The organism is Pseudomonas sp. 300 (assembly GCF_055803035.1).
The window spans coordinates 656994-714664 of record NZ_JAVLRV010000003.1; the positions used below are offsets into that span (position 1 = coordinate 656994).

General features: G+C 53.6%; 49 protein-coding genes and 1 pseudogene (2 of these 50 cut by a window edge). 15 read left to right on the forward strand and 35 right to left on the reverse strand.

The annotated features are described in order from the left end of the window. From Q7W83_RS28410 to Q7W83_RS28430, 5 genes are all read right to left on the reverse strand, one after another. Window positions 1-383, reverse strand: partial view of a hypothetical protein gene (locus Q7W83_RS28410; protein WP_473658316.1) — the 5' end (the start) only. The gene continues 1738 nt to the left of window position 1, outside the view; 383 of the gene's 2121 nt are visible here — the first part of the coding sequence; its start codon is at window positions 381-383; its stop codon lies beyond the left edge, outside the window. Next, a complete protein-coding gene (locus Q7W83_RS28415; RefSeq protein ID WP_150630626.1) occupies window positions 370-1566 on the reverse strand; it encodes a DUF3142 domain-containing protein in 1197 nt (398 codons plus the stop codon). The genes Q7W83_RS28410 and Q7W83_RS28415 overlap by 14 nt, the downstream gene beginning before the upstream one ends. 42 nt (window positions 1567-1608) lie before the next feature. Next, complete coding sequence (locus Q7W83_RS28420) at window positions 1609-3639, reverse strand: 2Fe-2S iron-sulfur cluster-binding protein (protein WP_150630627.1); 2031 nt, start codon at window positions 3637-3639, stop codon at window positions 1609-1611. Between the two features lie 63 nt (window positions 3640-3702). Then, window positions 3703-4329 carry a glutathione S-transferase family protein gene (locus Q7W83_RS28425; RefSeq protein ID WP_150630628.1) on the reverse strand — a complete coding sequence of 209 codons (627 nt, stop codon included), beginning with the start codon at window positions 4327-4329 and terminating at the stop codon, window positions 3703-3705. A gap of 130 nt (window positions 4330-4459) precedes the next feature. Continuing rightward, a complete protein-coding gene (locus tag Q7W83_RS28430; protein ID WP_150630629.1) occupies window positions 4460-5362 on the reverse strand; it encodes a LysR family transcriptional regulator in 903 nt (300 codons plus the stop codon). A gap of 110 nt (window positions 5363-5472) precedes the next feature. Between Q7W83_RS28430 and ppk2 the strand changes: the two genes are divergently transcribed. After that, on the forward strand, window positions 5473-6294 hold the full coding sequence (gene ppk2 / locus Q7W83_RS28435; RefSeq protein ID WP_458376867.1) for a polyphosphate kinase 2: 822 nt from the start codon (window positions 5473-5475) through the stop codon (window positions 6292-6294). A gap of 277 nt (window positions 6295-6571) precedes the next feature. On the opposite strand, the gene Q7W83_RS28440 is transcribed toward ppk2, so the two are convergent. Beyond that, window positions 6572-6964: a DUF6957 family protein gene (locus Q7W83_RS28440; protein WP_074059250.1), complete on the reverse strand. Its 393-nt coding sequence runs from the start codon at window positions 6962-6964 to the stop codon at window positions 6572-6574. A 362-nt stretch (window positions 6965-7326) separates the two neighbouring features. Continuing rightward, the gene (locus Q7W83_RS28445; RefSeq protein WP_228758830.1) at window positions 7327-7965 is read right to left on the reverse strand and encodes an antitoxin Xre/MbcA/ParS toxin-binding domain-containing protein; all 639 of its coding nucleotides are present in this window, start codon (window positions 7963-7965) and stop codon (window positions 7327-7329) included. A 227-nt stretch (window positions 7966-8192) separates the two neighbouring features. Between Q7W83_RS28445 and Q7W83_RS28450 the strand changes: the two genes are divergently transcribed. Then, the gene (locus Q7W83_RS28450; RefSeq protein WP_017341626.1) at window positions 8193-8741 is read left to right on the forward strand and encodes a 3'-5' exonuclease; all 549 of its coding nucleotides are present in this window, start codon (window positions 8193-8195) and stop codon (window positions 8739-8741) included. 28 nt (window positions 8742-8769) lie between these two features. On the opposite strand, the gene Q7W83_RS28455 is transcribed toward Q7W83_RS28450, so the two are convergent. From Q7W83_RS28455 to Q7W83_RS28490, 8 genes are all read right to left on the reverse strand, one after another. Beyond that, window positions 8770-9252, reverse strand: a complete 483-nt coding sequence (locus Q7W83_RS28455; RefSeq protein ID WP_017341627.1) for a Mov34/MPN/PAD-1 family protein — start codon at window positions 9250-9252, stop codon at window positions 8770-8772. Beyond that, window positions 9249-11033, reverse strand: a complete 1785-nt coding sequence (locus Q7W83_RS28460; RefSeq protein WP_031319187.1) for a HesA/MoeB/ThiF family protein — start codon at window positions 11031-11033, stop codon at window positions 9249-9251. Before Q7W83_RS28460 ends, Q7W83_RS28455 begins: the two co-directional genes overlap by 4 nt. Continuing rightward, a complete protein-coding gene (locus Q7W83_RS28465; protein WP_017341629.1) occupies window positions 11017-12267 on the reverse strand; it encodes a nucleotidyltransferase domain-containing protein in 1251 nt (416 codons plus the stop codon). Before Q7W83_RS28465 ends, Q7W83_RS28460 begins: the two co-directional genes overlap by 17 nt. Next, window positions 12267-13433: an SAVED domain-containing protein gene (locus tag Q7W83_RS28470; protein ID WP_019821280.1), complete on the reverse strand. Its 1167-nt coding sequence runs from the start codon at window positions 13431-13433 to the stop codon at window positions 12267-12269. Before Q7W83_RS28470 ends, Q7W83_RS28465 begins: the two co-directional genes overlap by 1 nt. 355 nt (window positions 13434-13788) lie before the next feature. Next, window positions 13789-16932, reverse strand: a complete 3144-nt coding sequence (locus Q7W83_RS28475; RefSeq protein ID WP_473658324.1) for an efflux RND transporter permease subunit — start codon at window positions 16930-16932, stop codon at window positions 13789-13791. Then, a complete protein-coding gene (locus Q7W83_RS28480) occupies window positions 16929-18413 on the reverse strand; it encodes an efflux RND transporter periplasmic adaptor subunit (RefSeq protein WP_045058204.1) in 1485 nt (494 codons plus the stop codon). The genes Q7W83_RS28475 and Q7W83_RS28480 overlap by 4 nt, the downstream gene beginning before the upstream one ends. Further along, window positions 18410-19666, reverse strand: a complete 1257-nt coding sequence (locus Q7W83_RS28485; RefSeq protein ID WP_090470168.1) for a TolC family protein — start codon at window positions 19664-19666, stop codon at window positions 18410-18412. Before Q7W83_RS28485 ends, Q7W83_RS28480 begins: the two co-directional genes overlap by 4 nt. A gap of 99 nt (window positions 19667-19765) precedes the next feature. Continuing rightward, window positions 19766-20107, reverse strand: a complete 342-nt coding sequence (locus tag Q7W83_RS28490) for a hypothetical protein (RefSeq protein WP_045058202.1) — start codon at window positions 20105-20107, stop codon at window positions 19766-19768. Window positions 20108-20468: 361 nt separating this feature from the next. On the opposite strand from Q7W83_RS28490, the gene Q7W83_RS28495 reads away from it, so the two are divergent. The 4 genes from Q7W83_RS28495 to rloA3 all read left to right on the forward strand — a co-directional run bounded on the left by Q7W83_RS28495 (window position 20469) and on the right by rloA3 (window position 24948). Next, window positions 20469-22817 (forward strand): heavy metal translocating P-type ATPase, encoded by a 2349-nt coding sequence (locus Q7W83_RS28495; RefSeq protein WP_473658328.1) that lies wholly within the window; start codon window positions 20469-20471, stop codon window positions 22815-22817. Window positions 22818-22907: 90 nt separating this feature from the next. Continuing rightward, complete coding sequence (locus tag Q7W83_RS28500) at window positions 22908-23264, forward strand: TFIIB-type zinc ribbon-containing protein (protein WP_473658401.1); 357 nt, start codon at window positions 22908-22910, stop codon at window positions 23262-23264. Window positions 23265-23445: 181 nt separating this feature from the next. Then, on the forward strand, window positions 23446-24360 hold the full coding sequence (locus tag Q7W83_RS28505) for a cation diffusion facilitator family transporter (RefSeq protein ID WP_045058199.1): 915 nt from the start codon (window positions 23446-23448) through the stop codon (window positions 24358-24360). Window positions 24361-24432: 72 nt separating this feature from the next. Next, window positions 24433-24948, forward strand: coding sequence for a retropepsin-like aspartic peptidase RloA3 (gene rloA3 / locus Q7W83_RS28510; protein WP_090470184.1), 516 nt, complete (start codon window positions 24433-24435; stop codon window positions 24946-24948). Window positions 24949-25197: 249 nt separating this feature from the next. Here the strand turns inward: rloA3 and Q7W83_RS28515 are convergent, their stop codons facing one another. Next, the gene (locus Q7W83_RS28515; RefSeq protein ID WP_045057964.1) at window positions 25198-26898 is read right to left on the reverse strand and encodes a phosphoethanolamine transferase; all 1701 of its coding nucleotides are present in this window, start codon (window positions 26896-26898) and stop codon (window positions 25198-25200) included. Between the two features lie 194 nt (window positions 26899-27092). After that, entirely contained in the window at window positions 27093-27899 is an 807-nt protein-coding gene (locus tag Q7W83_RS28520) for a hypothetical protein (RefSeq protein WP_147282609.1), read from the reverse strand. 547 nt (window positions 27900-28446) lie between these two features. On the opposite strand from Q7W83_RS28520, the gene Q7W83_RS28525 reads away from it, so the two are divergent. Beyond that, window positions 28447-29124, forward strand: coding sequence for a heavy metal response regulator transcription factor (locus Q7W83_RS28525; protein ID WP_090470194.1), 678 nt, complete (start codon window positions 28447-28449; stop codon window positions 29122-29124). Window positions 29125-29409: 285 nt separating this feature from the next. Next, window positions 29410-29742 carry a DUF2790 domain-containing protein gene (locus tag Q7W83_RS28530; RefSeq protein WP_045061364.1) on the forward strand — a complete coding sequence of 111 codons (333 nt, stop codon included), beginning with the start codon at window positions 29410-29412 and terminating at the stop codon, window positions 29740-29742. 41 nt (window positions 29743-29783) lie between these two features. Here the strand turns inward: Q7W83_RS28530 and Q7W83_RS28535 are convergent, their stop codons facing one another. The 4 genes from Q7W83_RS28535 to Q7W83_RS28550 form a co-directional block, all read right to left on the reverse strand. Then, window positions 29784-31196 carry a heavy metal sensor histidine kinase gene (locus tag Q7W83_RS28535; RefSeq protein ID WP_115146708.1) on the reverse strand — a complete coding sequence of 471 codons (1413 nt, stop codon included), beginning with the start codon at window positions 31194-31196 and terminating at the stop codon, window positions 29784-29786. Next, window positions 31193-31867: a heavy metal response regulator transcription factor gene (locus Q7W83_RS28540; RefSeq protein ID WP_045061362.1), complete on the reverse strand. Its 675-nt coding sequence runs from the start codon at window positions 31865-31867 to the stop codon at window positions 31193-31195. Before Q7W83_RS28540 ends, Q7W83_RS28535 begins: the two co-directional genes overlap by 4 nt. 483 nt (window positions 31868-32350) lie before the next feature. After that, the gene (locus tag Q7W83_RS28545) at window positions 32351-33778 is read right to left on the reverse strand and encodes a heavy metal sensor histidine kinase (RefSeq protein ID WP_045061361.1); all 1428 of its coding nucleotides are present in this window, start codon (window positions 33776-33778) and stop codon (window positions 32351-32353) included. Beyond that, a complete protein-coding gene (locus Q7W83_RS28550) occupies window positions 33775-34449 on the reverse strand; it encodes a heavy metal response regulator transcription factor (protein WP_045061360.1) in 675 nt (224 codons plus the stop codon). Before Q7W83_RS28550 ends, Q7W83_RS28545 begins: the two co-directional genes overlap by 4 nt. A 365-nt stretch (window positions 34450-34814) precedes the next feature. On the opposite strand from Q7W83_RS28550, the gene Q7W83_RS28555 reads away from it, so the two are divergent. From Q7W83_RS28555 to Q7W83_RS28575, 5 genes are all read left to right on the forward strand, one after another. After that, a complete protein-coding gene (locus Q7W83_RS28555) occupies window positions 34815-36101 on the forward strand; it encodes a TolC family protein (RefSeq protein ID WP_152644308.1) in 1287 nt (428 codons plus the stop codon). 88 nt (window positions 36102-36189) lie between these two features. Further along, window positions 36190-37419: an efflux RND transporter periplasmic adaptor subunit gene (locus Q7W83_RS28560; RefSeq protein WP_045061359.1), complete on the forward strand. Its 1230-nt coding sequence runs from the start codon at window positions 36190-36192 to the stop codon at window positions 37417-37419. Window positions 37420-37445: 26 nt separating this feature from the next. After that, window positions 37446-40619 (forward strand): CusA/CzcA family heavy metal efflux RND transporter, encoded by a 3174-nt coding sequence (locus Q7W83_RS28565; protein WP_045061358.1) that lies wholly within the window; start codon window positions 37446-37448, stop codon window positions 40617-40619. Between the two features lie 143 nt (window positions 40620-40762). Continuing rightward, window positions 40763-40960, forward strand: a complete 198-nt coding sequence (locus Q7W83_RS28570; protein WP_017341679.1) for a co-regulatory protein PtrA N-terminal domain-containing protein — start codon at window positions 40763-40765, stop codon at window positions 40958-40960. 142 nt (window positions 40961-41102) lie between these two features. Further along, window positions 41103-41435 carry a DUF2790 domain-containing protein gene (locus Q7W83_RS28575; RefSeq protein ID WP_017341680.1) on the forward strand — a complete coding sequence of 111 codons (333 nt, stop codon included), beginning with the start codon at window positions 41103-41105 and terminating at the stop codon, window positions 41433-41435. A gap of 377 nt (window positions 41436-41812) precedes the next feature. Here Q7W83_RS28575 and Q7W83_RS28580 read toward each other — a convergent pair whose 3' ends face one another. From Q7W83_RS28580 to Q7W83_RS28610, 7 genes are all read right to left on the reverse strand, one after another. Beyond that, a complete protein-coding gene (locus Q7W83_RS28580) occupies window positions 41813-43138 on the reverse strand; it encodes an OprD family porin (RefSeq protein ID WP_045061357.1) in 1326 nt (441 codons plus the stop codon). 712 nt (window positions 43139-43850) lie between these two features. Further along, complete coding sequence (locus Q7W83_RS28585) at window positions 43851-44153, reverse strand: hypothetical protein (RefSeq protein ID WP_045061356.1); 303 nt, start codon at window positions 44151-44153, stop codon at window positions 43851-43853. 375 nt (window positions 44154-44528) lie between these two features. Then, window positions 44529-45791 carry a hypothetical protein gene (locus tag Q7W83_RS28590; protein WP_115146710.1) on the reverse strand — a complete coding sequence of 421 codons (1263 nt, stop codon included), beginning with the start codon at window positions 45789-45791 and terminating at the stop codon, window positions 44529-44531. A gap of 2 nt (window positions 45792-45793) precedes the next feature. Continuing rightward, window positions 45794-46927: a nucleoid-associated protein gene (locus tag Q7W83_RS28595; protein ID WP_045060514.1), complete on the reverse strand. Its 1134-nt coding sequence runs from the start codon at window positions 46925-46927 to the stop codon at window positions 45794-45796. Window positions 46928-47211: 284 nt separating this feature from the next. Beyond that, a complete protein-coding gene (locus Q7W83_RS28600) occupies window positions 47212-47469 on the reverse strand; it encodes a BPSL0761 family protein (RefSeq protein ID WP_045060513.1) in 258 nt (85 codons plus the stop codon). Between the two features lie 283 nt (window positions 47470-47752). Next, window positions 47753-48145, reverse strand: coding sequence for a DUF6957 family protein (locus tag Q7W83_RS28605; protein WP_404942396.1), 393 nt, complete (start codon window positions 48143-48145; stop codon window positions 47753-47755). Between the two features lie 253 nt (window positions 48146-48398). Continuing rightward, on the reverse strand, window positions 48399-49271 hold the full coding sequence (locus Q7W83_RS28610; RefSeq protein WP_019816994.1) for a sterol desaturase family protein: 873 nt from the start codon (window positions 49269-49271) through the stop codon (window positions 48399-48401). 158 nt (window positions 49272-49429) lie between these two features. On the opposite strand from Q7W83_RS28610, the gene Q7W83_RS28615 reads away from it, so the two are divergent. Further along, window positions 49430-50323, forward strand: coding sequence for a cation efflux transmembrane domain-containing protein (locus Q7W83_RS28615; protein ID WP_032872266.1), 894 nt, complete (start codon window positions 49430-49432; stop codon window positions 50321-50323). A gap of 56 nt (window positions 50324-50379) precedes the next feature. Here the strand turns inward: Q7W83_RS28615 and Q7W83_RS28620 are convergent, their stop codons facing one another. The 3 genes from Q7W83_RS28620 to Q7W83_RS28630 form a co-directional block, all read right to left on the reverse strand. Further along, a complete protein-coding gene (locus tag Q7W83_RS28620) occupies window positions 50380-50973 on the reverse strand; it encodes a helix-turn-helix transcriptional regulator (RefSeq protein WP_225568928.1) in 594 nt (197 codons plus the stop codon). A 143-nt stretch (window positions 50974-51116) separates the two neighbouring features. After that, a complete protein-coding gene (gene lspA / locus Q7W83_RS28625) occupies window positions 51117-51620 on the reverse strand; it encodes a signal peptidase II (protein WP_473658340.1) in 504 nt (167 codons plus the stop codon). 130 nt (window positions 51621-51750) lie between these two features. After that, complete coding sequence (locus Q7W83_RS28630; protein WP_232392676.1) at window positions 51751-53823, reverse strand: heavy metal translocating P-type ATPase; 2073 nt, start codon at window positions 53821-53823, stop codon at window positions 51751-51753. A gap of 913 nt (window positions 53824-54736) precedes the next feature. On the opposite strand from Q7W83_RS28630, the gene Q7W83_RS28635 reads away from it, so the two are divergent. Next, on the forward strand, window positions 54737-55144 hold the full coding sequence (locus Q7W83_RS28635) for a MerR family transcriptional regulator (protein ID WP_019816989.1): 408 nt from the start codon (window positions 54737-54739) through the stop codon (window positions 55142-55144). Window positions 55145-55434: 290 nt separating this feature from the next. Here the strand turns inward: Q7W83_RS28635 and Q7W83_RS28640 are convergent. From Q7W83_RS28640 to Q7W83_RS28655, 4 genes and pseudogenes are all read right to left on the reverse strand, one after another. After that, window positions 55435-55658 (reverse strand): annotated as a pseudogene (locus tag Q7W83_RS28640) (hypothetical protein); the annotation flags it as partial. 73 nt (window positions 55659-55731) lie between these two features. After that, window positions 55732-56670, reverse strand: a complete 939-nt coding sequence (copD, locus tag Q7W83_RS28645; protein WP_019816987.1) for a copper homeostasis membrane protein CopD — start codon at window positions 56668-56670, stop codon at window positions 55732-55734. Between the two features lie 3 nt (window positions 56671-56673). Then, a complete protein-coding gene (gene copC, locus Q7W83_RS28650; protein WP_024014909.1) occupies window positions 56674-57057 on the reverse strand; it encodes a copper homeostasis periplasmic binding protein CopC in 384 nt (127 codons plus the stop codon). Between the two features lie 359 nt (window positions 57058-57416). Beyond that, window positions 57417-57671, reverse strand: partial view of a heavy metal sensor histidine kinase gene (locus Q7W83_RS28655; RefSeq protein WP_019816985.1) — the end only. 1134 nt of this gene lie beyond the right edge of the window; the window shows 255 of its 1389 coding nt (coding positions 1135-1389); its start codon lies beyond the right edge, outside the window; it ends in the stop codon at window positions 57417-57419.

A 57671-nucleotide genomic window follows, 5' to 3' on the forward strand; every position in this document is an offset into this window, starting at 1 on the left:
CCGGCCAGATAGAACCTGAGCTCGGTCGGCAGGCTTGCGCCCTGCGCCTCGACCTGATGAGCATCGCTCAGCGTGCGCAGTTGTTTGACCAACGCCTGCTGCTCCGCCGTCAAACCAGCCTGTTCGGCGTCGTCCCGCTGCACGGCATAGTCAGGCGCGTCCATGCTGCTGTAGACGACTTCGCTGACGTTTTTCAAACCCGCAATCGCCTGCCCGAGACGACTGATCTCGAACCGGAAGTTACCTTCCGGCAACTCCGCCAGCGTTTGGCCCCGGTTGTCGAGCAGGCGCATCGGGAAATCCGGCCCGCAGGCCATTGCCGAACCCAGTGGAAAACTGAGGCTCAGGCAAAGCAAATGGCGGGGCCAGTTACGGGTGAACATTCGAACCTCCTTGATCAATGTTTGCGCAGCGCGCCCAACCAATGGCGCGCTGCCCGCCGGCCGCTATTCGGCCGTCGCGCAGGCGGGTGAAGGTAAGCAGATCCGGGCTTTGTTGCAACGCATAACCGGCCAGCGCATCGGCACCGTCACAACCTTGCACCGCGAGAGTCAGACGTTCGGGCCAGGCGCTGTCGAGGTTGCCTTGATTGCTGATGCTGACGTCATAGAGGCCATCGCGCGCCGAGAGTTTCAGCGTCAGGCGACTCTCGAGGGCATCGCCACGGGCTACAGCGCGTAACGTCGTCAGGCTCCAGGCCCGGCGATCATGGGCCAATGGCAGGCGAAACCAGATCAGCCCGGCCAGATGAGGCGGTGGATCGTTGCGTAACTCGGTGGCCAGGATGCTCAGTTGCTGCGGATCGGCCAGCAATTCGCGGCGCTCGCCGGCGCGTTCAATCGGCACTTCGCTTTCCACGTCGAGTGATCCGCTGGCCTGCGGCAACAGCGCTACGCCATAGGCCGGTAGCGCCAGATAAAAGGGTTTCGAAGTGATGCGGCTCCAGGCGCCGGCCCATTTTGTGGCCTGATCCGGGTCAAACAAACCCATTCGCGGGTCGCTCACCGCATGCACCTGCAATACGCTGCTATCGACTGTGGATAACAATGCAGGTAGTTCGGGACTGTCGATCCACGCCGGCAACGCGGTGATGCTCAGCGGCATGGAGGCCGGCAAAACCGTGCGCAGATCCGTGAGGAATTTCCGATATGCCGGTAGGCGAGCGTTACCGGCATCGTGGTCGATTTCCACTCCGGAGAGCATCAGCCCTTGCGCCTGCCAATCGTTGAGCACTTGCTGGATCTGCGCAGCGACCTCGTCCTGGTCCAGCGACTTGAGCTGGCCATCGAGACGAATCACCGCAATCAACGGCCGGCCGTCCCGTTTGAGCAGCTCCGGGTCGATTCGCGCCCGGCTCCAACCCGCCTTGGGAAACGCCTGCAAGGCCAGCACCCGCAGGCTCGAAAAATCCCCACGACTCTCGTTGAGTGCGGCTTCGTGGGCCGGCGTCCATTGCCTTTGCCAGACGTAGAGTTGCTGATCGAGCGGCGGTGCGTCCTGTCGTTCACAACCGGTAAGCAAAACCAGCAGCACCAGCAAGCCCGACAGGGGAGCGAGAAAAACCATAAAGCATCCTTTGAAGCTGCTGAAGGCAGCGTCCGTCAGATGCTACAGGTCGAGCACCAAAGGCTGCGAGCTCTGCGCCGGAATCGCACAACAAATCAGGACGTGTCCTTCATCCGGTACTTCCGCCGGCGGCTGTGGATAATTCACCTGGCCGCTGATCAGGCGAGTCTTGCAGGTCCCGCAGGAACCGCCGCGGCAACTGAACTCCGGGCGCAAGCCACGGCTTTCCGCCAACTCCAGCAAGCTGCCGCCATCGGGTTGCCAGCGGGCTTCTTTGGCAGAACGCTCGAACACCACCGGCACCGACGTGGTCGCGGCTGGCGGTTGCTCGATGACGACCGCGTCGGGGTCCGGCTGGCGACGCAAGGTCGATGGGCCGAAAGTTTCGGCGTGAATCCGCGAATCGCGAATATTCAGTTCCCGCAGGCCGTCGTACAGCGCCTGAGTAAAACTGCCCGGGCCACAGAGGACAAAATCCAGCTGATCGTAGTCTTCCACCTCAAGGAGGGTCTTGAGCAACGCGGTGTCGATCCGTCCGGTCTGGTCAAAGTCCTCGCCCTCTTGAGCATCGGCCTCCGGCTGACTGAGCAGACGCAGCACCCGCACGGCATCACCGGCGTCATCCAACAAACGATCCAGCTCGGAACGAAACGGTTGATCGGCCAGCGTGCGCGAACTCTGGAAAAACCATGTAGGCCGAATGCGCCGGGTGCGCAGGCCTTGATACACCACCTCGCGGACCATCGACAGCAAGGGCGTAATGCCTACACCGGCGGCCAATAACACCAGCGGTCGACGCTCATGGGGTGCCACGGTGAAGTGACCTTGCGGCGCGCGGGCCTCCAGCAGATCACCGACACGTACCTGCTCGTGCAGGTGCGAAGACACCAGCCCTTCGCGCTTCACGCTGATGCGGAAAAAGTCATCGGACGGCGCGCTCGACAGGCTGTAAGTGCGGATATGCACCTCACCGCCAAGGGTGAACCGCAGCGGCAAATGCTGCCCCGCTTGGAACAGCGGGAACCCGGCGCCATCGGCGGGCTCCAGATAGATCGAACGGATGTTGTGGCTTTCCGCTTCGATCCGCACCACCCGCAGCGGCCGCCAACGATCACCCAGCGCCTGGGCTTGCAGGCGTGCATTGGCCTGCTCCCAACTGCCCGTCAGCAAACTGGTGGGAGAGACACCGTCGAAGCGCCAGCGCAGACCCAATGCTGCGGGCCGACGCACTACCTGCTGCACCTCGAAGGTCCACAGACGCTCGGCGCCTTGAAAGGCCTCGACCTGCGGGCCTTCAAGGATGACTTCGGTGCGACCGCTGAGGTGCAGCAGGTCGCCCGAGTTGAAATCGATAAACAGCAAACCCGCCCGGGGATTGATCAGCAAGTTGCCCAAGGTATTGAAGAACAGGTTGCCGGCAAAGTCCGGGATGGTCAGACGATTACCTTCCACCTGTACGAAACCGGCCTGACCACCACGGTGTGAAACGTCCACCGAGCGCTGGCCGTCGACATCCACATAACTGGCAACGAAAAAGGTATCGGCGCCGCAGATCGTGGCTTTGGCCGCATCATCCAGACCGTTCAGGCGTTGCGCAATGCGCGTCGCCGGATCCGCCAGCGGCACCGTACGGAATTGTCGTAATTGAATGTATTGCGGGCAGTTGCCGAAGGACTGTTCGACCGTTACGCCAAAACCACTCGCCGTCACGGCACCGACGCGACCATTGAGGCGGTTGCGCCGCCGCGTGTGCAGTTCGATCCCCAACAAGCCGATCGCCGCGCCATCGCTCAATTGCGCCGGGTCATCCGCCCCCGGCAAGCTGTTGAATTGCAGCACACCCGGCTCTGGCGAGTGAGCGAAGCCCGGTTGGCCTTCAAGAATGCTCGCCCAAGGGTTACCGTCGACGTCCACCGCGCCGTACAGCATAAACGGCAGTTGCTCGTAGAATGTGCGGTGTTGGTCCGGCATCTCAGTGCGAACCACCCTACGACCCAACGCCTCCATTCGCTCGGCAACACCGACGTGTGCCTGCAACTGTTTTTCGCCCGCGTGCCAAGGTGAATGGTCCATTACGGCTTCTCCCCTGCGCGCCAGGCGCAGTGTGAGCGGCCCGACAATGTCGGGCCGCAAGTCTCAGGCATTTTTTTGCAGGCCGACGACGGTGCGCGGCATGCCGACAAAACCAGGCAAGGCTTCGATACGCGCCAACCAGGCTCGCACGTTGGCGTAGTCTTCAAGCGACACGTTGCCTTCCGGAGCGTGGGCGATGTAACTGTAAGCTGCCACGTCGGCAATGGTCGGTTCGCTGCCAACCAGATAAGGCGAAGCTGCCAGCTCCTGATCGATCTGCTTGAGCCAGATGTGAGAGTAAGCAATCACCTCTTCAGCGTTATAAGCCGCGCCGAATACAGTGATCAGCCTTGCTCTGGCCGGACCAAACGCGATGGGTCCAGCGGCAATCGACAACCAGCGTTGCACCTTGGCCGCGCCGACCGGATCGGCTGGCAGCCAGCGGCCGTTACCGTACTTTTGCGCCAGATAAACCAGAATCGCATTGGAATCACCCAGCACCACACCCTGATCGTCGATGGCTGGCACCTGCCCGAACGGGTTGATTGCCAGGTACGCCGGTTGTTTGTGCTCACCCTTGGCCAGATCTACAAAGATCAGCTCAGTGGGCAGTTGCAGCAGGGACAGCATCAGTTCCACACGATGAGCATGGCCAGAGCGTGGGAAGTTATAGAGTTTGATCGCTTGCATGGTCGACTCCGCTGGGTGGTGGTGCCGCTCAGGAAAGATCAGCACCGATGAGCGCTATCTTCCACCCGCAACCAAAACAACAGAATAACCAGCAAACGCAATCAATTATTTCAGCCAGCGCAATAAACCGTCAGCCCTGCAAGGCCGGGTGTTCTCGCAAGGCTTTCACGGTGAAGTCCACGAAACTGCGAATCCGCGCAGGGGCGTTGCGCCCACCCTGATACACCACATGGATGGGCAGCGGCGGCAGCTCGAAGTCAGCCAATACGATTTCCAGCTCTGAGGACGCTACTTTGCTTGCGACCTGATAAGACAGGACGCGGGTGAATCCCAACCCAAGGCACGCTGCATTAATCGCGGCCTGATTCGCTGTCACCACCAATCGTGATTCAGCCCGTACGCTAATGGGCTGGCCCGCATCCTGAAAAGGCCAGCTTTTCAGCTGACCGATAGCGGACGTTGAAATAACCGGTGCACGCGCCAGATCCTGAGGATGCACGGGCCTGCCCTGCGTCTCTAGAAATGGTGGAGAAGCGCAAATCACCCGTCGCACTTCACCGACGCGGATCGCGTGTTGGTTGCTGTCGGGCAACTCACCGATGCGCACGGCCACATCAATCCCCTCCTCGACCATGCTGACCACTCGATCGACCAACACCCCATTGATGCAGACTTCGGGAAACTGCTTCAGATAACTCACCATCACCGGAGTCACGAACAACTCGCCAAACAACACCGGCGCGGTGATCGTCAGTTGCCCACGAGGTTCGGCGTGACTGCCCGCAGCCGAATCCTCAGCTTCCTGCACCTCGGCAAGAATTCTCCGACAGTCTTCGAGATACCGCTGACCCGCCTCGCTCAAATGCACGCTGCGGGTAGTGCGCGTCAGCAGCAACGTGCCAATGCGTTTTTCCAGCGCGGCCACGGCACGAGTGACACTGGCCGCCGACATCCCCAAACGTCGCGCCGCCGCCGAGAAGCCTTGCTCCTGGGCAACGGCGGCGAAGACCTGCATTTCCTGGAATCGGTCCACCGGGCAAGTTCTCCATTCAGATAAAAATCGCAACCGTCAGGCTGCGATTTTGAGCGCGACGTCGAAAACGACCTAGTCTGACATGACCGGGAAACAGTGAGGTCTTGGTCATGGCAAAGGACAAGAAGCGGGCACAAAAGCCGCAAATGGCGGACAGCCCGAAAATGAGTAACAAAGACTACCTGAAAGCGCTACGCGAGCTGCACGTCGAAACCGTCAAGCTGCAGGAATGGGTGCGGAACAAGGGCATCAAGGTGTGCATCGTTTTTGAGGGGCGCGACGGTGCTGGCAAGGGCGGAACCATCAAGGCGCTGACCGAGCGGGTGAGTCCGCGCATCTTCCGGGTGATTGCGCTGAGTGCACCTACCGAACGCGAGAAAAGTCAGATGTACGTGCAGCGCTACTTGCCGCATCTGCCGGCGGCTGGCGAAGTAGTGATCTTCGATCGCAGTTGGTACAACCGTGCGGGCGTTGAACGCGTGATGGGGTTCTGCACCAAAGACCAGGTCACCCGTTTCCTGAAATCGATCCCCTCGGTGGAACGCGCAATCGTCGATTCCGGAGTGATCCTGATCAAGTACTGGCTGGAAGTCAGCCAAGAGGAGCAGACACGCCGGCTTCAGGCTCGCATCAAGGATGGACGTAAAATCTGGAAGCTCACCGGCATGGACCTCAAGTCCTACAGCCGCTGGTATGACTACTCACGCGCCCGTGACGACATGTTCAAGATGACCGACACCGACCATGCGCCGTGGTTGGTGGCCAACTCGAATGACAAGCGACGGGCTCGCCTGAACATCATCACCGACCTGCTCAGCCGCATTCCCTATGAAGAGGTTCCGAGGGAGGCTGTAAAGTTGCCCAAACGCCAGAAGCCGGGCGGCTATCGAGAGCCGAATTATCCGCTGAGATTGATACCGGAAAAATTCTGAGCTGAATGTAAAAGGGGCAAGGTCCTGTCAATAACAGGAACCTTGCCCCCTTGGTTACCAACAACATAGTTTGACACAGCCCCTCTCGTAAATCGGGGCCTGTAGGATGATCCGGGATCCACACGACAGCAACATAGACTGACACAGACGGGTCGCACTTCAAATACGGGGCTCGATTGGTAACAACATAGATTGACACAACAGCGAGAGCGTTCATTCAGGCCGAAATATTATGTGAGCGCGACCGGTCACTCACCTGTGCGGAAATAGTCTTTTTTCAGCACAGGCTCAGTGCGATGTCTAAATCCGTGTGCAACCTTCGACCAGTCCCCATCAGCACATAAACTGTGTTTTTTGTTCGAAATAAGCAGTCATGGGTGAAGGAAACACCCAGCGTTGTTCGGACCCAATCACCAGGCGGGAAGCGGCCTTTACTGTCTTGGATAACGGTCAAAGCGTAAACGAGAGCAGGAATTAGCTGTCTATCCGTAATGGCTTTTCGCTGACGTGTTGGAATGTCGAGATCCAATATTGCCCAATCAGCAACAAGACAATAGGCATGGGAAGGAAAATGCAGACTGGCGAGGGCCACAGCATCTGAGGTGGTGAGTTGGCACCCATCTATTTTCTCACCCGCAGAAAGCACTGAGACAAAATCTGCCAGATTCATCTGTACCTCCGGCCGATCAAAAAAACGATTCGAACGAGAAGCATCAATCAGCTTAGCTCCCATCGACACACGAGGTTCCGATGCCGAAGACTGGGCCATTTCACAGCTGGTCCGTCTTCTCCCCTCATCCCACTGAACGGGATGATTTCTATCTAGCTGTCACCGGATAAAGTGGGTTTTCGCCAGTACCCAGCTATGCCATTGCCGTGCGTGAACCCTACCTAGCGGTAGGTGCCGATGTGGGTGAAACCTAGTGCTTCATGGATGCCCGTGCATGTCGTATTCGGCAAGGCGACGCCGGTATAGGCGCATGAAATCCATGTTACTCAAGGAGCGGTAGAAGCCGTTTGGCTGCGGCTGAATCAAAATGACATGCCCTCAGACACTTGAATCAGCATTTCTTCGACTAGATGTGTGCCAAAGGTTGTAGTGACCATCGCCGATGGGCTTTCTCCCAAAAAACGGGCTTTGGGTTTGGAAAGCCATTGTTTGGCCTTCCCTTTGTCACCGAAGATCACCTCGGCCATGGCGGTAATATGTGCAAACCGGAACAGGCGATCGCTCTCATGCAACGTTAAAAGCTGATTGGCTGACAGTTTTGTTTTGAGCGTTTTGGGTTGAATGATTCTGTCGCGTTCTTCGTCGCTGAGGGTTCCATCATCACAAAGCATTTTGATCAGGCTGACCGAGAAGCCAGCTACTATCATGTCGTGAATGTCCAGATCCGAAGCATTGACAGAGATATGAAGAAGCGTCTCCAGACGCATGCGGTAAGCATGATAGACATCCTGACGCAGGACGCCAGCAAACATGGGCCGCACTGATGTTGCGTTGCACACGGGCGTCAGGACTAATGTGCCATTCACTACCGTTAGCTCCAGGTCGTCCCCAACACCTAACCTCATTTGGTCAAGCAACTCTTGAGGCAGATCAATGATGATGTCGCCAGTACCGTCCTCAGTTTTCTGGCATTTTACTATCCAGCGCTCAGTTTCACTCATGATCGTCCGGCCCTCATCCGCCATCAGAGAATGACACACATCATTATGCTTGGGCCCAGAGCTGACCAAAGGAACGCGCAATCCGCTGGTAGACAGGCACTGCCGCTGCTCGAACGCCGGATAGCGAGTGAAACAGCAAAAAATGGGGCAATGGCTATACCTGCCTTTCCACCTTCACATGGCTAAGAGCCTGAGCGTGATCAGGTAACTACACGAAAGGATATGACATGCACCCTGATGAGCTTTATGTTTCCGTCGACGTCGAGACTTCTGGGCCTATACCAGGCGAATACAGTCTGCTTTCCATTGGAGCTTGTCTTGTAGCCCAACCTGTAACGTCCATCTATCTTGAACTACGACCTGACAGTCCAAAACACGACCCGGAAGCACTGGCAGTATCGGGGCTGAGTCTGGAGAAGCTGGAGCGCGAGGGCCTCGCTCCGCAACAGGCGATGCTGACATTTGATCAATGGCTGAAATCGTCCTGCCAACCGGGGCAAAAGGTCATTTTCGTAGGACTCAATGCACCGTTTGACTGGTCATTCGTCAATTACTACTTCCACAAATACCTGGAAACCAACCCCTTTGGTTTTACCGCTATCGACATGAAGGCCTACTTTATGGGCGCTGTAGGTTGCAGCTGGCAGGAAACAAAATCATCCAAAATGACCGCTGCGCTGAAGCCACTCAGCGAACCGAACCATAACGCATTGGATGATGCCCGCTTTCAGGCAGAGCTCTTCGCACTAATGCTAGCGGGTAAAGGTAAACGCTGACCTACCTTCCACCGCACTGACTCGAAGCTCATCTGATACAGGTTGCCTCAACATATCTGCCGTCCCTGAACGACCACGCCTTGATACCTTCTGGTTTTTCGGACTTGCCGACAATAACGGCTATTGGGTGCGGCAGATCCTGCGTGTAACGTGCAGCAAATTTGGAGAAACTTCCGATGTCTGCCGGAGAGATCACCGGAACGGATTGGGGATGCGTATGCCAATAGCCCACCAGACGTAACCCTTGTTCGTTGGCAGCCTGGATTTCCTGACGGCACCGCTCCGCATCCAACTCTAGCCAAGACCAGCCTGACCGATCGGCGCGATGAGGCAACGTGGCCAAGGCCAGCAGCAACCCTTTCGGATCAACCGGGTTGACAAATAACTGTCCCCCTCGCTCCACGCCAAAAAGGCCCTGCCGATGACTATCCAAGATGTCCGCGACAGCTTGGGACACCAATAGCTCGGAATTCACCTCCGGCCATCGCCAGCGCCATGCGATATCCGTCATACCGTTTCGTCCTTATCTTCCGGCCATCCGCGCTCGAGTAAGATTTGCTGCGCTCCCTCTGGCAGTTTGGGACCATGGTATTGGCCTCCTAGGCTCAGAACATCTTCAGGCCTGTAGATACTGCTGACCCAAGATGCAGTGGCGATGTTGCCGGTCAATGCGCGTAAGGCCGTGTGCGACACCATAGAGGCGATATTGGTCATTCCCAGCGAGCCGCCTGGGATAAAGCTCTCGCCACACGCGGGCAGTGGAACAACACCGCCTCCCGGCCACTCTGTAAATCTATGCAGAAAATCGCCGACGTCCGTGAACAACTGACGGCCATCAAAGGTGCCGGCTGGTGCGAATAGCGCATGGCCTACCTGGGTATACGGTTCGCTCCAGGCTTGTAAAAGCCCCCAAGGAGCGCCGCTTGATTTGGCTCGCCATACAGTGACCTCCGACTGCCAGTCTGCTGTCGTGATCACCACCAGATCTGCGTTATCAAACACTTCTGGTTTGCTGCTCATCACCACTTCGGCAAAAGTCGCATAAGCGGTGCATTCTGTCGTCGGAAGATCTAACAGAATCTTGTCCCTCAACGCGGAGGCTTTCAGTCTACCTAGGCTATCCGCTCCCAGAACGTGCCTCCCCAGATTGGCTGACACCAAAGTGTCAGGATCGATGAGGGTAAGGTGGCCGACACCGGATCGTGCCAATTGTATTGCCACCGCACTGCCTAACGAGCCAACGCCAACACAAACGACTCGAGCATTTTCAAGGTGCTGTGCAGTACCGCTTATATCGCGGGACAGAATGGACGCTCGATCAAGCACGTCCAGGGCAGTTGCTCGGACGAGCGCCGGAGGATGTGCATTTGCGATAGCTGGCCGACGGCGCGCTGTACGCAAGCCAAACTTTGCCCCCCGCTCCTGCTGTACGCCGAGCGAGCGCACATTGAGGCAATATGTTGGAGCATCTGCCCCTCCTGGAAGCTCCAGAACAATCCATCGACTCGCCAACGTTCCATGCAGCTCAAACCATGCCAGCAATTGCTCGGCATCGTCTGGTTGAAGGTGTGGCGTGAGCCACAGCAATAAATCTTCCGGATCCGGGGTGCGGATATCCGGATAAGTCTGAAGCTTGACGTAAAAACCGGGAGTTTCGGCCGCGCGAATGACAGCGGAGCGCCCGACAACCCGTCGGTAATGCCCTTTGAGTGCAGCTACGTTCGATGCTAACCAAACCGTTTCCTGACCGGATGGCATAACCCGGCGCGGATCGCTGAGAGCAAACAACTGCGAGGCGGCCTGAGGGCGATCCAACAGTAAGAGGTTCTGGAATGACTGACCGTGCTGAAAAGACCAGTAGGTAGTGATCTCATTCTGAAATTCGATATCGCGCGTTGCCTGGTTTGATCCCATCTTGGACAACGAAACGATCTGGGCCAAGCGAGCAAGGCTGTCCTCTACCACGACCTCCGGGGAGCCCATAATGGGGCGCTCCTGAAAGCCATGAAGGCAAAGCCCCGACTTGGTGGCATGCGGCCAAACCAGCCATGGAGAGGGTTCGACGTTCAGCCGCAAGAGTCCACGGGGAAAGTTGGAGGGGAAACCTATACGCAGTCGGCGCTCCTGCCCCGTGTAATCGGTGGGCAAGGGGAAGTGAAAGCACGCCGCTTCGTCAGCCCGCGTGGGTGCGGGCTGGAGCAATGCATCGGCAGCATCCTGACCTAGGGTGTTTCGCAGTGCGGCGATTCCGCGCTGCAATGGCGTCTTAATAGGATCAGCCAAGGCGTCCAACTGGCTTTACGCTCGACTGAGAGGTTCCGCCACCGCTGGCCCCTCCGAAGAGCGAACCCATCGAAGCAGAGTTTCGAGTAGTGCCATCCGGTCGGCCGGGCATCGTCCAGTTCGCAGGGATCTCATTGTTCACTGCCGTAATGAATGCCGGTGCAATACCGAAATTCTTTTTCACTGCCTCGGCAAAGGAATCGTTGGATTCAAAACTTTCCAAACCCAATGAAACAGATGCACTGGCGTCCGCATGCCATTTGGCAAATGCTTGGCGATAGCCTTGCCCCTCGCCCGGTCGATTCCACTTCTCTGCAAAGTTTTCGCCGTTATCGGCAGGGTTGCAGACAAAGCAATCGTTACCTCTATGCGCGATGTGCTGCGGCATTCTGCGGACGATTTCCAAAATTGCATCGAGCGGAGCCAAAGGCTTGGACTGCGATTCCCTCACGACATCCAGGTATGCGTGAGTGGCCAGGGTGGTGATGACCGCAGATATGGGGCGAGTATCAGAGCTCCTTGTGTTGATGGCCCATTCATCGCGATGCCGCTTGAGCAGCTTTATGGTCGCACGCAGGGGATCTTGATCGATGTAATCCTGATAATGCGGCAATGGATCTTGTGTCGCGGCATCGAGCATCCGCTGGCTTTTGGCAACTACCAAGCTTTCCAGAGAGATTTCCTGGGCAGAAGCAACCTGTAACCAATTCGAGTAAGGGATAGGGCTGCTTGCTTTCCACCCTGTGACCCGATCCGGAACCTCCAGCTTACCTTCGCCGTTTGCTTCGCCATTTCCGTTGATCGCGCGGGCAGGCGTGACATCGATGTGGAAACCTGGATTTTCGTCGGCATAAACGATCCGGATGCCACGACGTAATTGCTTAACTTCTTCTTGAACGCGGGAGCCTTCCCTAAAACGCTGCTCAATCGCTTCTAGAACTTCCTTTGCACCAGCGCCCTGAGCGTGAGGAAGCCAAATAATTGCGTCCGCATCAATGGTGTCAAGATCCGCAGGCGCGCCGGGGATTGGCTTGATGGTCGTTTTCAGCCGCATCGAGCCTTGAACGAAAATATGGGCTTCAGCGAGCAGCGGGTTGTCGGAAGCCGAGAGGATTTTTTCCAGTTGGGAGTAGCGGTCATTGATTTTTTCGTACTGCGCTTCCGACAGCGAGATTTCCCGCGCGGCGCGAAGCAGAAAATATTCCCAACTGCTGCGCTTGGTCTGTTCGTTGCTCAAAAGCATTACATAGCCTCCTGGGCCACGGGACCCAATTGCAGTGTTTGCGTAAACCGATCTTGGTTTTCTTTGTCCCGATCGAAGATCAGGTATGTATGTTGATGCTGTGTTGTGAGCAACGCGCCAAACTCGATGGCCAATGCCGCAGGAATGGCGGCGAAGACGTGGATAGGGTCAGGAGTCAGAGCCTCAAGCTGGCTCAGTCGTATTTGAAGTGCGTCGCGAAAGGCATGAATCACCCGACGGTTCTGTACCATCGCGTAGCTTGGTTCTGGGATCGACAGCTCTGCAATACGTGCACCGGGTAGAGCGTCGGTCACGTCGCGAACTGGAACTTGCGCAGAAATGGAGAGCACCAACGCCAGTGGGCCATCGCCGTTGGGTGGAGGCGTAAACAAAAAACTAGGCGGCTCAGCAGACTGATCGGGCCAGCGCAAAAGATGCTCGCGGTGAAAAGAGAAGATCAAGCGTTTGGAACGGTCGCCGATACTCTGGCCCAACATCATCAAGGCCGGAATGTCGGCCAAGCCGACTACTGCTAGCGCGGGCGAATCGCCATAAGTGCCGCCGCGACGCTTGAGTTGCTGCTCCAGCTCATACTGGACGCTGTCTTTGACGTTCTGCCAATAGGTAGTGTCCCTGCCACGTGGTCCGGGTGCAGCGAAGGCGATTTTGATGCCTTGATCGAAGGCGGTTAATCCCTCGGCGGACATCGCAGTCAACAGATCGCGAACGGGGATATCGTTGATCGTCTGAAAATGCTGACTCTGGACGATGAGAGGAATGGCTCTGCCACCATCGGGGGTCGTTGCGGCGAGTCGGATGCGTTCCAGGTACGCTTGGTGTAAACCACTCAAATCATTTTCAGGATACCCATCTGCGTCACGATCAATTTTGTCATGACAACCTGGGCACAGAAGCATCAGATTAGCGGTATCGTTTGTGTGCGCCTCAGCATCATGATCCGCGCGTCCCCGAGGGCCTTTGGGACTGGCGGGCAGGATATGCGCCACTTCGCCCCATTTCATTGGCTTGCCGGCACGATAATCGAACGTCAGATCCGTGCCGCACAGTTCACAATGACCAGCGGTCTGTGTCCATACGATCCGCTTCGTCTCATCATTTGTGTTGAAGCGCCCGCTTGCGGGCTTAGCGTCTTCTTGTTCTGCCATTCCGACCTACCCCCGAGAAACATCCATGATTGAAAACGATGATGGCAAGATAAGATCATATTAGGGTCATTTGCCTCGATTTCAAGAGAGATCTAAGGGTGACGAATGCTGAGTCGGCTATAAGCAGGATGCTGTTTGTGGCTCATCGAAACGGAGTGGTCGCAGCGTTCGTTTTTCTGGCAAGTGCTGGTGGGTAATGGCACTGACCACAGCGTATGTATCGAAATTAGCGAGTATATGCAAAAGACATAAACTTGCTAATTTCGATACATACCGCGCGTAGGACTGATGAAAACGGGCTGTGCAGCTCAAACGAGGCTGCAAGCGCAGCCCCTTTTGTATGCATTTTTACGCGTCAGTGCTTGCCAGGCTCAACGGACAAGTGTCGACGACGCATGAGGTGATAGGCCGCCGGGATCACAAACAGCGATAGCAAGGGCGCCGTAACCATACCTCCAATCATCGGGGCGGCAATGCGGCTCATCACCTCGCTGCCGGTACCGCTTCCCAAAAGTATTGGTAACAAACCAGCGATAACCACCGCAACGGTCATGGCCTTGGGTCGAACGCGCTGCACAGCGCCTTCACGAATCGCGGCCATCAACCCGCGTTCTGTGTTGTCACCGAGGTCTTGACGCTCGGCCCAGGCATTTTTCAGGTAGAGCAGCATGATCACGCCAAATTCGGCAGAAACACCGGCCAAAGCGATAAAGCCGACCCCGGTGGCGACTGACAGGTTGAACCCCAACAGATAGAGGAACCATGCCCCGCCAGTCAGTGCGAATGGCAGAGTGGCCATGATCAGCAAGGCCTCATCGAAGCGAGCAAAAGTCAGGTACAGCAACACGAAGATGATCAACAGCGTGGCAGGCACCACCAGTTTGAGTCGTGCGTTGGCCCTTTCGAGAAACTCGAACTGTCCCGAGTAGCTCAGGCTCATGCCAGGCTGCAACTTGACCTGCTCGTTGACCACCCTGCGTAGATCGGCGACTACCGAGGCAATGTCCCGGTCACGCACGTCGATGTACACCCAGCCCGAAGGTCGTGCGTTCTCGCTCTTGAGCATCGGCGGACCGTCCGTGACTTTGACCTTCGCCACTGTGCCGAGGGTGATCTGGCTCCCTAGCGGGGTATAGATCGGCAATTGCTCCAAGGCACCGAGCGAATCACGCCACTCCCGTGGGTAACGCACGTTGATCGGGAAGCGTGCGAGCCCTTCAATGGTCTCGCCGACGTTTTCACCGCCGATAGCGCCGGCCACGATGGACTGCACATCGGCGATATTCAGCCCGTAACGAGCAGCGGCTTTGCGGTCGATATCTACATCGATATAGCGACCACCGGTCAGTCGCTCGGCCAGAGCCGAACTGACACCGGGTACCTCCTTGGCCACTCGCTCGACCGCCTGAGTCGCGGCATCGATCTCCGTCAGGTTGGTGCCGGCAACTTTCACTCCGATGGGACTCTTGATCCCCGTAGCCAGCATGTCGATACGGTTGCGAATCGGTGGTATCCAGATATTCGTCAGCCCAGGGACTCGTACCACTCGATCCAGTTCTTCCACCAACTTTTCCTGGGTCATGCCTGGGCGCCATTGCTCCTGTGGCTTGAACTGGATGGTGGTTTCGAACATCTCCAACGGCGCCGGGTCGGTGGCAGTTTCAGCACGACCGGCTTTACCAAAGACATGTTCGACCTCCGGCACGGTCTTGATCAGGCGGTCGGTCTGTTGCAGCAGTTGCGCCGCTTTCTGCGCCGACAATCCCGGCAGAGCCGAAGGCATATAGAGCAGGTCGCCCTCGTCCAAAGGCGGAAGAAACTCGCCACCCAAGCGCGACATTGGCCATAGTGCGCTGATAAAAACCAGCAACGCGACCAGCAGCGTGATCTTCGGTCGTCGCAAGACTGCGTCCAGGGCTGGCTGATAGATCCGAATCAACCACCGGTTCAACGGGTTCTGATGTTCACTGGGAATTCGTCCACGAATCCAGTAGCCCATCAGCACCGGCACCAAGGTCACTGACAATCCCGCCGCTGCGGCCATGGCGTAGGTCTTGGTGAAAGCCAAAGGACCGAACAGCCGTCCTTCCTGAGCTTCCAGGGTGAACACCGGAATGAAAGACAGAGTGATGATCAACAAACAGAAGAACAGCGCCGGGCCTACCTCTGCCGCCGCTTCGGTCATTACATGCCAATGACGTTCACCCTTCAGTTCTTCCCCCGGATTGGCCGCGTGCCATGCCTCGATCTTCTTGTGGGCGTTCTCGATCATCACCACGGCGGCATCGACCATGGCGCCGATGGCGATGGCTATCCCGCCCAAGGACATGATGTTGGCGTTGATGCCCTGGTAGCGCATGACGATGAAGGCAATCAGCACCCCCACCGGCAGCGAAATGATCGCCACCAGAGATGAGCGCAGGTGCCAGAGGAAGATCCCACACACCAACGCGACAACGATGAACTCTTCGATGAGCTTGTGGCTGAGGTTTTCCACGGCGCGGTCGATCAGCTTACTGCGGTCGTAGGTGGTGACGATATCCACCCCGGCCGGCAGACTGCTTTTCAGTTCGTCGAGTTTGGTCTTGACCGCGGCAATGGTCTCGCGAGCATTCTTGCCGCTGCGCAAAATCACCACGCCGCCGACGGTCTCGCCTTCGCCGTCGAGTTCAGTAATGCCACGCCGCATTTCCGGTCCCAACTGGATCGTGGCGACATCGCCAAGGGTTACTGGCACTCCTCCCGAAGCCAGCTTGAGCGGGATCGCCCGAAAGTCATTGAGCGTCTTCAGGTAGCCGGAAGCACGCACGATGAACTCGGTCTCTGCCATCTCCAGCACCGCGCCACCGGTTTCCTGGTTGGCCTTGCCGATGGCTTCGGTCACCTCAGCCTGAGTAATACCGAGGCTGGCCAGTTTGAGCGGATCAAGCTGGACCTGGTACTGCTTGACCATGCCACCCACGGTGGCTACTTCTGCAACGTTGGGCAGGGTCTTGAGTTCGAACTTGAGGAACCAGTCCTGAAGTGCGCGTAGCTGCGCCAGATCGTGTCCTCCACTGCGATCCACCAGTGCGTACTGATAGATCCAGCCCACCCCCGTCGCATCCGGTCCCAACGCCGGCTTGGCGCTGGCCGGCAACCGACTTTGTATTTGGCTCAGATACTCCAACACCCGCGAGCGCGCCCAGTACAAGTCAGTGCCGTCTTCGAACAGCACGTAAACGAAGCTGTCACCGAAGAAGGAATAGCCACGCACCGTCTTGGCACCCGGCACCGAGAGCATGGTGGTGGCCAACGGATAGGTCACCTGGTTCTCGACAATCTGCGGCGCTTGTCCCGGAAAAGGGGTGCGGATGATCACCTGAACATCCGAGAGATCTGGCAGTGCATCGATGGGCGTGCTCTGCACCGACCAAATGCCCCACGCCGTGACAAACAGCGTCGCCAGTAGCACCAGGAATCGGTTGGCCACTGACCAACGAATCAGGGCAGCGATCATGGCTGGCTCCCCGATTTTTCCAGGCGCTCAACACGCAGGCCATCGTCGGTCTGACTCACCGCAACCCGAACCTTGTCACCCGTTTTGAAGCCCTGCATCAGCGCCGGGTTGGCGAGTGGGAACGTCATCGTCATGCCAGGCATACCCAGCGTTTTGAAAGGACCATGGGCGAGCGTGACTTCTTTGTCGTTGATCTCAACGATCTGCCCATCCGCTTCATGAAAGCTGGAGGCTGCTGCGCTGGGTGGTGACTCTTCCTCCGAGCTTGCAACGATGCCCTTAAGACTGGCCTCCGAGTCGAGCAGGAACTGGCCAGAGGTAACCACTTTCTGGCCTTCTTCCAGACCTTTCAATATCGCCGTCTTGCCATCGCTTTCCTGCCCGAGTTGCACCGCCACGGGACGGTAGCGGCCGGCGTCTGCGGCGAGCATCACCAAGGCACGTCGGCCCGTGCGAATCACCGCTTCGCTCGGCACCCACAACACACTTTGCTCGGTCGAACGATTCAGGTGTACCTGCGCTGTCAAACCCGGTCTGAGGCGTCCGTCCGGATTGGGTAACTCGACACGTACGCGAAGAGTGCGGCTGTCCGGATTGGTCTCGGGCAAAATCGCGCTGACCCTGCCGTTGAGTATTGTCCCTGGGAAAGCTGGCAGGCGCGCTTCGACCGCCTGCCCCACGGTGATTGATCCGGCATCCGATTCTGGAACGGCCACGGCTAGCCAGACACTGCTCAAGCCATTGACGCGTGCCAGAGTATCGCCAGTCGCCACGGTCATTCCCGCACGTACGTTCAATTCTTGCAGTACACCGGCAATGGGGCTGGTCAGCGTCAGGTAGGGCTGAACCTTACCGCCACGCTCTACATCGGTAATCAGTGCTGCCGGCATCCCTGTGAGCCGCAGTCGTTGTCGGGCCGCATCCAACAGGGCAGCATCCCCGTTGCGTTTCAGGGCAAGGAACTCTGTCTGGGCAGCGGCCCACTCAGGCACCAGAACATCCGCCAGCGCCGCGTTGGCTTTGAGTACATCGCCGGGAGCATGGGCATAGACCCGCTCCACAAAGCCAGGGGTGCGCGCCTGAATCACAGCGACATCACGTTCGTTGAATCCCAACACACCTGTCACGTCGAGGCTGGAATCAAAGATCGCACGGCTGACTGTCGCAAAACGCAGGCCGAGATTTTGGGTCAGACTTGGATCGATACTGACGGTCGCTCGGTCCCCTGCGCTGCTGGTGTACTGCGGGACCAGTTGCATGTCCATGAAGGGAGACTTACCCGGCTTATCGAACTTTTGTTGCGGGTACATGGGGTCGTACCAATAAAGTGCTTTGCGTTCGCCCGGTGAATTGAGGCTCTGCTCTTGTGTGGTATTTGGTAGTCCACTCATACGCTGATGCGCCAACCAGTAACCACCGGCAACACCTAAGGCCAGCGAGATGCCAACCAGCAATGCCCCGTTCCCTTTTTTAAGGCTCATTGGCTGGACTCCCCATAAGCAAAATACAACCGCGCACTGGTCAGCGCTCGCTGCTCTTCCACGTCGATCTGTTTGAGGCGGGCCTCGATGAGTTCACGTCGGGCAGCAACAACGGCGTTTAAATCGCCTTTGCCCGAGCGATAACTGGCCATGCTGAGTTCGACCTTTTCCTTGGCCAGCGGCAACAGGCTTTCCTGGTTTCGGCGCACGGCACGATTCAGGCGCTCATAGTCGGCCAGTTCGCTCTCTAGTTGCTGAGTGTGCTCGCGTGACAGAGCTTCGCGCTCGGCCTCAAGCTGACTGAGTTCAGCCTGTTTGGCTGCGATTTTGGGGTTTTGGCGCGAGTCAGGAAACAGCGGCAGCTCCCAGGAAAATTGCACGCTGACCATATCGCCAAACTCACGGCCGCGACGCTGATAATCCAGCTCCCAGCTCCAGTCCGACTGCTTCTCCGACACGGCTTCACGAACCTTGGCTTGCGCTTCGCGGGTCATCGGCGCAAACGCTGCCAACTCGGGGTGGTGTTGCAGTTTATGGGCGTAGCCGGAGGTATCGACGGGCCAATGCGGCAAGCTGCCCACAGGCTTGTCGTTGGCGGCGGAGCCAATCCAGCGTTTGAGGGCTGCTCGGGCCTGCGCTCTCTGGAGAATCAGATCGTCCTGTTGCTCCGCCAGTTGAGCCGCTTCTTGCTTAGGCGTCACCGCATCGGCGGGTTGAGCGCGGCCACCGGCAATCTGGGCCCTGACGGTATCGGTCAACAGGCGGTTTTCTTTGTAGAAGTCCTGGAACAGCGCATCTTTGCGCTCAACCGAGTAGCTATTGATCCAGGCCAACGCCGTGGACTGGCGTACTTTCAGACGTTCGACTCGACGCTCCGCAGCGGCGCGATCAATGGCCGCATCGGCCACTTCTATGCGCGCTTTGCGCTTGTCGCTGTTGGGCATTTCTTGCCTGACCCCGACCACTTGCATGGTCATGAAGTCCTGATCGATGCTCCAGCGATCCGGACCGCCAATGGGGTAGTTCTGCACACCCAACAGTAGCCTGGGGTCAGGTAGTTCACCGGCTGGAATAGCCGCGCTGCTGGCAGCTTGAATTTTGGCGTCTTGTGCGGTCAGCGACGGTGCATTGTTTTCGGCCAGCCGCAACGCTTCATCGAGTGTCAATGCGGCAGCGAAGCTCGGCAATGCCAGTACGCTTGCCGCCAGACCGGCCACGAGGGACCAGCCTGTGCAATAGCACTTGGAGTTCATGTTTACGATTCCTGTGATCATCCACTGCACGCGTCAAAAGACATGCGCGCAGCTAGTCCATCCCGCTAACGCGGAATGAGGCTCAATGTGGGACAGGAATCAAACGCGAGGCGGTCGCCATACCCCGGACGGGGTCTGTACGGGTAGGGAATCGCTGAAGAAGTAAAGCACTACGGGGCTGAATACGGTTACAGGAGGCTTGAGGATCGAGACTTGCAGCATGCCGCCTGTCTTGCATTCCTGGCCCGGCTTACAAGGTTTGCCGTGCTCGGAAGGGCTTTTCATATCGTTGCAGCAGTCCATCCCCATGTCGTCCATTATCGCCATGCCCATCGTCTTCATTGGGCATGGTTCTGTCGGTGCCTGAACGCCCGCCATCCCGCTGAGGGGAAGCGCCAAGCTAATCATGAAGACGATGCAAAACCGCAGATAGCGTTTCATGGACTGGAGTGTAGACGGTGCAAATGGCCCTTACAATTGGATGCAGGGCATAAACGGCCTGCCGAGAGGCCTAAGTCAGGTGATAACACCGGAGCTGGTTTATAAATCTGAGTCAATTTTTATCTGGCCACATCTCATCTTTTACCTGAGTTTGTGGACAGATTGCAGCCAAAAATAGGCGAATAGGAGACCTCAAATCAAGTTTTTGAACCCTCTTCTGCCTTCCGAGGATTAGGTGATGTCCATGGAGGACCAAGCTATCCGCACACGAAAGCAGCTTCAAATAACTTCATTGGGCGCTTGACCCTGTAGTAGGTACAGGCTGTTGAATGGTGAAATTATCCCAAGCGGTAGAAGCACCATGAACCAGGAAAACAAGCTCAAGCCGGTCCTCCGTCTTCACGTACAGAAGAAAGAAGAGTGTTGCGGATCTGACCATCAACATGGGTCTGTTAATGCTGCTGAACCCAAGCATCACAAAGAACATGGTCACGACCATGAGCATGAGCATGCTCACGATCATGCCGATGCGTGCTGTGCTCATGGCACGCAAGCTACTGATGGTGTTGCGATTACTAAGAGTAGCCCTGCCCCGAAAGGGACCAGTAGAGTTCGCTACCGCATCGATAAAATGGATTGCCCTACAGAGGAGCGCTTGATCCGCAACCGACTGGAGCCGATGGCCGGAATTGTTCGGCTCGACTTCAACCTCCTGAATCGTGAGTTGACCGTGCATCACCGCTTGGATGATCCGCAGCCAATCGTCACCGCATTAGTCGCGTTGGACATGGGGCCGAGCCTGATCGAAGCCGGTGCCGCGCCATCGGCGGTTCCCCCGGCCCTGAGCGCAAAACTAAAAGGATTGCTGGCCATCAGTGGCCTGGCTGCTATCGCCGCTGAAGTCATCGCGTGGACAACCGGACAAGAAGGTTCTTGGCCGGTTATGGTGCTTGCGGCTCTTTCCATTCTGAGCGCTGGTTTGCCCACCCTCAAAAAGGGTTGGATTGCAGTTAAGAACCTCACTCTGAACATCTATTTTCTGATGTCGTTGGCTGTCGTTGGTGCTCTCATCATCGGTAAATGGCCCGAAGCCGCGATGGTGGTTTTCCTTTTCGCCGTTGCTGAGGCTATCGAAGCACTTTCTCTGGAGCGCGCGCGGAACGCGATCAAGTCGCTGACCGCGTTGGCGCCAGAAACCGCTGAAGTCATGACTGATGGCGGCTGGAAAGACCATCCGGTGGCGAGTGTATTACTTGGTAGTCGTATTCGGGTTCGCACGGGTTCGCGAGTACCCTTGGATGCCCGCATAGACTCAGGTCGCGCCGCACTGGACCAAGCTCCAATTACCGGCGAAAGCCTACCTGTTGATAAGCAGGTCGGGGACCCACTTTACGCTGGCAGTATCGTTACCGACGGCGTGGTTGAAGCGACTGTGACGGCCGTAGCAGGAGAAAGTACTCTTGCTCGTATCGCGGCAGCCATACAAGACGCGCAGTCTCAACGAGCCCCTACTCAGCGATTTGTAGATGAGTTTGCACGTTATTACACCCCGGCTGTAGTGGTTCTTGCCCTCTTGGTCGCTGTCTTGGGCCCTGTACTGATCGGTGGAACCTGGGGCGATTGGCTTTATCAGGCCCTGGTCCTGTTAGTGATCGCCTGCCCATGTGCCTTGGTGGTTTCAACGCCAATTACCGTCGTCAGTGGGCTAGCCGCGGCTGCCAAGCATGGCATTTTGATTAAAGGCGGTGCATACCTTGAAAGCGGCCGACTACTTAAGGTTGTGGCGCTCGACAAGACCGGCACCTTGACCCAAGGCAAGCCGGTACTGACCGATAACGAGCCGTTTGGTGATCTGCCCATCGAGATGGCTTTGCAGATCGCAGCTAGCCTCGACGAACACAGTACACACCCAGTGGCGAAGGCCTTGGTCAGCGGATGGAAATTACAGCAACCGGATGCGGCGACTCTGCCGGTTGAGGACTTCGGCGTACTCAACGGTCGTGGCGTCAAAGGCAATATCGACGGTCAATCGTGGCACCTGGGTAACCACCGCTTGGTTGAAGAGTTGGGCGTATGCTCGCCGGCCCTTGAGGCCCGATTGTCGCTACTGGAAAACGCAGGAAAAACTGTAATCGTGCTCTGCGCGGCCAGCGGTCCAGTAGCGATTTTTGCTGTGGCTGACACCGTAAGGCCTGAAAGCTTTGCTGCCGTAACTGCTCTGAAAGCGTTGAATGTCGTACCGGTGATGCTCACGGGTGACAACCCTGCAACCGCCAAGTCCATCGCCGCTCAGCTCGGCATACAGGATGCACGCGGAAACCTCATGCCGGAGGATAAACAAGCCGCCGTCGCTGAACTCAAACGCCGCTTTGGTACTGTTGGCATGGTGGGCGATGGTGTGAACGATGCTCCAGCATTGGCGCAAGCCGACATTGGTTTTGCGATGGGGGCCGCAGGGACTGCCACAGCCCTTGAAACGGCTGATGTCGCCATCATGGATGACGACCCACGCAAGATTGCTGATTTTATTAGCCTGAGTCGTCGATGTGCCTCTGTTTTGAAGCAAAACATCGGACTGGCCTTGGGTATCAAAGTTGTATTTTTGGCGCTTGCATTGTCCGGCCACGCTACGTTGTGGATGGCTGTTTTCGCCGATATGGGAGCGAGCCTGCTGGTCGTATTCAACGGACTGCGGCTACTGCGTCGGTGATACGAAAGCTGCGACTTCGTGTTCAATTACATGCCCACACAAGGAAATCAAATCATGCAATGTCCGATCTGCAAAGATACTGCCCTCGTAATGACTGAGCGCCAAAGCATCGAAATTGATTATTGCCCTCAATGCCGTGGCGTTTGGCTCGACCGAGGTGAACTCGACAAGATCATCGAGCGCAGCCAACAACAGGAGGCCGTTAGGTTTCTTCCACAGAACCCAATTCCACCCGTACAGAATGCTCCTCCAGCAGTACAACCCGGTTACAGCCAGCATGGAGATAGCCAAGCTCATGGAGATAAGCGAGGAAGTCACGGTGGCGGTTGGAGAGAAGGTGGCCACCAGAGCGGCCATCAAAGTCATGGTGGACATCAAAACCAGAGTGGGCATCAGGGGCAACAGTCGTACCGCAAAAAATCATTTTTGCAGGAGATGTTCGATTAAGGCTGCGATTTCGCGCTTTGATCGGGATATACCTCGAACCAGCACCAATTCTGAAATAGGGTGTTTCATGAGATGGAACGGTTTTGGGTATTAGCTGGTCTTTATATCCTGCAATCGACTCGTAGCAAGGGTGCTACCTGGGTGGTTGGAGTTTCAGCGAGCGGCGTTTGAGGAAAAGGTTATGAGTTCAGGACACAGTCACGGCCAAGTACGCGCCGGTCACGAAAAGTTGCTGTGGATCGCACTCACCCTGACGACAAGCTTTATGGTCGCGGAGGTCATTGGAGCTTTTGTCACCGGCAGCCTGGCCTTATTATCCGACGCGGCCCACATGCTGACGGACGTTGCGGCTTTGGCGATATCCTTGGTCGCTATTCATATAGCCAAACGCTCTGCGGATAGGAAGCGGACCTTCGGGTACGCACGATTTGAAATACTTGCAGCCACCTTCAATGCGGTCTTGCTGTTTTTAGTCGCTATGTACATCGTTTATGAAGCGTATCTGCGACTTAAAGTCCCGGCGGAAATCCAGTCGACTGGCATGTTGGTCATTGCGGTGTTCGGGCTCATCGTCAACCTTGTTTCAATGCGCCTACTGAGTGCTGCCAGTGGGGAAAGCCTCAATGTGAAGGGCGCTTATTTAGAGGTCTGGAGCGATATGGTGGGGTCTATTGGCGTCATCATCGCAGCTCTTTTGATCCGTTTCACCGGCTGGACTTGGGTTGATTCACTTGTCGCGGCTGGCATCGGGTTCTGGGTGCTGCCCAGGACTTGGTCATTGCTCAAGGAAAGCATGAACATATTGCTGCAAGGGGTTCCAGAGGGCATCGATATTGAGAAGGTAGAGGCAACGCTTTATGGCATTGAGGGGGTCAAGAATATCCACGATTTGCATATCTGGGCTTTGACCAGTGGTAAAAGTGTTATGAGCGTCCATCTTGTCGCTGACTCGGCTTCCCGCAGCGAGCAAGCTATCTTGGCTGAAGTAACCAGCCTTATGAGTGATAAGTTCCACATCAGCCATACTACCGTCCAAATGGAAGGATCTGATTTTCACGATCAACTGGCTGACGATCATGAGGGTATGGTCCACTAACTGAGTCGTGGTATTTATTTAAGCTGGATGAACGTTTATACGTCGTGATACAGATCAAAAGGGTCGATTAAAATGGTCAGAAATATTTTAAGTTATTCTGGGCTGGCTTTGTTTTTGGCTTTTGTTGCGCAGCCAGCTTTTTCAACACCTGCTAATCCAGAAAGGGTATACGGGTGGATTGAGGAAGGAATACTTTTACCAGAAAATATTGCTGTGAAAGTAAAGTTAGATACAGGGGCTCTTACATCCTCGATGGATGCGAAAGACTTAGAACGATTCCGTAAAAATGGAGAGGAATGGGTTCGTTTCAACGTTAAAGTAAAAGACACAAAAACTAAGAAGGTGAGTAACGCACTCTTCGAGCGACGCGTCGAAAGAAATGTAAAGGTTCGAGGCGCCGGTGGCGCTGAACATCGTCCAGTAGTCATGATGACGATGTGCATAGGTGATAAAATTTATAAGGAAGAGTTTTCACTGAAGGATCGAGGCGACATGAACTACCCCGTATTGATTGGTCGCAAAACTTTGGGGGTCTTGGGCGCGGTCGATGTTTCACGCACATTCACTAACGAACCAAACTGTAATTAAACACCTGAATTATACATTTTATCTATACGTGCAGGGTGAATGTATTGAGAAAATAGCTCGGCAGAATTTTGCAGCTTTTTTGATGCTTGATGTGGCTGACTAAATAGTCTTAAAAAAAGCTCACCCGGATGCCGATTTTTAGGAAGAGTTAGAAGTGGCGCCATGCAACGATTAGTATTTAGTTGCATGGCTTCTAATCAAAGTATGCTCATACTATAGGGTCATTTTAGATCTTTCTCGCAGCTCCACTTATTTCGGTGTTTTCATTGATTGACGCTCAAATGTCTGCGCGAGCTTTAACGGTGTTGACGCTTTGGACTGGCAGGTACTGAACAGATCAAGCTCTGGGCGATATGCTGTAGTTTGAATACCCATCAACCCCAATATAGAATGGAATAAGTTGTCATGGGACAGTGATACGTCTCGCTGATCCTTCAAACATTGGGAGTCGAGGGTTTGACGCGACTGCATGTTTTTGGAGATCCAGATTACCATGGGGATACTAGTCTGCTCGCTGGGAGCCATGGCATAAGGAAGTCCGTGCAAGTAAAGCCCATTCTCGCCGAGGGACTCACCGTGATCAGAGACATAAAGCATCGCCGTATCAAAACGCTCAGCGTTACGCTTTAGCAGGTCGATCGTTTGCCCAAGTACATAGTCCGTATAACCGAGGCTGTTATCATAGGCACTGACAATGCTTTCGCGCGTACAACGTTCAAGTTGATTATTATCGCAAACGGGACCGAATCGTTCGAACGCCGGTGGATAGCGCTTGGAATAGGATGGGCCGTGACTGCCTTTCATGTGTAGCACCACGATTGAATCCCGCTGCTGTTGATCCAAGTAGGCTTGTAAATCTTGCAATAAGACTTCGTCGTAACACTCGTCAGCTCTACATAATCCCGTCGATTTCTGATTGTTCAATTTTTCATTTGGTACTCGGTCGCAAATGCCTTTGCAACCCGAATTATTGTCTCTCCACAGGACCGATACGCCGGCCCGCTGCAACACGTCTAATAGTCCTTCTCTGCGCAACGCCATACCGTCTTTGTAGCCTTCTTTACCCACATCCAGAAACATGCAGGGTAAGGAAACGGCCGTAGCTGTTCCACATGAGCTGACATTGGTAAAACTTAAGACACCACGACTGGCCAATTCCGGATTGGTATCCCGGGAATAGCCATTGAGGGAGAAATTCGCGGACCTGGCGGTTTCACCCACCATCAGTACCGTTAGCCGTGGTTTGCGTACACCAGCAGTAGCTTCTTCACGGCGGGCATCAGCACCAATGGTTTTTAATTCGGCGGGAACTGCTAGCTGGCGACGCGTGTACCCATGAATTGCCGAAACCACATTCGACGGAACCAACATCAACCTGAGTTCGCGATGATTACGCATCAGCGATGCATAGGATTGATAAAGCGTAAATACGACGATCGCCAAGCAGGTGAGCGCTACCGCCACCCCCATGAATCGATGAGCAAGTGCGCGGGACCACGATCTTTGAATCAAACGGACTCGAGTGATAACCAGCACCGGCATAACACCAAAGCCCAGCATCCACAGCAGTAGATCCGAGTTCAACAGCTCCGTGGCTTCGGAGCTGTCCGTCTGCATCACATTCGTTAGCATGCTGTAATCAATTACTATGCCATAGCTATTCATAAAGTAACTCGTTGCTGCCGCAACCAGCAACACGATAGCTAGCACAGGTTTTATCAATCGTCCCCAAGCCATCACGCTGAGTAATACGTAGAGCCAAATCAACACGAACCAAGGCAGGCTAAGCACGAATATGGTGTTTCCGTCTTGTAGGCCTCCCACGCCTTGCCAGACAGCACGCCAAAATGGCCAGTTACTAAACAATAGAAGCCAAGTCGAAACTGCAAGAATTAACTGATTGCTGCCGAGTGTGATTTCCCAACTGCGAATTGGTACTTTGTTATTCATGGGTACTCCGGAAAATCTCGACGTATCCAGGCGCGAACTGCCACTGGAGTGTCACTACATTTTAGGTAAGAAAAAATCGCCAATAGCGCGGTGCAACTCGTGGATGCACCAGTGACCCTGAACGTTCTCGTCAGCTAGTTGGCGATCTGCGACTAGCCAAACCGCCAGACACCCCACGCTGATGAAAATCTTTTTCATGAGGTAGCACCCCAAGTAAGTGACGTGGCTGTAGATCCGCTCGATTCGTCCTTGAACGCCAGTAGTTGTGCTGAAGCGAGGTATTGGATACGGGTGCGCGGAGGGCCCAGAACACCCGTAAACTTGCGGTTGGATATTTCAAAGAAATTAGTGTTGGAGTCCTTGGCGCTTCGTGCGGCGGGAAGGATCACTTGACTGAAGAACTTCTTTTCTCTGTGGGCCATCGAGCGCTTGTCTACAGCAAGATGGATTTCGTACCGCAGGCGCGGTTCGGCGACGTTGTGCATATCACGAGACTGATAGGTGCGGCTAGCCTCCGACGAAATGCTTTTTAGTTTGCGGCCGAAAAACAAAATCGGCGTTGAAGCGCCCACCAGGTTCAACCGCTTCCGGATGCTGGTCATCGTTCCGCCAGACAGTGCGAACTCTGAGCTGAAATCAGACCTTGCTGTGCAAGCATGACGCCGTAAAAAACTTCGATCATCGGGGCGCAAGTCATTACGGCAGTGTTTAGACTCCAGCGCCACTATGCCTTTACTCTTAGATGCGACCTCAATCCATGCGTGACTTTTGCGGCACCTTTTCGGTGTCCGGCGGAGCTTAACGTTGGTAGTGTTCGAATTTTCGCGGAAGGCTTGGGCATCTATTATTAGTACTGGATTGGGGATCAAATCAGTCTGTTGCTGCCCGGCTTGGGCAGTTTGGATTTCCCACTGTGCATCTGCGAGGCTTGGGTTATTGGTCAATGCTATTTGAGGTTTGGTCACAGCCTCGGCGTGGGTTGCCCGAAGCAACGCCGTCATCAACGACGAAACACGAGACGGTGGGCCAGCCGCCCACAACATTTTTCTAATGCGAGATGGCATAACGAGATTTACGCCCCCAAAGTGCGCAGTTTCTTTGTTAACTCATAAATATTTGATGGTCTAAAAGACTTCTGATCGATTTCTGCCGGCTGAATTCGATCAGAAGTCGACACGACCGCAGGATCCTATGACGCATAGATTTTTTGCAGGCTCAATGTACTGCTGAACAGTTATCAGAAGGGTGACAGAAGAATTACAAATTTGTTATCCCCCCTCTGCCGCGGACAATTAGTCTAAGATCTACTTAGTGTGTAGGTTTGTATGTTTGTATGTTTGTATATTTGCATATTTGTATATTTGTATATTTGTATATTTGTATATTTGTATGTTTGACGTCGATAACATAACGGAGCCACAACAGCGCGCAATAGCTCCTTACTGACTAAAATCGTACAACGCAAATATGTTGAAGTTTATCGGTAAATAAAATTTTCTATACGTGTGTAAGGATGATTTATTATTTAGTGTCGAGACTTTATGAAAAATGCGTATTTTGATAATAGAAGACGAGCCGAAAACTGCCCATTATTTGCACCAGGGGCTGACCGAAAGCGGATTTATCGTTGATTGCGTCGCCAGCGGAATCGATGGCTTACGCTTGGTCTGCCAACAGGCTTATGATCTTGTAGTGCTTGACGCAAACCTACCGCAACGTGACGATTGGGGCCTACTTGTAAGTATTCGCAAGGTCACTATTTCGCCCATCATGATACTTACCGTTAAAGGTAGTCTGGAGGAAAAAATCAAGGGTTTCGACCTAGGCGCGGACGATTACATGGTCAAACCAATTGAGTTTCCAGAGCTGCTGGCCCGAGTACGCACTCTGATGCGTCGCGCTGTATTGTCGGCATTGCCCGACGTGCTGTGTGTCGGGGACCTGGAACTCGATCTTGGTAGACACCGGACCTTCCGAGGCGAGCAGCGGATTGAGCTGACCACCAAGGAGTTCGCCCTGCTATACCTCTTGATGCGCCAGACTGGTACGGCGCTGTCGCGCACGCAAATCATGTCCTCTGTCTGGGGGCGGAGTGCTGATTGCGACACCAATGTTGTTGAAGTGTCGATGAGAAGGCTTCGGGCCAAGATTGATGATCCTTTCAACAACAAGCTAATCCATACCTTGCGCGGTGTTGGATATGTTCTCGAAAAGCGTGATCAATGAGCCCTCTTAATCCCTCGAATTTTGAAGTTATGTGAAATAATCGGCAACAACTTTATAAACAGAACACACAAATGCCACTCTAAAATCACAGTTCTATTAGATTACGAAAATCGTCTTCGGGGTGGGGAAGCACTGTGCTTGGCTGATTATGTTACTTCACTGAGCTTGTGAGGATAACGGTTGGAAATTACAAATAAGTAATTCTCATTAGACAATTAATAAAGATTTACCTCGTTAACGTACTTAAGTTTAACAGCTTTGTAACTACTTCAAAGAGACTCTGCTATGAGTCTGTTAAAACTAAGTATTGTTGCACTGACGCAATCATTGCCTTCGATAGAATTCGCTGAAAGCCGTGGTGATCGCAACGTTGTCAACGCCATGGAAGCAAATCAGAAAGCAATGGCCGCCTACGCTGCGCAAAAAGGCAAGACCGCTCCGGAAATTCAGAAATATCACTATAGAATGAAGTTTGATATCGCAAAAGTGGTGAGTATGACCCCACCAATTCGCTCTTGCAACATTGTACCTTTTCGAATGACCTATGAGGACTCAGCTGGAAAGCTTCACACTATTGAATACCAAATTATTGGTGTGTGTCGTAACACGCACGAATGAACGAATGACGTGAATAAGGGCTGTTTTTTCAATGGTTGGTATCACCAGTTGGTGTGTCCATGGATGTTTGGAAAACCCAGCTTGAAGGTCGTGATCTTACCCGGGCGGCTATTAACTTCTGCGACTCCCTGATGCAAACTCATGATTGATTTCACAATGGCTAAACCAAGCCCGGTACTTCCTCCAGCGCGCGAATGATGAGTGTCAACTCGATAAAAGCGATCGAATAAGTGCGGTAGGTGTTGAGGTTCAATACCTGCGCCTCGGTTGGCTACATGTAGCGAGACTTCTGTGGCATGGACTTCGATGGTGATTGTGATGGCTTGGCCTACTGGGCAATGGCGGATTGCATTGGACATCAGGTTGGAAATTGCCCGCTGAATCATCAACCGATCACCAATGGTCGACCCCCTGCCAGTAACGCTCACGCTGATCTGTTTATCTTCCGCCGACAGTGAAAACAGATTGATGACCTTCAAGGCTTCATCCTCCAGAGCAATGGTCTCAAACGGGACCAGCGCAGCGGGATGACTGACCTGTGCCAGGAAAAGCATGTCCGAGACAATCCGGGCTACGCGCCCAAGCTCTTCGGTGGAGGACTCCAAAACCGCTTTGTACTCCTCGGCCGGCCTCTCCCGGGACAACGTCACCTGGGCTTTGCCCATCAGGTTGGAAATGGGTGCTCGTAGTTCGTGGGCCAAGTCATCGGAGAACTGCGACAACTGCTGAACATCGCTGTCTAGTCGGTGCAGCATGAAGTTGATGCCATGGGCCAGTTCGCTGAGCTCCTGCGGCATCTTGACCACCGAGAGTCGATGGCTGAGGTCCTGAGCAGAGATCATGGCGGCCACCTTGCGAAACTCCCGCAGCGGCGCGAGCCCCCGTTTTACCACTGCCCAGGCACTGAGGCCGATAAGTAGCAGCAGCAACGGCAAGGCCATGATCGTCGAGCTTAGATATGTGCTGAGCAGCGCTTCATCGTTGGCGCAATCAAGCGACAGCAATACGGCGACATTCGTACCGTTCGGCAAGCGGATCAGTCTGGATGCAGTCAGGAAGTGCCGGCCCTGATCATCGGTGCTTCGGGAGTACGACACCTTGTCGGTGGCAGCCCCTGCCGCCTTCAACTCCGCCCTGGGGTCCGTCAAGCCAAAGCCTGACTTCAAGAGCGGCGTCCTCATATTTATCAGGTCATAAATGGTAAGGTTGAGGTGGTCATGCCCCATCACCTGATCCAGCAAAACGTGCGGTTTAATGTTGATGTCGACAGGTTTTTCATACAGCGAAAGACTGTGCTCGATTTGCCGCATTTTCTCGCTCAAGTTGTCTTTTGACAGTTTATCTAACTCATGCGTTAGCGCGAGGAACGCAAGAACCGCCAGAAATAACACCAACAATGCGCCCATGATACTCACCGCCAAACCCAGCCGCATCGACAGGCTTGCCGACTTCATTCCCGGGCCTCCAGTACATAGCCAACGCCGCGCAGGGTATGGATTAGCTTCTTGTCAAAAGGATCATCAATCTTGGCCCTCAGGCGGCGGATTGAAACCTCGACCACATTGGTGTCGCAGTCGAAGTTCATGTCCCAGACCAATGAAATGATCTGAGTGCGGGAAAGCACCTCACCCGACTGGCGCATCAAAAGGTGCAGCAAAGCAAATTCCTTGGTCGTCAGGTCGATACGCTGCTCGCCCCGGAAGGCCCTATGGCGGCCCTGGTCGAGTTCCAGATCGGCGACTTTCAAGACCTCAGGGACGGAAACTTGTTCGCTGCGACGCATTAAAGTTCGTACCCGGGCCAACAGTTCCGGAAATTCGAATGGCTTGACCAGATAGTCATCGGCACCCAGGTCCAGGCCGCGGATCTTGTCCGCCAGGCGCCCGCGAGCGGTTAGCATCATGACCCGGGTGTTACTGCTTTGGCGCAGTCGCTCGAGCACACCCCAGCCATCAAGTTGTGGTAGATCGACGTCAAGTATTACCAAGTCGTAGGTTTGTTGACGCGCAAGGTGAAGTCCATCCGTACCATTCGCCGCGCGGTCTACTATATAGCCGCTTTCAGTCAAACCCTGATGCAGGTATTCGGCAGTTTTAAGCTCATCCTCAACTACAAGCATTCGCATGGTAGTGCCGCCCTATGTAATATGAATTGAATAATAAAATTTCGAAGTTTATTTAAGTGCCCGACTAAGAAATGATGTAGAACTATTCGATCATAAAAATCTCAAAACCGCGCATTGCTCAAGTGATCAGTATCAAGCCTGAAGCTGCTACAGGGTCAACAGGAGGAGGACATTTTACGATAAAAGTATTTGCGACTATATGTCGCAGGCATGTTAATGCGCGACTCCCGTACATTTATTTCAGCCAGAAGCCAAGCTCCGCTCGGCTGATATCTATGGGGAATCGTTTCGAAGTGTTACGGCGCAGATAGTCAATTTAATGCTGCACGCATTTTTTGGGGAGACTGGCAGGATGTACCAAGGGGAGTTGATCTCGCTTTGCGATTTTTAAGTACCCCGCGCTATCTATGCTCTATGCATTTTCGGATTCGCGTTTTTGGACTATTGTTTATCGTGATTTTAGTTACGGCTTTACTAAAATCACTACTTTTGTTTTTGGGCTTTTAAGTTGCTTTGTGCATTATATTTTGGAAATGTAAGTTGAAAAACTGTCAGATGGCCCGGCATACTTTGGACCTCTGCCATTCCCTGGTGCAGGCTCATGATGGATCGGACAATGGCCAACCCTAATCCAGTACCACCTTCAGCTCGTGAGCGACTGTTATCCACACGATAGAAGCGATCGAAAATGTGAAACAAGTGCTGGTGCTCAATTCCTACCCCAGGATTGCTTATTGATAGGGAGACTTTTTCAGATTGCGTTTCAATCGCTATAGCAATGGACTGCCCTGCTGGGCAGTGACGAATGGCATTTGATAAAAGATTGGAAATAGCCCGTTGAATCATGAGCCGATCACCTAAAACTTTACCCCATCCGCTGACAGTTATACCAACGCTCTTTTCCTCAGCCGATAGCGAAAAAAGGTCGATGACTTTTAGGGCTTCATCCTCTAGTAAAATGCTTTCAAACGGCACGAGTGCGGCCGGATGACTAACTTGGGCCAAGAAAAGCATGTCTGAAACAATTCTGGTGACTCGTCCTAGTTCCTCGGTGCATGACTCTAAAACAGCCTTGTACTCTTTTGCCGGGCGTTCTCGAGAAAGTGTTACCTGAGCTTTCCCCATAAGGTTCGTAATCGGTGACCGCAGCTCATGCGCCAAGTCATCAGAGAATTGCGATAGTTGTTGAACTCCGCCGTCAAGACGGTGCAGCATGAAGTTTATACCGTGAGCAAGCTCACTGAGTTCTTGGGGCATCTTGACAACTGAGAGTCGATGACTTAAATCCTGGGCCGACACCATTGCTGCAACTTTCCGGAATTCCCGAAGGGGGGATAAGCCACGTTGCACAATAGCCCAGGCGCTGATACCAATCAGAATCAGCAACAGTGGAACCGCTACAATGGTCGAACTCAGGTAGGCGCTCAATAGCGTTTCATCATTCGAGCGATCAATAGACAGTAGGACCGATACGAACTCACCATCCTTTAATTTCATGAGCTTAGAGGCGGTGAGGATGTGGATTCCGGACTCTTCGGCTGGGGAATAGTACGACAGCTTATTACTGGCGGCTGTTCCGGCTTGATTCGTAGATACTTCAGGTATATCTGCTCCAAAACTCAGCAGAGGTTCACTCATGTTGTCATCATCAAAGATGGTCAGGTTAAGATTGTCGTGTCCCAGCACTTGATCTAATAGCACGTGTGGTTTTAAACTCATGTCGCGGGTACTAATATCCATCAGTAGACTGTGCTCAATCTGACTCATCTTCTTCTCTAAGCTATTTTTTGCGCGCGAATCAAGTTCGTGAGTAAGCGCTAAAAAAGCTAGTATCGCTAAAAGCACTACTAGTACCGCTCCCATAATGCTAACTGTCAACCCCAGCCGCATCGATAGGCTGACCGGTTTCATTTCCTCGCCTCCAATACATAGCCTACGCCACGAAGGGTATGTATTAATTTTGTTTCAAATGGATCATCTATTTTTGCTCTCAATCTTCGTATCGAAACTTCGACAACGTTTGTGTCGCAGTCAAAGTTCATATCCCACACTAAAGAGATAATTTGAGTGCGAGATAACACCTCTCCTGATTGACGCATCAACAGATGAAGCAGCGCGAACTCCTTTGTCGTCAGATCTATGCGTTGCTTTCCGCGGAATGCGCGATGTCTGCCTTGATCAAGTTCAAGGTCAGCGACTTTTAATACCTCCGGAACTGGAATATGTTCGCTGCGACGCATTAAAGTGCGTACTCTTGCAAGCAACTCAGGGAATTCAAATGGCTTGACCAGGTAATCATCGGCTCCCAAATCCAATCCTTTGATTTTGTCTGCCAGACGCCCTCTTGCAGTCAGCATCATTACCCGAGTGCTACTAGTCTGCCGAATATTTTCAAGAACGTCCCAACCGTCAATTTCAGGTAGATTTACGTCTAGTATTACCAGATCATAAGCTTGCTGACGTGCTAGATGGAGTCCATCAGCCCCGGTCGATGCGCAGTCTACAATATAGCCACTTTCAGTCAGGCCTTGATGTAAGTACTCAGCAGTCTTCAGCTCGTCCTCTATCACAAGGATTCGCATAGGATTTCACCCTCTGGTAAATGTATCGGAATGATTTGATGCTCGTTAAACATGGTTTAAGGGCATTATTAATCTGTATAAACGTTTCGATTCTGGCTACATCTTTAATTTTATTCGCAATATGGTCTTTTTAAAGCTTTGCAAGGTTCGTCATGTTTCCTTTACCTCCCAAAGTATTAGGTTCGGCGCCCCTTTTTTGTTTCGGGTTGTTTCTTGGCGCGAGCACTTATTGACTTCATCCTAATGCATTAATTGAGGTTTTTCCGCTGGATAACGTATTTGTAATTTTTCAGTCACCTTGTTGATAGGTGCGGAGAATTACATTTGCCTCATGGGAAATTCTTTTTGTTTTAAAGGTTTAAGGAATGATGGAATTACTTCGGTGTAGAAAGTTTATTGCTCACCCAATCACGCATAAGACCATGCTAAGAGCAGGTCTCATTTCGATCCTTGCGCTTTTTACTAGTCCTTTGTTTGCGGCGACCGCTCAAATGCTCACAATGGATCAGGCGCTTGAAACTGCTTTTGCCAATAACCCTGATCTGGCGGCCGCTCAATGGGAGACTGGTATTGCTCAGGGAGAGCGACAGCAGGCAGGGTTGATCCCTAACCCTGAGGTTTCCTGGGAGGCTGAAGATACTCGGCGAAACTCGCGCACTACGACGGTAATGATCAACCAGCCGATCGAGCTTGGCGGTAAGCGCGGGGCTAGGATCGAGGTGGCCAGTCGAGCTCAAGACGCGGCCGGGATTGAATTGGAACGCAAACGCAATGTTCTGCGTGCCGATGTCATTCAGGCGTTTTACAGCTCCTCGACGGCTCAGCAAAGGCTGCTATTATCACGTCAATCACTTGAGCTCGCCGAGCGCGGTTTGCGTGTAGCTCAAGGTCGCATCAAGAGTGGTAAATCCTCACCCGTTGAAGGTACTCGCGCAGAGGTTCAGCTATCAGAAGTGCGTCTGGAGCTGAGGCGGGCTGAGCGGGATGAGGCCAGTGCCTACCAGCGACTCGCTCAGGTCATGGGCGCGCCTTTGCCTGCATTCGTGTCTGTGGGTGATCCAGGCCGGTCGATGCCAACCGTACCGGATTCGTCACTGCTGCTTAATCGCATAGGTGAAACCGCGGAGCTACGATTGGCAAAACTGCAAATAGATCAGCGGGAAGCCTCCCTTGGCCTGGAGAAGGCTCAGCGAATTCCCGACCTCACCGTGAGTATCGGGAGCCAATACGACGAGCGCGAGCGCGAGCGGGTGAATGTTGTGGGGCTGTCTATGCCCATCCCATTGTTTAACCGTAACCAGGGCAACGTACTAGCCGCTGCCCGCCGTACCGATCAAGCCCGCGACCTTCGTAACGCCAGTGAGTTACGCCTGCGCACAGAAATCCAGACCACCCTGGATCAGTGGATGACGGCTAACACTGAAGTCGCGTCGTTCAATCAAACCATCCTGCCTGCCGCGCAAAGTGCCGTCGACACCGCTACCCGAGGTTTCGAAATGGGCAAGTTTAACTTCCTCGACGTACTCGATGCTCAGCGCACCTTGATTAGCGCCCGCACGCAATACATCCAGGCTATCGCCGAGGCGACAGACGCCTGGGTGCGCATCGAGCGAATTTTCGGAGATGTCGCCCTTCTCACTCGTACTCCGTGAATTTCATATAACGCTTTTTTTACCGCTGCTCAGCATCGCAATACCACGGTAATCCGTGACTGCCGACTGGGCTGCGCAGGGAGTTTCCATGGATAAAAAACTAATTCTCGTCACTGCACTGACCTTGACGGTGGGTATAGGCATCGGCTCGTTGTGGATGGGCAGCCCATCGGTGCCCTCAGCCGAAGCTCAGGCTCAGGCTCAGGAGGGCAAAGGCCATGACGATCACGGCGATGAAACTACTGGCAAGAAATCGGCCGAGGGCGAACACGCCGAAGGCGAAGCGGAAGAAGGTCACTTGACTCTGAGCGAAGAGCAGATCAGCTCAGCCGGCATCCAGTTGGTCGAAGCCAAGGCGCAGAGTATTAGCCTTTCATTGCCCTTTCCTGGAGAAATCCGTTTTGATGAAGACCGCACTGCGCATGTGGTGCCCCGCGTACCCGGTGTCGTCGAGTCGGTCCATGTCAATCTTGGTCAACCGGTGAAAAAAGGCCAGTTGCTGGCCGTGATCGCCAGCCAACAAATTTCTGATCAGCGTAGTGAACAAGCCGCGGCGCAACGTCGTCTTGAGTTGGCCCGTACTACCTACGAGCGAGAGCGACAGTTATGGCAGGACAAAATCTCTGCCGAACAGGATTTCCTGCAAGCCCGCCAGGCTTTGCAAGAAGCCGAAATCGCCCTCAGCAATGCTCGACAAAAAATCAGCGTACTCAGTGGCAGCTCGGTCACCAGCGGGGGTAACCGATATGAATTGCGTGCGCCGTTTGACGGGGTTGTCGTTGAGAAACACTTGGGCCTCGGTGAGGTTGTCAGCGAAACCACTAATGCCTTCACCCTCTCCGACTTGTCGCGTGTGTGGGTGACCTTTGGTGTCTCGCCAAAGGATTTAAACAAGGTACTGGTGGGCAAGTCGGTCACGGTCAGTGCGCCGGAACTGAATGCCGAAGTCACTGGAACCGTGGCCTATGTCGGCAGTTTGTTGGGCGAGCAAACTCGTACAGCCACGGTCCGCGTGACCTTGGCCAATCCACAAGGTGCATGGCGTCCCGGGCTATTCGTGACCGTGCAGGTTGACACTGATACTCGGCAAACAAAGGTCGCAGTACCAGAAGCGGCTATCCAGACGGTCGAGGACAAGCAAACTGTTTTCGTTCGAACGGACGACGGGTTTAAAGCTCAGCCAGTGGAGACAGGTGGCCGTTCGGCGGGTCTGGTCGAGATCACGGAGGGCCTGGAGCCCGGTGTTCAAGTCGCCGCTGCCGGCAGTTTCATTCTGAAATCAGAACTGGGTAAAGCCTCGGCTGAACACGCCCACTGATCCGCCACTTCCACGAGAAGGTTCTCATGTTCGAACGCCTGATCCAATTTGCCATCGAGCAGCGCATCATCGTGCTGCTCGCGGTTCTCCTCATGGCCGGCCTCGGTATAGCCAGCTACCAGAAGCTGCCGATCGACGCCGTTCCCGATATCACCAACGTCCAGGTGCAAATCAACACAGGGGCAGCAGGTTTTTCACCACTGGAAACCGAGCAGCGCATCACGTTCCCCATCGAAACTGCAATGGCTGGTTTGCCGGCTCTAGAACAAACTCGCTCGCTGTCACGCTCGGGTTTGTCGCAAGTCACAGTGATCTTCAAGGAAGGCACTGACCTGTTCTTCGCCCGACAATTGGTCAACGAACGGTTGCAGGTGGCCAAGGAGCAACTGCCCGAGGGTGTGGAAGCCGTCATGGGGCCGATCTCAACCGGTCTGGGTGAAATTTTCCTGTGGACGGTCGAGGCTGAAGAAGGTGCTGTCAAGGAGGACGGCAACCCCTATACGCCGACCGACCTGAGGGTGATCCAAGACTGGATCATAAAACCTCAGCTGCGCAATGTTCCCGGGGTCGCCGAAATCAATACCATTGGCGGGTTCGCCAAGGAGTACCAGATTGCGCCTGATCCAAAACGCTTGGCGGCTTACAAGCTTACGCTGACTGACCTTGTTACAGCGCTGGAGCGCAACAACGCTAACGTCGGTGCCGGTTACATCGAACACAGTGGCGAACAGTTACTGATTCGCGCACCCGGCCAAGTAGCGACCACCGACGATATCGCCAATATCGTCATGGCCAACGTCGACGGTACGCCCATCCGCGTCAAGAACGTCGCAACCGTGGACATCGGCCGTGAATTGCGCACGGGGGCCGCGACCGAAAACGGTCGTGAAGTGGTGCTCGGCACAGTGTTCATGCTGATCGGTGAGAACAGCCGCACCGTGGCCCAGGCCGTTGCCAGCAAGCTTGAGCAAATCAACCGCTCACTGCCAAAAGGGGTGGTGGCAGTCACCGTCTATGACCGTACCAATTTGGTGGACAAGGCGATTGCCACCGTTAAGAAGAACTTGATTGAAGGTGCGATTCTGGTAATCGCGATTCTGTTCCTGTTCCTTGGCAACATTCGCGCCGCTCTGATCACTGCCATGGTGATCCCGCTCGCGATGCTATTCACATTCACTGGCATGTTCACCAACAAGGTCAGCGCCAACCTGATGAGCCTCGGAGCGTTGGACTTTGGCATCATCGTTGATGGCGCGGTGGTCATTGTCGAAAACGCCATCCGTCGTCTGGCCCATGCACAGCAACACCACGGACGCATCCTCACCCGCTCCGAACGCTTTCACGAAGTGTTCGCGGCGGCCAAGGAAGCACGCCGACCGCTGATTTTCGGCCAGTTGATCATCATGGTCGTGTACCTACCGATTTTTGCCCTCACCGGCGTCGAAGGAAAAATGTTTCACCCGATGGCGTTTACTGTGGTGATTGCCTTGCTCGGCGCGATGCTGTTGTCGGTGACCTTTGTCCCGGCGGCGATTGCGATGTTCGTCACCGGTAAGGTCAAGGAAGAAGAGAACATCATCATGCGTGGCGCCCGTCGGGTGTATGCGCCAGCGCTAGAATGGGTCATGGGCCATCGATCAATGGCATTCGCCATAGCACTAGCCGTTATCGCGGTGTGCGGTGTGGTCGCCAGTCGAATGGGCAGCGAGTTTGTGCCGAGCCTCAGTGAAGGGGATTTCGCGTTACAAGCACTGCGTGTACCAGGTACCAGCCTGACGCAATCGGTAGAAATGCAGCAACGTCTGGAAAGACTTGTGTTAGCAAAGGTACCGGAGGTCAAGCGGATGTTTGCTCGTACTGGTACAGCAGAAATTGCCTCAGACCCAATGCCACCAAACATCTCTGACAGCTACGTGATGCTCAAGCCGAAGAATCAATGGCCTGATCCGAATAAATCCAGAGAGGCGTTGGTAGCTGATATCCAAAAAGCTACAGCCGGAATGCCCGGAAGCAACTATGAGCTTTCTCAGCCTATTCAATTGCGTTTTAACGAGCTGATTTCAGGCGTGCGCAGTGATGTGGCGGTCAAGGTCTTCGGTGATGACATGGCGGTGCTTAACAGCACCGCTGCAAAAATTGCCGCGTCCATGCAGAAGATCAATGGTGCCTCCGAGGTCAAAGTCGAGCAAACGTCGGGACTGCCGGTACTGACCATCAACATCGACCGTGACAAAGCCGCCCGTTACGGACTGAACGTTGGCGACGTACAAGACACCATTGCGGTGGCGGTCGGTGGTCGTCAAGCCGGTACGATGTATGAGGGAGACCGCCGATTCGACATGGTGGTGCGTTTATCCGACGCCATGCGTAAGGATCTCGAGGGATTGTCCACACTGCTAATCCCGGTACCGGCGCTGCTTAACACCAATGCCGATCAGATCGGGTTTATTGCTCTTTCAGAGGTGGCTAGCCTCGATCTAGTGTTGGGACCTAACCAGGTCAGTCGTGAAAACGGCAAACGTCTGGTGATCGTCAGCGCCAACGTGCGTGGGCGTGATATCGGCTCATTTGTACAGGAGGCCAGTAGCGCCATTGATAAAGAAGTGCAGATCCCGGCCGGTTACTGGACCAACTGGGGAGGACAGTTCGAGCAGCTCCAATCCGCTGCCAAGCGACTACAGATTGTAGTCCCGGTGGCCCTGCTCTTGGTGTTCGCACTCTTGTTCATGATGTTCAACAACCTCAAGGATGGCCTATTGGTGTTCACCGGTATTCCATTCGCATTGACGGGGGGAGTCATGGCTTTATGGCTCCGAGACATCCCGCTGTCGATCTCGGCAGGTGTTGGTTTCATCGCGTTGTCGGGCGTGGCGGTGCTGAATGGTCTGGTGATGATTGCGTTCATCCGCAATCTTCGGGAGGAAGGACATTCGTTGAGTTCCGCAATCAATGAAGGGGCTCTTACCCGTTTGCGCCCAGTGTTGATGACAGCTCTGGTGGCCTCTCTTGGCTTTATTCCGATGGCACTGGCCACCGGAACGGGGGCAGAGGTCCAGAGACCCCTGGCTACCGTGGTGATCGGGGGCATCCTATCCTCAACTGCGTTGACCCTGCTGATATTGCCTGCGCTTTATCAATGGGCGCACCGCCGAGACGAGGAAGAAGCCGAAGACGAAGACGATAAAATAGAAGCCGTATAATTCTTTAGTTTTAAAAGCCCACTATCGAGATTCGATAGTGGGCTTTTTTATGTGAGCTACATAACGAATCTGTAATCTTGGCGCCACCGTGTTGATAGGTTCGAATTGATACCCTACTAGCGTTAACTATATGAGGTGTCAGTATGAAAATTGCTCAAATCTGCGCTCTTGCGGGTGCTTTAATCCTTTCTTCAGTTGCTTTAGCCGAAGGTGGGGGGGACAGAACCTTCGAAAAAATGATGGCGGCGCGAGATGTGGCAATGGAGGCATATGTTGCTAGAGAAGGGAAGAGCGTTCCCGTGGTTTCAAGTGATGCTAAAGATGAGACAGGTAAAATGTAGTAGTACTGCGTATAAAAAACCGCTTCCGGTTTCCGGCGGCGGTTTTTTTTACGGCTTTATTACACATTCGTAACCTAGCCGCCACGCCATCGCAATGTTCGAATTGATATCCTTGTAACAGTTAATATATGAGGTACTAAATATGAAGTTCATGAGTATTATTACTTTCGCTGGAGCTCTGACGTTATCCTCTCTCGTACTGGCGGAAGGGGGAGGAGACAAAGCCTTTGAAAAGATGATGGTGGCGAATGCTAAAGCCATGGAGCAGTATGCAATTAGCCAGGGGAAAAGCGCCCCTGTGTCGAAAGAATACGAGTACGGGATGAAGGTGGATGTTGTGAAGGTTATCAGTGTGGTGCGGCCTGCAAAAGTCTGCGCAGTGGTGCCCGCCGCAATGACCTATGAAGATTCAAAAGGACAGCTAAATACAATTAGGTACACTGTGGCTGGAGAGTGTCGTAAACGAGGCGGCTAGCAGCTATGCTGCTGTCAGAGGGATTTATAACGCTCGATTAACCTCAATACTTAGAGGTATCGGGCGTTTTTTATATGCTCGTGTTTTAACGGTCATAAAAAAGACGCCCCGAGGGACGTCTTAAAAATTCACCTTTTTCCAAAGGAGCTTCTAAAGGTGAGCTTGGAGCTTTTAACTGAACAGCGATGAGTTTCAGATTTTCACATACTAGCTACTTGTCTATAGGACTCCAACCAGATGCGCTAGCTAGATTCCTATTAACTCCCACTCACTATAAGCAATTCAAGTTAACATGAAGATGATTGAAAAATTACATTTTTGAAATCTTTCTAGCGAAAACGGGATATTCGTGAAGAACGAATTATCCCGTTCAGGTATTACAGAATCGCTAGTGGGTACTCAACGATCACACGGACTTCATCCAAATCAGACTCAAACGCGGTTGCACGGGTGTTCATTTGTCGCAAGCGGAAGGACATATCTTTCAAGGAGCCTGTCTGAACGACGTATTTTACTTCGATGTCGCGCTCCCAACGTTTCTGATCGGTCAACGGGTTTCCATCCGCATCGCGCCGCATGTATGTGGCGTTGGCGTTGGAGTAGTCGGCGTCGGTGCCACGACCATAACGTGTCATAAACGACAAGCCAGGTACACCATACGAGCTCATGTCGAGGTCGTAACGCACCATCCATGAACGTTCTTTTGGCGAGTTGAAGTCGCTGTACTGGATTGAGTTGTCGAGAAAGATGGAATCCGACTGACGCAGATAGTCGAAGTCGTCGTTACCATTATTTCGCTGGTGAGAAAGTGCAAGTGAGTGTGCGCCATACTTCACGCCAACCTTAGCGCTCCAAATATTGTTGTCGAACTCGCCCAGCAGTTTTTTCCCTTCGTCAACGGCCTTGTAGTAATTCACACCGCCGAATACGGAAAGCTCATCAGAGAAGGAGTAGTTCAACCCGGTGCCAGCATAGTATTGATTCCAGGCGTCTTTGAGACGACTGGAGTAAAGACTAACGATAATATTCTTATTCACATTGTAGTCGCCACCAAAATAGCCGACCCAAGGTGAGTTAACTGGGCCTGCATAGAAGGTTGCGAAGTTGTCGCGCATATTGCTGGAGACTGGTTGACTCATAGCATGCAGGCGACCACCCTGAACTGTCAGCCCTTCGATGCTGGTATTGGTAGCGGTCACACCACGGAAACTTTCCGGTAAAAGCCTTGAGTCGCCAGAAGCCACGACAGGGTTGGCGGGAAATACATCACCTACTTTCACCACAGTGTCAAAAGCGCGAACTTTTGCCGCGCCACCGACTTTCGTGTATTCATCTCGAGCTTCGCCGTCGCCATTGACAGGTAGCACATCGAATGAACTACGACCGCCGTTACGACCGTCACCCGTATCAAGCTTCAAACCGATCATCGCGAAAGCGTCGACGCCCACGCCTACAGTGCCTTGGGTAAACCCGGATTCGAACTTACTGATAATCGCATGCGACCAAGCTTCGGAGTAGCCATTGCCCGTGGGGCTTGATTGACCGTTACGATGATCACGATTGAAGTAGAAATTTCGATTGAGCACGGTAAGGCTGCTGTCTTCGATAAACCCCCCAGTCTTTTCCTCCGCAAACACTATAGAAGGCCCAGAACTGACAACCAACGCCAAAGCGGCCATCGAAAATTTCGTATTGTTATCCATTAATCACTCCTTAGGTTCGGCAGAACTAGAAAGCTCTTCGGCTGGAATTATTGTTTACGGGAGCAGTTTCTGCTCCCGTATCGTCGCCGACTTGTATCGTTGCAATTTGAAGATAACGGGGAGATGATTGAAAAATTACAATTCTGTAATGTTCGCCTGTTTTTTCAAAATTAACTTTTGCGGCATGCCCCCAACCGATGGGTGGCTCTACCTTTACTAGGGCTTTTCTCAGGAATTCTCTTAACCAGCAGCACGAATCCACACCTGAAAGTGCGCATGCTCAGGAGCTGAAATCAGTTCTCGATGCATCGTCACAGTGAAGTCGAACCGAGATCGTTTAGATTTTTGGCTCACCTGACCAATCTGACCATCACACAGCTTTATATGATTCAAGCAGTGACCGCGGTCAAGTTGGGATGCGGTAATAGCTGTACCCGGAAGGCGGTGGCCGCTAACCAAAATGGGATAGCAATAGCGGAAATATTCCGGATGTAGTGTTGTGGAGTTCCCCATCCGCTTGTTCAAAAAACCGAGTATTTTTTAATACTGCTGGAGTTGTTGCTTTTGGACTTTATCAGCCAGTCCCTATTACGGCGCATACTGGTCAAGTTACATGCAAACGAATGTCTGCAAGAAAACAACTGGCTGGTCAGTGGTATTGCATAGGGAGCAAGAGCAGTGCAATGAAGCACGCTCTTTAACGACACGATAGTTACTGGATGGGTTTGACCGAGACCACATCGAAATATTTGAATTTCTTTTTTTTAGCTTCTTTTTTAGCCTCTTGTTCCGCGATAAGAGTACTCAGCGTGTTCGCATCATAAATGAACACGCTCACGTCGCCTTCGAAGTCCTTGGTAACGTGCAGTGTCACCCTCAGCTTCAGTGATAGCGGTTTAGAGTTTAGTCGGGACGTTGGACTCGGCTGCGGCTTTGCGAGTACTACGGGGTCGGATTGTTTTGGGGAGCCGAATAGCGCCAAGCGCATATCCTCCTCATTCAGTTCAACGCTCATCTGGGATTTCTCGTCGCTAATGTAAGACGCGGGACCTTCATTACGTAGACTACGTGGCAAGCTCCTGCTGACTGCCAACTGTGATGGCCTCAGGAGTTTCAAATGGTGGGTTTTCATCTCTTAACGTTCATCACTGAGCGATTGAAAACGACGTGGCCGAGGGATAAGCCAGATTTCCTGCAAAGCGCAGCCTTTATGAAAACCGCCGCACGCTCCAGCTCCGTTGAGGATGCTGCGTGCTCAGCTGCCATCTGTTTGTTGCGAGCATAAATTTTTTCCTCGATCAATTGTAGGCAGCGTGGATCATTATTCAACAGTTTGAACTTACTAATCCTATTTCACCTTAAAATTTTCCATAGAAATGAGGCAAAGCCTTTACGGGCTGAGAAAGTTCGGGGCTACGTTGAGCGCGGAAAACACGATCGACAGGATGGTCATCAATAGCCATACGAAACCATCCCAGTATTTTATCGCGGCCAGCAGCAAGGCCCCGACGATTGGCAGCAAGGACAGCCCCTTCAGCAAGCGAAAGGTCCTGGTTAGCGTTCGGCCCTGCTTGTCGACCTGGTCGATGGTGATCCTGAGCAAGCCCTGAAGTTTTGGGGGATAGGTTTTTATCTTGTCCTTAAAATCATCGAAGATGACATTGAAACTGTGTAGCAGGCGCTCTGTTTGCAGCATTTGATTGTGCAGGATCGCAAGCAGAACCACAGAGACCACTGCTAGCCCAAGGACAAGAATAAAACCTTCGAATTTTGAGGTTGTTTTCTCCAGCACGACCAGACCCGCTAACGATATCGGCAGGGCAAGCATCTTGCCCGCGATGTCGCCCAGTACTCCACTAAGCTTAGTGCCATAGTCGATTTCAGCCTGGGCCACCTCGCGCCGGGCCCGCTCAAACGAGAAGCTATAGACGTAGGTTTGCAGATTCGCACGGTACGTGGCGAGGACCTCCCGCCACTCCCGCACGATCACCAAGAACAGATTCGGCTCGCTCTCAAACTTCTCGATGACGCTCGCCACCGCCATCCGAATCATCAATTTTCGTTCGGAGAGGTGCGCCTTGTTTTCGTTTTTTCGATTGAGTATTTCTTCCAACAAACTCAGGTGGTTGAGCTCATAGTCAAGAACCTTGACGTCAACCTGGGTAGGCAACAGAAAAGTTCTCGGAGGCTTAGCCCCATCGGGAGGCAAGGCAAAAAACAGGTTATAACCATCTGGACTGCTGTCTTTGTCGACGCCGATCGCTAGCAGTGCAAGCAGCTCGATCATCCGGCAGACGCGCCTGAGCGCCTTAATCGCCGAAGGTTCGGTGTCATCACTATCCGCCCAACTGAGCTCAACAATGTACACGTTGCTCGGAAATTGGCCCTTGCCCAATGAGCCATTGCGAGCGACAAACTCGCCTAAGTTCGCGTAGAACCGGCCCGACTCGTTCGATGGCAAGCGAAACTCAATATCGAGAGAGTCAGCTTCTTCAGAGCAATGCTCGAACTTGCCATAAGCTGCGGGCAGGTCATCACACATTCGCAACGCACCGATAATGTCGGGCGTTGGCCTCCCCTCATAGCGGATGACCCCATCCTCAATGGTGGGCGCTCCGAGGGTACGGTAGAGAGCTACCACATTGGAAAACATTCTTAGCCAGCCCTAGCCAGCAATTCTTTCTCGATCACACCAACCAGTTCGGCAGTCAGATTGGACAGGGTCAACTTCTTCCGTCCCTCATCATAGTAAACGTCTGCGGCCGGATCCTTACCTAACGCTCCACGCTCGAATTGCAACGACCAGTTAGCAGCGTCCCCCTTGATACGGGTCTTCTCTTTCAGCGATTTCGCATTGACCGTAAAGTCGTCCGGCACCTTATGTTTCTCACTATTCAAATAGTCTTTCAGCCCAACGATTTCATCCACTAAGTCAGCGGGTACGTGTGCGACAGCGACGTGGCAGATGGCGTCCAGGCGTGCGGACTTACCTGCGGCCAACTGCTCCTCCAGATATTTGATCACCGCCTCTTTGGCCTTATAACCAAAGCTTTTTAACGCTTTGTTGTCGCGAAAAAACCGGGCAACGTTATCAATGGCATTTTTGGTAGCGCGTCCGGAGGCCACTCCTTTCGCACAACCCAGTGCAGAAATGAAATAGTCAGATGCCTGACTATCACGGCCGCGGCTGATGAAGCACAGGTAGGTTGAATCCACTTCATCCTCCGCGTCATCCTCATCCTGCTCAGGCGCAGCAGCGGCCGCAGCAGCCATAGCCTTTATGGCCACGAAGCTAGCCAAGTTGATCCTGGCGGCCTGCTGAACCTTGTTGAGATCGACCTCTTGAATTTCCTTCGGCACATAGTTTTCGTCCAGCTGAATACCACCGCGCTCCTTCATGCTGGCGACCAGGAAAAAGTCGGTTGCGCCCGAGGTGTACTGGGCGCAAAGGATGTGTCCACCAGTCGACAAGACTTGATTACCGGCTTGCTCCACCAGTTGGTCCATTGCCAAGTGGGTCAAGTCGATAAATTGCGCTTCATCATCTTGTACTTCTACGAACGCGGTGAAGCGCTCTGGAAACGGCCCCTGACGGTCATCATTGGCAAACTGTCCATAGACCACGCTGTTGCCTTCTTTGCCGATGAGGCCGTGGATGCCATTGACCAGAAAATGCAACGCAGGATTTTCAGTATCGAGCGCCACATCCTTCTTGACCACCTCGGAGATAAAGCTGGTCTTGGCCAGCTTCTTGAAGCTGTGAATAATGGCAGTTTTCAGTGTGATCATAGGTCGAATTCCGTTCCGATAGTATCAATATGGAATCACTGAAAATAACACCTTACCCAACAAACTTCAGGGCTTATCTCGGCACATGACACCGCCTAAGGGCTTCAACACTTAGGCAATGAGTAAGGCCGCAAGAACCCATTAACTGTACATGCATACAGCATAAGAATCTATGCCGTTCATCAACACGAGGGTCGGAGCGTTGAAGCGCGGACAGCACCATCGCGGATTGCCACAGACCATGGTCTCTATCATAGACTCAGTCTGAGGAAGTTTTTCCAGCCTTATCCGTCAGTGCTGGAGCTCAACTGGGGAGTGTGGACCACTATCGCGAACTCTCGCGTTGGATCGCTCGGACCCTTTGTTTGAAGCAGCTCTTCGAAGGAGCCGATCCCAAAGATCACCCATGGTTCTGGGTAATGCCGCAGGAGGCGTTTTGCCTGCTGACGAACAGATTCTGGGAGAGTCTGATCTCTGGACAGCTCACGCAAGAACTCGCCTGTTTGGACGATACTCCGGGTACGCTCGCAGGGCATAGTCATGTGTTGCCACTCCGCTAGAATTTGCGCTTAACCTTAGAAAACCAACCGCCATCGCCGAGGATTCTGGGGGTGTGAACCATTCGTTTGAATTATAGCAAGCACGCCGCTCGGCTCCTCTGAAGTAGACAGGCTACCCCCTATCAAGCCAAGTTCTAGGGGGCGATTGCTGATACGTGGCCAACACTAAGTCTTGGTAAGCACCGGAAAAATATAGGGATGGCTGAGGCGGACGAAACCTAAAACGCTGAACGTCGATGACTGCCACATTGCGCACCAGTGACTTTCAGTACAGGCTCTGCGCGACGTCCAGGTCTGTTCGTACCCTTCGACCGGGTCCCATCAACACATAAACGGTGTTTTTTGTCTCGAACAGGCAATCATGGGTGAACGAAACCCCCAATGAAGTTCTTACCCAGTGACCGCGAGGGAAACGTCCTTTGCTATCGTGGATAACACATAAAGCGTTGACCAAAGTAGGAGTGACTCCTCTTCTAGCAACGGCGTTTAACTGACGGGGGGAGACCGCTATATCAACCACTGTCCAGTCAGCGACTAGACAATAGGCGCGTCCAGGGAAGTAAAATCCGACCAGTGCCAAGGCGTCTGAATGAGCTAGCTCACATCCAGGTAGTTTTTCGCCACCGGAAAGCAGTTCGGCTAGGCCCTCAAGATTCATTCGTCCCTCCGACCCACTTCAAAAATCGAGTCGAACTATCAATCACACCAGTCAGCATAGCTGCCCGTAAAACGTAAGCGTCCGCCGAAGTCACCTTGCGTGACTCAGGCGGGCATCCACCGATGCGGCAGCAGTTGAAAATACGCGGACACCATCGCCCTTAATGCTGGAGTTCGGAAGGTGTGTTGGCTGGACGCTTACCCTACAACACATGGCAGTAAATGCGCGAATAGGCGTTTCGTGGTACGCAACTTCAGATCATATGGTTCTGAGGCTTGCGCCTAAACGGCGCGATTAGCTGCGCACGATAGCCTGTTGGAAAGTCTCGCTCTTTTAGCCCTACCTGCGCATCACCGAGCTTGTTTGCTGCGTCATAGAAGGTTCCAAATAGGTGATCCCAAATAAGTAAAAACTCTCCGAAGTTGACCTGGGCATCTTCGAACTCTCGCTTATGGTGCCAGCGATGTGTCTCGGCGACTCCAATCACGTTGCGTAACCAGCCCAACGAGTAGTCCAGGTTCGAATGCTGGAAGGCTAAATGAACGGTCAAGATGCTGAACCAAGTCGCGATAACGGCCGACGGCGCACCTGAGGCGAGCAGAACCACCAGCCCCGGTCCGGCCATTAGCGCCGCATGCAGCGGATGTCTGCGCTCCCCATTCATCCAATAAAGGCGATCAGCGCTGTGATGAATCATGTGCATACGCCACAGCCAATGCACCCGATGGCTGATGCGATGCATGACATACAGGCTTAAATCGAGGACGGTTGCGACCAGAACCAGCTGTAACCAGAGGGGACTCTCGCTGGGAAAAAGGCGAACTGATGCCGGCACCGCATCGCCAAGCTTGGCGAGGACTTCAGCAGTGAACTGAATGACAGAAAGGTTGACCAGCATATGCAATAAATCGGTCGAGGTGTCTTGATGATCTTCGAGCCAGGATTGACGAAAGGGTTGGAATTGCTCCAGCGCGGCGATCGTGAACAAGCTCACAATAGCGATCAGGAGTGTTGTGGGCCATGGCGGAATCCCGGTGTAAAGCGCCCAAACCATGAACGCAGCGGTGCCACCAAATATGAGCGGATAGCTCATCCAACGTATGACGTATCGGAAAATAATGATCATCGCTCACCTCCTTTTAGGAAGCGAAGACGATAAGTCACAGGCTGGCGTTTGGATTGAACGAAAGAGCTACAATCGAATGATGAATATCCTCGCTTGACCTTATAGCGGCTAGAAGGTTTGTAATCGACAGGATCAAGTGTATTTAGAGGAGCGGCCCCATGAGTTCGTGTGACAAATCCTGTGGCTGTGGCCCGGCTTCAGCAGGCCCAGAAGCAGCAGCTAAGCCATTAAATGAAGGGACATGGATCAGCAAATTTTCAGTACCAAAAATGGACTGTCCTTCCGAAGAACGGATGATCAGACTCGCGCTGAATGGCTTGCAGGAAATAGCTTCACTTTCTTTTGACCTATCCGGTAGACAGGTGAGTGTTTTTCACGAAGGGGCCGTAGAGCAGATCGCTACCAAGTTGGAGTCACTTGGCTTGGGGGCAAGGCTATTAGATACGCAGCCCATCAGCCCAGAGTCCGTATCAGCCAACAGTGCCAATGAAGAGCAAAACGCTTCAAAGGAAGCCAGCACATTAAAAATATTGCTCGGCATCAATGGTGCAATGTTTCTCGCCGAAATGAGTGCTGGCCTGATTGCCCAATCGACGGGGCTGATTGCCGACTCGCTGGACATGTTTGCTGATGCGGCCGTTTACGGGCTGGCCCTCTTTGCGGTCGGCCGCAGCGCGGGAATGCAAGTACGTGCAGCACACCTGGCAGGTATGTTTCAGATCATTCTAGCTTTGGGTGTGCTTTTGGAAGTTGCTCGACGCTTTCTCTATGGCAGTGAACCTGAATCGATGCTGATGATGGGGATAGGCGCCGTCGCGCTGGTGGCAAACGTCACTTGCCTGTGGCTGATCTACAGCCACCGCGAAGGAGGAGCACACATGAAAGCGAGTTGGATTTTCTCAGCCAACGATGTGATTGCGAACGTTGGCGTAATCGCTGCAGGAGCATTGGTCGCTTGGACAGGGTCTCCGTACCCAGACTTGGTGATTGGTACGGTCGTTGGCCTGATCGTTTTGAACGGCGCACGTCGAATCCTGGCTCTAAAAGCTTAACTATTCCAATCGGCGAGCGGCCTGTAGCTAAGGCCGCAAGCCTCTAACCTAGTCGCTTAATGCAAGCTCACTTCGGCGAGCGCCGATGAGGGATCTATACCCAACAGCGAGCGAAAGGTTCTGGAAAAGTGGGCTGAGTCGGAGAAGCCTGACGCGTGCGCAGCGGTGGTTATAGGTTCTCCGGATGCCAGATGTCGAACAGCTTGGGTCAGTCGTAGCCATTTAGCATAGCTACGCAGCGGCAAACCGGTTTGTTCCACGAACCAATGCGAGAATCGAGTTGGGGACAGGTGTACCAGTGCTGCCAACTCTTCACGTCGTACCATGCCCTGGTAAATGGCCGTGCTGACTATTGCCAGGCGAGGATCGGCGACTGGAGGTGCATCGGTTATCTGTAGGGCTTTTCGCACTGCGGACCGAGTGTCTCCCGCGCCTGCCTTCAAGGAGTCAGCAATTAGTGCGGCGTCAGCCGGGGCGATATTGATCGGAATCGGCGTCATGGTCTTCGGCAAAACCTGGCCCTCTTCTGCCAAGACGTCCAAGTAGATTGAAACGATGAGGGCTCCGCTGATTCGATGCCGAACACCGGCTGGAATAAACACTGCAAACTCGGTGTGCTGACGCGGCAGGCATTCCACTGTTACAGGCACGTCGATACCTATAGCTATTTGGTGAGCCTGATGCTGATGCCAATCTTGATGACCAGCATGCCCAGCAAAAACCGCTAACCCAGGCGTTAGCCATGCGCGACCAGACCACCTTAGGACACGTACTGGAAGGTGGCGCTCCATCGTCAACGTTTGCTTGGCGACGCGGGGCTAATCACGCTTATGACCAATAAAAACGATGCGCCGTTGACAATACATATATCTGCGAGATTAAACGCGGGCCAGTGCCAGCCTTGATAGTGAAAATCCAGATAGTCCACGACAAAGCCTCGCAAAGAACGGTCGATAAGATTGCCAACAGCCCCACCCAAAACGAGACAATAGCCCAAGGCTTCGCTCCAGTGACGTTCCCGTTGAAGGATCGCGACGAGCGTCAATGCTACGGCTAGCGCAACAACAACGAAAAGGTAACGCTGCCAGCCTCCAGCGTCAGCCAAGAAGCTGAACGCGGCGCCGGTATTGCGTGCATGCACTATGTTGAAAAATGAGCCTACGGCGACCGATGAGCCCAGCTCATAAAGGTGCTCGACGCCAAGCTTTAGACTTTGATCGATCAACGCCAGGACCGCTGCAATTCCCCACCACAAAGTAGGCGGCTGTACACGAGCTGTCATTGGGAAACCGTTCATTGGCTATTCCGTAGTAACCGTTCCAGTACATCTGAAACTGGTATTTTTTGAAAAGCACTGACTCTTGCTCGTGCGGTATCACCCACTGGGATCCAGGTCTTGGAACAGCAAAGCAGGCATCGTGTCCGTATCATTTGCGCAGCAAGCGCAGGCCATTCAGTACTACCAACAGGCTTACCCCCATATCCGCGAATACCGCCATCCACATCGTAGCGTGACCAGTGAGCGTAACGGCTAGGAAGATGGCTTTAACGCCCAGCGCGAGCGCAATGTTTTGCGTAAGTACTGCTCCGGTCTGGCGGGAGAGACGAATGAAGGCAGGAATCTTGCGCAAATCATCATCCATGATTGCTACGTCAGCAGTCTCGATCGCCGTATCGGTGCCAGCTGCCCCCATCGCGAAGCCCACATCAGCCCGAGCAAGCGCAGGGGCATCGTTTATTCCGTCACCGACCATGCCGACGGTGCCTTTATGATCGATCAAGGCTTCGATGGCTTTGAGCTTATCGATCGGTAGGAGATTGCCCTTGGCCTCGTCAATGTTTACCTGCGCGGCAATTGCCAGCGCGGTATGTGGGTTGTCCCCTGTCAACATCACAGTCTTCACACCTAACGCGTGAAGCTCCTCGATTGCGGCTCGGCTGGTGGCTTTTACCGTATCGGCGACTGCAAACAACGCCAGCGCCCGTTTGTCATCGGACAGAATGACTACAGTTTTCCCTTGCCGCTCAAGGTGGCCCAGGGCGGCTTCGGTATTAGGTGAGCAGAACCCCAACTCCTCCAACAAACGATGGTTACCCAACTGGTAGCGCTTACCCTCGATCTCGCCGCGGACCCCTCGGCCCAGCAGCGCTTCGAAGTTATCCACTTCCAGCAACCGCAGCGATTGCTGGGCCGTTTGTTTGGCAATAGCCCGCGAAACCGGATGATCCGAACGTTGGGCAAGGCTCGCGGCGGCAATGCGATAATCTCTAGATAATCCATCAGCTAGAGGCAGGAAATCGGTCTGTACGGGCTTGCCATGGGTAATGGTCCCAGTTTTATCCAAGGCCAGATGGGTGATCTTGCGACCGCTTTCCAGGTACGCCCCGCCCTTGATTAAAATGCCTTTTCGCGCCGCTGCCGCGAGGCCGCTTACAATGGTCACCGGGGTCGAAATCACCAGTGCGCAAGGGCAAGCGACTACCAGAAGCACCAGCGCCCGATAAATCCAGTCAGCCCATAATCCGGCCATAAACAGGGGCGGGAATATCGCAACGGCAAGGGCGAAGAAAAACACCGATGGCGTATAAACCTTGGCGAACTTATCGACGACCCGCTGGATCGGGGCGCGTGAACCTTGGGCTTCCTCCACAGCATGAATAATCCGGGCCAGTGTCGTATTGCTGGCCTCAGCCGTCACGCGGTACTCGAAGGAACCGGACTCATTGATCGAGCCGGCATAAACAGGGTCACCGACAGCTTTCTCGATGGGCAAGCTTTCCCCGGTGATAGGGGCTTGGTTTACGGTAGAGTTGCCGGAGATCACGTTGCCATCCAGACCAATGCGCTCGCCGGGGCGAACTCGAACCAAGGAGCTGATCTGGACGGTTTTGACATCTACGTCCAGCCAACTGCCGTCTGCCTGGCGCACCGTTGCATGATTTGGGGTCAAGTCCATCAGTCCTTTGATCGCATTGCGTGCACGATCCAACGACTTGGCCTCAACCAATTCGGCAACAGTAAATAAAAACATGACCATCGCCGCTTCTGGCCACTGCCCAATCAGGACCGCTCCCGTCACCGCAATGCTCATCAACGCGTTTATGTTGAGATTGAAATTTTTGAGAGAGATCCAACCTTTCTTGTAAGTCGCGGGCCCGCAGAGTGCTACCGAGATTAAAGCTACAGCAGCAATCACCCATTCGGGGGCTGCCTGGGTGAAATGCAAAATTTCCGCGCCTACCGCAGCAATACCAGACAGCGCTAACGGCCACCAGGTGCTTTTGCGCAGTGATTCAGCTTCAAACTGGCTTTGCTGCTTATCCGCGCCTGGTACGTCGACCGCGCCATTCAACGGTTCCGCCTGCATACCAAGCGATGACACGGCCGCTTCGATTCCCAGGGTATGTGGCAATTCGTGCCAGACACCTAGAGTACGGTTCATCATGTTGAATTCCAATTTCTGAATTCCAGGCATCTTTGCAAGCTTGCCCTCAATCATCGCCTGCTCGGTAGGACAGCACATTTGCCCAATCCGGAAACGACTCAAGCGAGCCGTGTCGTTGACAACGGCTGATGACACTTTGGATGCGCACGCGCTTGGGCCATCCGTTCCAGATGCAGAGCAACATGCATCGGTAACAACCGAGGTGGTGGGCTCGTTCGGTTCGGTAGGTGGATATTGAGAAGATGTCGGAGATGAAGTGGAGCAGCTTGTCTTTCCGCCGTTGCCTCCAGCAGAGCAGCCATCCGCACTTTTGGTTGTTGAAAGCGCAGGATTCACGTCCGAGGTCTTAGAAGAACAGCAACTGGTAGTTCGATCTCGATCGGTTTCGTCTTCACCCGATGTTGCGGAAGTCGCACAGCAGCTCCCGGATGCGACAGGGTCAAAAACGTCCACGCCCGCTGGCTTTTTTGGTGCTTGCTCGTCACCGCAACAGTTTTTCATGAGAACGCTCTCCGCTTTTCATGGCGAGAGTGAACACCTTATAGCCACTATAAGGTCAAGAGATTCTTCGATGCCTTAAGGCATCCACCAGCGACCATTCATGTTCAACGTGATCACAGTGAGTAAGTGGCCGGTAGTAGATAGGAAATGCTGCTTCCCCTCGCGCCTACGGTGTTGGCATCAACGGCGTCCTATTTCGTGACGCTAATATCAGGCGGCATCCCGTCCTCACAGCAAAGCACACAGGGCACTTGCCCTATGCGGCGGCCGACGAGCAGCACAGAAGCTCTGCTACGAAGGTAAGCAGCCATGTGCAGAGCAAAGCGTCCAAACTCGAGTTGAAGAGATCGGCGGGGAGGGTTTTCATCGATCAGAGGCCTGGCGATCGGTAGAACGGTGAGCAAGGATTTGCTTGTTGCCTGACGCGAGTAGAATGAGGATTCCAGCAACTATAGGGTCAAGAGAAATGAATGCGCCCACGTACACGATCGGTGCCTTGGCGAAGCTGACCGATACCAAAGCCGTAACCATCCGCTATTACGAGCAGTCAGGGCTGCTGCCTTCTGCTGGAAGATCACCGTCGGGTTATCGCTTTTACACAGATGAAGAGCGCAACCGGCTGCTGTTTATCCGTCGCAGCCGCGCGCTTGGGTTCAGCGTCGATGACATTCGCGATCTACTCGGCCTGGCTGACCGACGCGACGCTTCCTGCGCCGCTGTGGATGCGAAAGTGCAAGGGCAACTCCAACAAGTTCGAATCCGTATTCAGGACTTACGAGGTTTAGAAGCCGAACTGACACGACTGAGTGTTTGCTGCCACGGTGGTGTTATAGAGCAATGTCGCATCATTGAATCATTGTCGAATCGTAGTTAACGCGGCAAAAGACTCCATGTGCGTAGAGATTGTACGAGGTGAGAATCGTCATTGTGCAATAAAGTCCGCTATCTTGGTTTATTTCAGGATGCGTGCCTTAGGATTGTCCTGTGGTTCGCAAATTTGCCATCCCATTAAAACCGCATGCGGCGACATGTGGGAAAATCGATGGTAATAGCTCTAAGTTAACCGTGCTCAGTTATCATTATTGAACCACCGACACCTCCGTGCTTATTAAATTTCTGACGCAAAGTGCTTAACCGTGCGACAGGGTAAATTCATTGCCGCTTTGAAATGTGCAGCTTACCGCCTGTTTTGCACCCTTGCTCGGCTTACGGGGTTCACCGAGTTCGGGGGACTTCATGTCACGGCGGCAGCGTTGGCCCATGTTGTCATCCGCCATCCAAGGGTTTCATTGGACATGGCTCTCCGGCGCTTGAACACCCGCCATCCCGCTGAGGGGAAGCGCCAGGCTAATCAGGAAAATCAGGCAAAGCCGTAGACAGCGTGTCATGGGCTGAAGTGTAGCCAGTAGAAATGGTGCTAACAATCACGCTCCAGGCTTCTGGGTTAGCTGCCAGAAACCTCTATTGCGCGCTCATTTCCATTTCAGGACTTAGCGTGCCTAACCATGCGACAAGACAGATGATGAGGATTGCCATCAGGAATTCGAATTTCATGCTGCGGCGCAAGGCATTGACCGCTACAGAGTATTGACCATTGCGAACCGAGCGCTCCAATAGCGGGCTTAAGTGAAAGCGGTTCAGCGTCGCTAAAACGATCATCCCGGCAAAGAGCAGGATCTTCAAAAACAGCAACTGGCCATAGGTACTGAGCATGACCTCATCAAGGTTGGGACCGACGATGAAAAGGTAATTTACTACTCCCGTAACGCTTATGATCGCAACAATCACACCGCCGGCCGACTCAAAGCCAGTCAGCACGCGGGCAAGAATACGTGCTTCCTCCTCACCCTTCAGCGATTTCAACCGTAGCAGTAGAGCGAAGGCCGCTAGAGCACCCAACCAGCCACCTGCCGCTAATAAATGGAAAATGTCGCTGAGAAAATGCCAGTAGCGGCGGCTGCCTTCGTCCATGGCACCATGCCCCGTCCAGGCTAGCGTGGCCAACGCGATTGCTCCACAGACGGTGACGATCCAGAGGCTGGGTGTCGGATATCGTTTATTCAACGCGACGCCCAGAATTGCCCCCACCAAGGCGGCTATCCGAACCATCCAGGTCAGCCCAACGTCGGTGCCCATGATGACCATTTCAAAAATGTGGTGATGTAGCTCCATAAGCTCCGATACACCGCTCATTGCTTTTGCAAGCAACAACATCGCAGCAAGGGACAGAACTACACCTGCAACAGAAGTACCGTAGAGAAGCGACTCAAAGTTCAAGACCGTGCCCGATACCCTTTCCTTTCCCCTGAGGCTGTACAAGCCAAATATGGCCAGTCCAAATAACAACATCAGGTCAAAATAGAGAGCAAAGCGAACCACGATATTTAATGAGTCGCTCATGGATTATTTCACTTTGAATGAAAAGTTGCCGGTGATCGGGTGGGTGTCCGAAGACACTGCACGCCATTCAACTTTGTAGGTGCCGGTGGTCAGCGGTGCAGCCGGCGTAATCACCATGGTTTTCGGATCACCACCAGCAGCGACGGCGGCCTTTACACCCATGGGTGAGTTAGGCATGCCTGGCATGTCGGTCATGATCAGCTTTGCACCGGAGAACTGAGTGGTGAGATTCTCAGAAAAATGCAGTTCGATTTTCGACGGAGCCGCCGCATCCGAGCCTTCTGCCGGAGTGGAAGAAAGTAGTTTTGGATGTGCCTGGGCCACTGCACTCAGAAGCAAACCAGCAGTGATTGCAACAGCCACGGACGTAGTTTTAAGGAATGACATGCAAGACTCCTCACAGCAAGCGCTGTTGATTCGAGGTTTTTTGGGAGGAACTAGTTTTTAATTTCTTTAAAAACCACTGTTGATTAACTTGGAGCCCCCGTCCTCTTCGCCAGGTTGAACAGGAGAAACTCGCTAGCCCTAACGTCACAGTGCGAGAACACGATGCCACACGATCACAAACTGTTCGATTACATTTCAGTCAGCTTGATCCGATGTTTGGCATCTAATCGTTGAGCGTAGCAAGACCTGGAAAAGACACGGCGTACCGCAGGACAGGGGAGCTCAATCACTTTGAAAAATCCGCAGAGGCGTAGCAAACGCAGAACGCCAAGACGTCGTTGGTCCCAATGTTTTGTCGCTCAGCTAACCGTGGAATCGACGGCCGGAAACTCAAGATGAAAAGCCGTTTTCCCGTCGCCTGACGTACACCAGATCTTGCCATTGTGCGCTTCGACAATTGATCGGGTAATTGACAGACCTAGCCCTGCGTTGCTCGGACTTCCTTCTCGCCGCGCTGGGTCCACGCGATAAAAACGATCAAACAGCTTTTCAAGGTGTTCGGGGGCAATGGGCTCACCATAGTTTTCCACGACAACCGTTACCGACGCATCCTT

Excerpts from the sequence above, each read along its gene's own strand:
- Q7W83_RS28455 (WP_017341627.1), bottom strand. The coding sequence starts at position 9,252 with ATGACGGATATCGCATGGCGCTGGCGATGGCCGGAGGTGAATTCCGAG.
- Q7W83_RS28580 (WP_045061357.1), bottom strand. The coding sequence starts at position 43,138 with ATGGATAACAATACGAAATTTTCGATGGCCGCTTTGGCGTTGGTTGTC.
- copD (WP_019816987.1), bottom strand. The coding sequence starts at position 56,670 with ATGAGCGACTCATTAAATATCGTGGTTCGCTTTGCTCTCTATTTTGAC.
- Q7W83_RS28495 (WP_473658328.1), top strand. The coding sequence starts at position 20,469 with ATGAACCAGGAAAACAAGCTCAAGCCGGTCCTCCGTCTTCACGTACAG.
- Q7W83_RS28485 (WP_090470168.1), bottom strand. The coding sequence starts at position 19,666 with ATGAACTCCAAGTGCTATTGCACAGGCTGGTCCCTCGTGGCCGGTCTG.
- Q7W83_RS28480 (WP_045058204.1), bottom strand. The coding sequence starts at position 18,413 with ATGAGCCTTAAAAAAGGGAACGGGGCATTGCTGGTTGGCATCTCGCTG.
- Q7W83_RS28605 (WP_404942396.1), bottom strand. The coding sequence starts at position 48,145 with ATGAATCTTGAGGGCCTAGCCGAACTGCTTTCCGGTGGCGAAAAACTA.
- copC (WP_024014909.1), bottom strand. The coding sequence starts at position 57,057 with ATGTCATTCCTTAAAACTACGTCCGTGGCTGTTGCAATCACTGCTGGT.
- Q7W83_RS28630 (WP_232392676.1), bottom strand. The coding sequence starts at position 53,823 with ATGATTGAGGGCAAGCTTGCAAAGATGCCTGGAATTCAGAAATTGGAA.
- Q7W83_RS28415 (WP_150630626.1), bottom strand. The coding sequence starts at position 1,566 with ATGGTTTTTCTCGCTCCCCTGTCGGGCTTGCTGGTGCTGCTGGTTTTG.
- Q7W83_RS28445 (WP_228758830.1), bottom strand. The coding sequence starts at position 7,965 with ATGAGTGAAACTGAGCGCTGGATAGTAAAATGCCAGAAAACTGAGGAC.
- Q7W83_RS28635 (WP_019816989.1), top strand. The coding sequence starts at position 54,737 with ATGAATGCGCCCACGTACACGATCGGTGCCTTGGCGAAGCTGACCGAT.
- Q7W83_RS28470 (WP_019821280.1), bottom strand. The coding sequence starts at position 13,433 with ATGGCAGAACAAGAAGACGCTAAGCCCGCAAGCGGGCGCTTCAACACA.
- Q7W83_RS28520 (WP_147282609.1), bottom strand. The coding sequence starts at position 27,899 with ATGACGGCGTTGCTTCGGGCAACCCACGCCGAGGCTGTGACCAAACCT.
- rloA3 (WP_090470184.1), top strand. The coding sequence starts at position 24,433 with ATGGTCAGAAATATTTTAAGTTATTCTGGGCTGGCTTTGTTTTTGGCT.
- Q7W83_RS28440 (WP_074059250.1), bottom strand. The coding sequence starts at position 6,964 with ATGAATCTGGCAGATTTTGTCTCAGTGCTTTCTGCGGGTGAGAAAATA.
- Q7W83_RS28525 (WP_090470194.1), top strand. The coding sequence starts at position 28,447 with ATGCGTATTTTGATAATAGAAGACGAGCCGAAAACTGCCCATTATTTG.
- ppk2 (WP_458376867.1), top strand. The coding sequence starts at position 5,473 with ATGGCAAAGGACAAGAAGCGGGCACAAAAGCCGCAAATGGCGGACAGC.
- Q7W83_RS28575 (WP_017341680.1), top strand. The coding sequence starts at position 41,103 with ATGAAGTTCATGAGTATTATTACTTTCGCTGGAGCTCTGACGTTATCC.
- Q7W83_RS28570 (WP_017341679.1), top strand. The coding sequence starts at position 40,763 with ATGAAAATTGCTCAAATCTGCGCTCTTGCGGGTGCTTTAATCCTTTCT.
- Q7W83_RS28555 (WP_152644308.1), top strand. The coding sequence starts at position 34,815 with ATGATGGAATTACTTCGGTGTAGAAAGTTTATTGCTCACCCAATCACG.
- Q7W83_RS28600 (WP_045060513.1), bottom strand. The coding sequence starts at position 47,469 with ATGACTATGCCCTGCGAGCGTACCCGGAGTATCGTCCAAACAGGCGAG.
- Q7W83_RS28500 (WP_473658401.1), top strand. The coding sequence starts at position 22,908 with ATGACTGAGCGCCAAAGCATCGAAATTGATTATTGCCCTCAATGCCGT.
- Q7W83_RS28475 (WP_473658324.1), bottom strand. The coding sequence starts at position 16,932 with ATGATCGCTGCCCTGATTCGTTGGTCAGTGGCCAACCGATTCCTGGTG.
- Q7W83_RS28545 (WP_045061361.1), bottom strand. The coding sequence starts at position 33,778 with ATGAAACCGGTCAGCCTATCGATGCGGCTGGGGTTGACAGTTAGCATT.
- Q7W83_RS28540 (WP_045061362.1), bottom strand. The coding sequence starts at position 31,867 with ATGCGAATGCTTGTAGTTGAGGATGAGCTTAAAACTGCCGAATACCTG.
- Q7W83_RS28535 (WP_115146708.1), bottom strand. The coding sequence starts at position 31,196 with ATGAAGTCGGCAAGCCTGTCGATGCGGCTGGGTTTGGCGGTGAGTATC.
- Q7W83_RS28615 (WP_032872266.1), top strand. The coding sequence starts at position 49,430 with ATGAGTTCGTGTGACAAATCCTGTGGCTGTGGCCCGGCTTCAGCAGGC.
- Q7W83_RS28595 (WP_045060514.1), bottom strand. The coding sequence starts at position 46,927 with ATGATCACACTGAAAACTGCCATTATTCACAGCTTCAAGAAGCTGGCC.
- Q7W83_RS28490 (WP_045058202.1), bottom strand. The coding sequence starts at position 20,107 with ATGAAACGCTATCTGCGGTTTTGCATCGTCTTCATGATTAGCTTGGCG.
- Q7W83_RS28530 (WP_045061364.1), top strand. The coding sequence starts at position 29,410 with ATGAGTCTGTTAAAACTAAGTATTGTTGCACTGACGCAATCATTGCCT.
- lspA (WP_473658340.1), bottom strand. The coding sequence starts at position 51,620 with ATGAACGGTTTCCCAATGACAGCTCGTGTACAGCCGCCTACTTTGTGG.
- Q7W83_RS28590 (WP_115146710.1), bottom strand. The coding sequence starts at position 45,791 with ATGTTTTCCAATGTGGTAGCTCTCTACCGTACCCTCGGAGCGCCCACC.
- Q7W83_RS28550 (WP_045061360.1), bottom strand. The coding sequence starts at position 34,449 with ATGCGAATCCTTGTGATAGAGGACGAGCTGAAGACTGCTGAGTACTTA.
- Q7W83_RS28515 (WP_045057964.1), bottom strand. The coding sequence starts at position 26,898 with ATGAATAACAAAGTACCAATTCGCAGTTGGGAAATCACACTCGGCAGC.
- Q7W83_RS28565 (WP_045061358.1), top strand. The coding sequence starts at position 37,446 with ATGTTCGAACGCCTGATCCAATTTGCCATCGAGCAGCGCATCATCGTG.
- Q7W83_RS28450 (WP_017341626.1), top strand. The coding sequence starts at position 8,193 with ATGCACCCTGATGAGCTTTATGTTTCCGTCGACGTCGAGACTTCTGGG.
- Q7W83_RS28465 (WP_017341629.1), bottom strand. The coding sequence starts at position 12,267 with ATGCTTTTGAGCAACGAACAGACCAAGCGCAGCAGTTGGGAATATTTT.
- Q7W83_RS28425 (WP_150630628.1), bottom strand. The coding sequence starts at position 4,329 with ATGCAAGCGATCAAACTCTATAACTTCCCACGCTCTGGCCATGCTCAT.
- Q7W83_RS28610 (WP_019816994.1), bottom strand. The coding sequence starts at position 49,271 with ATGATCATTATTTTCCGATACGTCATACGTTGGATGAGCTATCCGCTC.
- Q7W83_RS28560 (WP_045061359.1), top strand. The coding sequence starts at position 36,190 with ATGGATAAAAAACTAATTCTCGTCACTGCACTGACCTTGACGGTGGGT.
- Q7W83_RS28420 (WP_150630627.1), bottom strand. The coding sequence starts at position 3,639 with ATGGACCATTCACCTTGGCACGCGGGCGAAAAACAGTTGCAGGCACAC.
- Q7W83_RS28505 (WP_045058199.1), top strand. The coding sequence starts at position 23,446 with ATGAGTTCAGGACACAGTCACGGCCAAGTACGCGCCGGTCACGAAAAG.
- Q7W83_RS28585 (WP_045061356.1), bottom strand. The coding sequence starts at position 44,153 with ATGAGCGTTGAACTGAATGAGGAGGATATGCGCTTGGCGCTATTCGGC.